Consider the following 55,538-nt stretch of genomic DNA (forward strand, 5'->3'; position numbering starts at 1 on the left):
CACATAAGCCCGCGCCGCGCTCCAGCGCTCGCCGCCCCGCTGGGTCACCTGGTAGCTGCCGAGCCCTTCATGGTCCTCGGCATTGAAGTCCTCGCGGATCCGGAACTGCGCCTCGCGTGCGGCCTGATGGAAGACGTCATGGATCGGATTGTCCGAGCGCAGCCGGTTGACATGCAGCGGTCCGCCCTTGCCGTGATACTCGCCGTCGAAATCGGCGTTGTCTTCCGAGCGCTTGAAGTAGGGCAGCACGTCCGCATACGACCAGCCGGAATTGCCGAGCGCGGCCCAATGGTCGTAATCCCATTTGTGGCCGCGGATATAGACCATGGCGTTGATCGCCGAGGACCCACCGAGGCCCTTGCCGCGCGGCTGATAGCCGATGCGGCCGTTCAAGCCCTTCTGCGGCACCGTATCGAAGGCCCAATTGGCCGCGGCATAGGGCAACGCGAGCCCGAATGGCGTCGTGATCCGCCAGGTGTCGTTCCGTCCCCCCGCATCGAGCAGCGCGACGGATGTCCCTGGATCCTCCGACAGCCGCCCCGCAATGGTGCAGCCGCCCGAGCCCGCGCCCACGACGACGAAATCGAATGTGTCGGTCAATGTTGTTTCCCCCGTTTACCGTCATTCTGGGGCGCGCGAAGCGCGAACCCGGAATCTCGAGGTTCGCTTCGCCTCCCGGAACGGCACCCCGGCGTTTTCGGCCTTAATCTTGTTGCCGCAGGCTGGCCGTTTGTGGAACTTCTGGCAAGAGCGCGCGGAACGGCGCGGAAACTCGTCCATTCCCCTGTCACAAAGTCGAAAAAAACGTTCCCGCAGCCCTTTCCAAAGGCAGCCCGCCTTGATACATACCCCCCGCACCCGACGGGCGTTGCCCAGGGGTCGCCTTCCAAGGAAGCCTTTGGGACGGAAGTGGAAAGCCAGCGCGACCAGCGCCGGCCTCAACCGACCGTCCCCAGGATTTAACCGAAGGCGCGCAAAGGTTTAACGCGGGGTGGAGCAGCCCGGTAGCTCGTCAGGCTCATAACCTGAAGGTCATAGGTTCAAATCCTATCCCCGCAACCAAATTCGGATTGACCGGATCCGAGACGACAACGGCCCGCTTGATGCGGGCCGTTTTTGTTTGGCGATGGGATCGCCGCGCTACCTCGCCGCGGTCTGCCAGGCGAGTAGCCGCTGCTCGACCAGTGACATCGCAATCGACGTCAAATATCCGGTCGCGCCGAGCAGGATGACGCCGGCGAAGAGGTCGGCGGACCGGAACGCGCGTGCCGAGAGCAGCACCCAGTGACCAAGGCCGTCGAGGCCGGCCAGGATCTCGCAGACCACCGAGAGGATCAGCGCGACGGTCAGGCTGAGCCGCATGCCCGCGAGGATATCCGGCAATGCCGAGGGCAGGGCGATCTTGGCGATGATTGCGGTGCGCGACATCTGCAGCGAGCGGGCGACCTCATAGAGCCGCGGCTCGACTGCGGCAAAGCCGTGAATGGTTGCGAGCATGATCGGCCAGATCGCGCCGAAGGCGATCACGAACAAGGCCATGCCTTGCGTCAGCCCGAGCATCGCGATCGCGACCGGGATGATCGCCGAGACCGGCAGGGGCCGCAAAAATTCCAGCGACGGCGCGACATAGGCGCGCATCATCCGGGACGAACCGATCAGCGCGCCAAGCGCAATGCCGGCGATCGAGGCGGCGAACCAGCCATAGGCCATGTGCTCCAGCGTGCCGATGAGCTTGCCCGCGAGATCGCCGCTGGAAAAGCCGCGCACCAAAGCGGCCCAGGCGCGGTCCGGACCGGGCAGGAACACCGGCGACACTAGCTTCAGATTGGCGACGAGTTGCCACGCCGCGATGAAGCCGGCTGCGACGAGGGCGCTTGCGACACGCCAGAGGATCGCGGTGCGCTTCATGGATTGTCTCCGGCGAGCGCGGCGCGGCCGAACAGACGGCGCTGGGCGGCGATCAACAGCATGTTCAGCGCGTAGCCGATCGCGCCGATCCAGACGAGATAGGCGAGCATCAGGTCGGCGCGCAGGGCCTGCTGTGCCAGCATGATGCCGGCACCCAAGCCGATCGGGTTGATGGCGATCTCGACGGTGACCGCGACGATCAGGGCGATCCCGGCCGACAGGCGGAAGGCGACAAAGATCCGCGGCAGTGCGGCCGGGATCACGATCTTCGCGATCCGTTGCGGCGCGCTCAGCCGCAAGGCCCGCGACACTTCCATCAATCGCGGCTCGATGCTGCGCACTGCGCTGCGCGTCATGATCAGCATCGGCCAGACGCAGGCGAACGCCACGATCACGATCTCCATGCGATAGCCAAAGCCGAGCGCGATCAACGCAATCGGCAGCAGCGCAATTGAGGGAATCGGGCGGATCGCCTCGACCGTCACCTCCATTAGCCGATCGAGAGGACGCGAAATGCCGAAGGCGATGCCGAGCGCAAGCCCGATGGCGCTGCCGATGGCCAGACCCGCAAAGGCGGCGAACAGCGTGTCGCGGGTCGCGACCGGGATCGAGAGATCGGCGAGCGCCGTGGCCAGCGCCGCGAGGATTGCGCTCGGCGGCGCCAGGCTGTCGCTTTGCAGATGGGTGAGGCGCGCCCAGAGCTCAAACGCCAGCACCAGCGCCAGCGGCAGCAGCAAGGGCTTGGTGCCATCGAGGCTCAATGCTCGGTCGCCTTGATGAAGTCGAACAATTGCCGGCGCAGCCGCAGGAATTCCGGATGCTCGCGGGTGGCGAGCTGGTCGCGCGGACGCGGCAGGTCGACGTCGAGCTCGATCCCGATCCGGCCCGGATGCGGCAAGAGGCCGATGACGCGGTCGCCGAGATAGATCGCCTCGTCGAGATCGTGGGTCACGAAGATCACGGTGGTCTCGCTCGCCTGCGTCAGCGACAGGACCTCGTCCTGCAAGCCCTGCCGCGTCATCGCATCCAGCGCGCCGAACGGCTCGTCCATCAGCAGGGTGGTCGGCTCCTGCGCAAGGCAGCGCGCGATCTGCAGGCGCTGCTGCATGCCCCCGGACATCTCGGTCGGATATTTGTCGGCATGACCGGGCAGTCCGACCTTCCGCAGCAGCGCCTCGATGCGTGCGCCGCGTTCGCGCGCCGGCACGCGCGAGGCTTCCAGCGCCAGCGAGATGTTTCCGGCCGCGGTCCGCCACGGCAACAGCGCCTTGCCGTAATCCTGGAACACGATCGCGACCTCACGCCGCGGCTCGGTGATCTCTTCGCCCTCAAACGTCACCGCGCCGCTCGTGGGGCGATAGAGACCTGCGGCGAGCCGCAGCGCCGTGGTCTTGCCGCAGCCGGAGGCGCCGACGATGCAGAGGAATTCGCCCGGCCGCACCTGAAGATCGAGATTCTCGATGATGGTCTTGCCGCCGAGCCGCAGCGTCGCGGCATTGAACGCGATCAGCGGTTTCTGCCGCCGCGCGGCGCGCGCCTCAATGAGCCTTGCAACGACGCTCATGATTGCTCCCCGCTCACCTGCGGATAGACGAAATCGATGGTCGAGTGCAGATGCGCCGCCAGCATTTTTTGCGCGGCGGCCACGTCGCGGGCGAGCACGAGGTCGGCGAGCATCTGGTGACTGCGGATGAATCTCTCGCCGCTGTCGATGGCGCCCATCATCACGCGGCGGTAGCGGTAGGCCTGGTCGTAGAGGTCGGAGTGGGCGGCCAGCATGCGCCGCGAGCCGCAGGCGGCGAGCAGCGCGGTGTGGAAGCCCTTGTGCAGCCGGTCGAACTCCGCCGCGCCCTCGCGGAATTCGTCGCCGGTGCGCTCGATGTGTCGGCGCATCTGATGCAGCGCGCTGATGATGCCGGCCTCCCAGGCAGCATCGCCGTGGAGGATGGCGAGCTTGACCGCCTCGATCTCGACCGCCGTCCGCATGCAGGTGATGTCGGCGAGATCCTCGCGGCTGACCTCGGCGACGCGGAAGCCGCGCTGGCCGATGCCGACGATGAGGCCGCGCGACATCAACCGCGAAAGGCCTTCGCGCAGGGGCGTGGCGCCGATATCGTAACGTTGCACGAGGTCGAGGATGCCCAGCCGCGATCCCGGTGCGAGATCTCCCGCCAGGATGTCCTGCTCGATGAGGTTTGCGGCACGCTCGCTCAAGGTGCCGGCTTCCGTCGGCAGGCGTTCGAGAGTGCGCTCGGGAGCTGGCATCGTCGATATCCCTTAGTTCAGCACCAGTTTCGCGGTGTCGAGCTTCGATTGCAGCATCTTCTGCGACGACATCACCTCGATCCACCAGCTGAGGTTTTGCGGCTTGAGGTTCGGCTCGGACTGGTTCGGCGGCGTCGCCTTGACGAGATCGAGCGGCTGCTTGGTGAACTTGGCGATCGAGGCCGAGGCCTTCTCGCGGTCGCTGTTGACGATCGCGGCGGCCTCCGCGACGGCCTCGCGAAACTTCTTCACGGTGGCCACATTCTTCTCCGCCCAGTCGCGCGATGCGGCATAGAAGATGATCGGATCGGTGCGGCCGAGCTCGGCGCCGTACCGCGCGCCAACCGAGCCGAGCCCCGCATTGCTCATGCGCGTGACGAACGGTTCGGCCGTGAGCACCGCATCGACGCCGCCTGATTTGATGATGTCGGCCATGGTCGGGAAGGTGACTTCGACGAAATTGACGCTTCGGGGATCGACACCTTTCTCGACCAGCCATTTCACGAAGAGCACGTGCAGGAAGGCGTTCAGGCCGGGCGCGCCGACCTTCTTGCCGATGAAATCCTTGGGATCCTTGATGGTGATGCCGTTGCGGACGAAGGCCGCGATCGCGGTGTTGGAGGTCGGGTTCATGACCGAGGCGCCGGCGATCGCGACGAGGTCGAGGCCGCCGTCCACGGCTTGCAAGAAGACGGTGGAGGTGGGGCCGCCGACCTGAATCGAGTTCGACAGGATCGCCGCCGGGATGTTGGAATTGATCGCGATCGGCGTCATCTCGACGTCCAGCCCATGCTTTTTGAAAATGCCTTCGTCGACCGCGACCATGGCCGAGGCGCAGTCGGAGGTGGCGGTGCAGCCGATCTGGATCTTGGCCTGCGCCAGCGCGGGTGCCGTCAAGCCAGCAGACATCCCGAGCACGAGACCTGCCACCATCGCTGTGATCTGCGTTCGCCTCACTGCGCTCTCCCCACTTTATATTTTTCGTTCTTGTTTATCGATATTTTATCTGATCATATATTCGAAACGATAGCAAGGGGTGTCCAAGGTGAAGCTCGCAACGTTCAAAACGGCCGGTCAGGAGAAGATCGGCGCCGTCCACGGCAATGACAGCCAGGTGCTTGACCTCGCCGCCGCGGCCGCACGGGACGGCGGAGCCGATCCGGCCTTCGGCTCGATGCTGGCGCTGATCGACGCCGGGCCCCGCGCGCTCGATCGGGCCCGGGCGCTGCTCGACAAGCACGGAAAGGACGCGACGCTGTCGGCGGCGGTCACCACCGTCGACATCCTCGCGCCGGTGCCGGAGCCGAGGCAAATGCGCGACGGCATGTCGTTCCCCCTGCACATCCTGCAGGCGCCGCGCGGGCAGCAAAAGCTCGCCGCGCGTGCCAAGGGCGACATGGCGGAATTGGCGCGCATCGACGCCGAGCCGCTCGGCGAATTGCCCGAGGTCTATCGCAAGCAGCCGATCTACTACATCACCAACCGCTTCAGCGTCCGCGGCACCAACACCACGGTGAAATGGCCGCGCTACAGCAAGGTGATGGACTACGAGCTCGAATTCGGCATCATCACCAAGAACAAGGGCGCGAACATCACGCCTGCGAGGGCTGGGGATCACATCTTCGGCTACACCATCTTCAACGATTTCTCCGCGCGCGACGCCCAGCGCATCGAGATGGAGGGGCGGCTCGGCCCTGCCAAGGGCAAGAGCTTCGACGGCGGCAACGTGATGGGGCCCTGGATCGTGACACCGGACGAGATCGGTGATCCCTACAAGCTGAAGATGGAAGCGCGCGTCAACGGCGAGACCCGCTCGAAAGGCGTGAGCGAGGGCATGCTGTTTTCGTTCGAGGAGATCATCGCCCACGTCAGCCAGGACGAGACGCTGATGCCCGGTGAATTCATCGGCTCCGGTACGGTCGGCAATGGCTGCGGCCTCGAGCTCGGCTGGTTTCTCGAGCATGGCGATACGATCGAGCTCGAGGTCGAGAAGATCGGCATTTTGAAGAATCGCGTCGAGCGGCAAGAAACCTGAAGGGGGCGTCTGAAGGCGCGCTTGAAGCGACGCCTGACTGCCGCCAACGAGAACAATCAACGAGGAAGCGCCATGACGAGCAAGCTGATCGACATCTCCGTCCCCCTCCAGAACGACGTGCCGGCCGACCCGCCTGGCAATCATCCGACGATCCAGTACATCAATCATCAGCAGGGCCTGCCGCGCATGCTGCAGTTCTTCGATGGACTGAAGGCCGAGGATCTGCCTGATGGCCAGGGCTGGGCGGTGGAGCAGGTCAGTCTCTCCACCCACAACGGCACGCATCTCGATGCGCCCTGGCATTTTCACCCGACCATGAATCGCGGCGAGCGGTCCTGGACCATCGACGAGGTGCCGTTGGAATGGTGCTTCCAGCCCGGCGTGAAGCTCGACTTCCGGCACTTGCCGGACGGCTATGTCTCGACGGCCAAAGACGTCGAGGCCGAGCTCAAGCGCATCGGCCACGAGCTGAGGCCGCTCGAGATCGTCGTGGTCAACACCAGCGCCGGCGCCAAATATGGCCGGCAGGACTACGTCACCTCGGGCTGCGGCATGGGCTACGAAGCAACCATGTACCTGCTCGAGCGCGGCGTGCGCCTGACCGGCACCGATGGCTGGAGCTGGGACGCGCCGTTCGTTCACACCGCGAAGAAATATGCCGAGACGAAAGACGCCAGCCTGATCTGGGAAGGCCACAAGGCCGGACGCCATATCGGCTATTGTCATCTCGAGAAGCTGCACAATCTCGAACAGCTGCCGCCAACCGGCTTCAAGGTGTCATGCTTCCCCGTGAAGATCGAGCGAGCCTCGGCGGGATGGACGCGAGCGGTCGCGATTTTGGAGGGGTAGCTTATTGTCCCGTTGGGCGCCCATGGCGTCAAAAGGTCGAGCCACCCCGCCCGTCGCTTGTTGTCTCTACCCTTGATGGAATCGAACCCGGTAGTCATGCGGCAGCACGTTCAGGCGGCGGCGGAACGCGCGGCGTAGATGCTCCTCGCTCTGAAAGCCTGCGCGCGCGGCGATTTCCTTGATAGGGGAGGCGGACTCTTCCAGCGCGCGCCGGGCAGCCTCGACGCGAAGCTCTTCGACCGCCTTGGCGGGCGTGCGGCCGGTCTTCTGGCGAAACACGCGCGCGAAGGTGCGCGGGCTCATGCCCGCTCGTTCGGCGAGACTTTCGACACGCAAATCGCGGCCGAGATTTTCTTGCATCCAGCTCGAAATTTTTTCGAGAGCCCGATCTTCCGAGGCCTGCATTGACAGCGGCACGCTGAATTGCGCCTGCCCGCCGGGCCGCTTGAGGAAAACGACGAGGCGCCGCGCGATGCGCATGGCCTCGCGATGGCCGAGATCATCTTCCAGCAGCGTGAGCGCCAGATCGATGCCGGCCGTCACGCCTGCCGATGTCCAGATGCCGCCGTCATGCACGAAGACCGGGTCGACCTGAACCGAAACGTCGGGATGTTTTGCGCGCAGCAGGTCACAGGAACCCCAATGGGTGACCGCGCGCCGCCCGCGCAGCAGCCCGGCTGCGGCGAGGATGAATGTGCCCGTGCAGACCGAGCAGACGCGCCTTGCCTTCGGCGCTGCCAGGCGAAACCAATCGACCAGCGCGGCTTCTGCAGCGGCGCGATGGACGCCGGGACCGCCACCCACCATGAGGGTGTCGATGTTCTTGTGGTCGCAGTCAGCGAGGGCGGTCGTCATCACCTCCAGACCGGACGAGGTTTTGACCGACCCGCCTTTCAACGAGCAGATCTGCCAGACATAGGGCGCGCGCCCCGCTTTCGACGTTTCGCAGGCCAGTTCGAAGGCCTGTAGCGGTCCGGCAAAGTCGAGCAGCAGACAGTCGTCGAAAAGGACGAAGACCACGCGGCGGGGGGCGGAACGGGCCATTGGCAGCGCCTTGAGCAGGGAAGGCTTGGCAGGAATTGCGTGTGTTATGACATTTCGGCAAAGGCCCTCCGCTGTCAACATGAGTTATCCAACGTTAGGAGGCCTCCATGTCCGGCAAGCGGATCGAAATCGGAATTCTGTACTATCCTGGGATGACGCAACTGGACGTCACCGGACCATTCGAAGTTTTTGCCCGTCTGCCGAACGTCCGCATGCACCTGCTGTGGAAGCGCATCGAGCCCGTCGTCAGCGACGTCGGTCTGCCGCTGCTGCCAACCACGACCTTTGCCGACTGCCCGGATCTGGACGTGTTCTGCATCGGCGGCGGTCCGGGACAAGTCGCCACCATGGACGATGACGAGGTGATTGCCTTCGTTCGCGACAAGGGTGGATCGGCGCGCTACATCACCTCAGTTTGCGCCGGCTGTCTGATCCTCGGCGCCGCGGGCCTCATCGATGGATACAGGTCAGCCTGCCATTGGCTGATGAGCGACCAGCTTGCTGCGTTTGGCGCCATCGCCGTCGACGAACGCGTCGTGGTCGACCGCAACCGCATTTCCGGCGGTGGGGTCACCGCCGGTATCGATTTCGGTTTTCAGGTTGCCGCCGAACTCTGCGGCGAAGACGTTGCAAAAAACCTCCAGCTGATGCTGGAATATCAGCCGCAGCCGCCGTTCGACATCACCGTGCAGAATGCGCCGCGTGAGCTGATTTCCCGCATGCGCCGCGAGGCCGAACCTTGGCTGCAAAAGCGCGCAGCCGCGGTGCAGAAGGCGGTTTCTAAACTCAAGGCGAGAGCAACGGCGGCTTAAGCTGTTCGAGACAGGGAGGAAAGGCACAAGCGCCCTTATTGGAAAGGTGTTCGCATGAACTGGCACGGCCGCATCGCTACGCTTCTCGTCGTTGGGGCTTTCATCGCATCTTTTCTGCCCACCCACGCCGCCGAACTCTCCGGTCGCGTGGTCCGGATCGGCATTATCAATGACCAGACCGGGCCATTGTCCGACCTGTCGGGATCGGGCTCCGTGGCGGCAGCCAGGATGGCGGCGGAAGACTTTCAGAAACTGGTGCCGTCGATCAATGTCGAGATTTTGGCCGCCGATCACCAGAACAAGCCCGATATCGGCGTCGGCATTGTCCGCAAATGGTTCGACGTCGACGGCGTCGACATGGTCGCCGACGTCTCCAATTCGGCCGTGGGGCTGGCGATCCAGTCGCTGGCGCGTGACAAGAACAAGATTGCGGTCTACTCGGCGGTGGCGACCACCGAACTGACGGGCAAACAATGTTCGCGAAACGGCCTGGCGTGGCTGCACGATTCCTACAATCTGGTGTCGGGACCGATCCGCACCCTGGTCAGCCAGGGCTACGACACCTGGTTCTTCATCGCGGCCGATTACGCGTTCGGCAAGAACATGGTGTCGGAATCGCAGCGCGTGCTGGCGGCGGCGGGCGGCAAGTCGCTCGGCGCGGTGTATCACCCTATTGGCAACGCGGACTACAGCTCTTTCATCCTGCAGGCGAAGGCGTCCGGCGCCAAGGCGATCGCCTTCGCCAATGCCGGCGACCAGCTCGTCAACCTGATGAAGCAATGGAACGAGTTCGGCATGAACACGGGAAGCCAGAAGCCGGTGGCCGAACTGATGTTCGACACTGATGTTCATGCGATGGGCCCGAAAACCGCCAAGGGCCTGACCACGCTGACGGCATGGTACTGGGCGTTGGATGACGAGAGCAGGGCGTTCGGCCAGCGCTTCTTCAAGCTTCGCAGCGCCATGCCCACGGCACCGCAAGCCGCGGTCTATTCCGGCGTCAGCCACTATCTGAAAGCAGTCGCTGCCGCAGGCACGGATGCGACGGATCCAGTGCTGGAGAAGATGCGCTCGACGCCCGTCGACGATTTCTACGCACGCGGCGCGAGGTTGCGCGACGACGGCAAGCTCGTGCACGACTTCTATCTTGTGCAGGTGAAGGATCCGTCCGAGGTCAAGGCACCCTGGGAGTACTATAACGTGCTCGAGAAAATTCCAAGCGGCGAAGTCTACGCTTCGCTGGCTGACAGTGAATGCCCGCTGGTCAAGCGGGGCAATTGAGGTTGGAGTGCCAAACCCGCGATCTGATGGATAATCGTGATCGCGGGCTTGGTCGGCGCGCATTACGGTGACGGTGCTGGACCGCGCCACGGTGACAGTGCTGGACCGCGCCAACTCCGACTGTGCATCGGCCAACGTTGGAGAAAACAAAAAGGCCTGACGAGCCTCAACCGCGCAACTCGCTCGCCGAAAGGCGCCGCCACATCCCGGCCCGCCCGACCTCCTGCGATGATGCCACTATGCTCCTGTTTTGCCCGACGAAGCAAATCGCGAGAGACCCCATTCGGAATGGGCGTCAACGATCGCGGCCAATTCGCCTCGGCTCGCTTGGGCGAGCCGGACAGGCGAGTCACCACGATTCCTCGGCCTCTTGGCTCCTGAAAGCCTGCCCGACCCGCACCAATCCGGCTCCACACCTAACCCATTGATCTTGCAGCCCCCGTCTACTGTGCATGGGGTTGTTTTCGCGAGTTTTGATCTGCCCCGTGCAATTTGACGTCGCTGACAGCGCCGACTACGTTCCGCGAAACACGAAAGCTCGCGAGCGTTGAGCCGAGCGAAATTCCACGGGGAAGAAATGACCGGCGACACCGCAGCCACCATCTCGAAAGCGCGCGAGCATTCCATCGGCGATCTCCTGCGCCGCTCCGCAGGCCGTGAGCCGAGCAAGCTCGCCGTGAGCTGCGGCGATGTCAGCTGGAGCTTTGCCGAGATGGATGCGATCTGCAACCGGCTCGGCCGCGGCCTGCTCGGGCTCGGCGTCGGGAAGGGCGATCGCCTCGCCGTGCTCTCGCGCAACTCGCACGCCTTCGCGGCGCTGCGCTTCGCGGCCGCACGGATCGGCGCGGTGCTGGTGCCGATCAACTTCATGCTCAATCCGGACGAGATCAACTTCATCCTGAAGAGCTCCGGCGCAAAGCTGCTCGCGACCGGTCCCGATTTCGTCGGGCCGGCACGCGCGGCGAGCGCGAAGGATTGCGCGGTCGAGAAGATGATCTGGCTGCCGGGCGAGGATCCGGCCGCGGCGCCTGCCGACCTCACCACCTTCGATGATCTATTGCATCCCGACGGGTCGTTCCTGGACGCCTCGGTCGATAGCCGCGATCTCGCGCAGATCGTCTACACCTCGGGCACGGAATCGCTGCCCAAGGGCGCGATGCTGACCCATGAAGCCGTGATGTGGCAGTATGTCAGCTGCATCATCGATGGCGGCATGAGCGTGGACGACAAGTTCCTGCACGCTCTGCCGCTCTATCATTGTGCGCAGCTGGATGTGTTCCTGGGTCCGCAGGTCTATCTCGGCGCCTCCGGCGTGATCACGGGCAAGCCGACCGCCGACAACATCCTGGCGCTGATCCAGGCGCACAGGATCACCTCGTTCTTCGCGCCGCCGACGATCTGGATCGCGATGCTGCGCTCGCCGAACTTCGACAAGACTGATCTGTCGACGTTGCAGAAGGGGTATTACGGCGCCTCGATCATGCCGGTGGAGGTGCTGCTCGAATTGCAGCGCCGGCTGCCGGCCGTAAAGTTCTGGAATTTCTACGGCCAGACCGAGATCGCGCCGCTCGCGACCGTGCTGCGGCCGGAGGATCAGCTCCGCAAGGCCGGCTCCGCCGGCAAGCCCGTGCTCAACGTCGAGACGCGCGTCGTCAACACAGCGATGGAGGATGTCAAGGTCGGCGAAGTCGGCGAGATCGTGCATTGCTCGCCGCATCTGCTCTCCGGCTATTACAACGATCCGGTCAAGACCGCGGCGGCATTCACCGGCGGCTGGTTTCATTCCGGCGATCTCGCCACGGTCGACGAGGAAGGCCACATCACCGTGGTCGACCGCGTCAAGGATATGATCAAGACCGGCGGCGAGAACGTCGCCAGCCGCGAGGTCGAGGAGATGGTCTATCGCATCCCGGAGGTCTCCGAAGTCGCGGTCGTCGGCCTGCCCGATCCGCGCTGGATCGAGGCGGTGACCGCCATCGTCGTGGTCAAGACCGGGGCAAAGCTCGACGAAGAAACCGTCATCAGACATTGCGCCGGCCATATGGCCCACTTCAAGGTGCCCAAGCGCGTGATCTTCGTGGACGCCCTGCCGAAGAATCCGAGCGGCAAGCTGCTCAAGCGCGAGCTGCGCCAGCGCTTCGTCGGCGGCGAGACGCTCGACAAGGCGGTGCAGAAGAGCTTTGGGACGTAGCAGGCGCCGTTCCGGCGCCGTCGCGGCGAACTCGCCTATGCGGCCTCGCCAGCCAGCTTCCTGACGTCGTCGGGCGTCGCTCCGAAACGGCGGCGAAACGCGCGATGGAAGTAAGAGACGTCGTGAAATCCGGCGAGGTGCGCGATCTCGATGATCTTGCGGCTGCGCATCGCAGGATTTCGCAGCAGTCGTTCGGCGCGCAGCAATCGTTGCTCCAGCACGAAGCCGCTATAGGTGATGCCGGCCTTCTCGAACAGTAACTGGATCGTGCGCGCGCTGATGCGGTGCGTGGCTGCAAGGTCGGACAGCGACAATGCGGGGCTGTCCAGCTGCGCCAGGATGTCGGACTTGAGCGCTTCGAAGCGCGCCGCCGCAAGGCCGCGCAATTGAGCCTCTTCGGCGGCATCGCCGCGTGCGCCGAGCATCAGGACGGCGAGGTCGAACAGGTGCTGCGAGACCGCATCGAGCTCCGCCGGCGCGAGCTTGTCCGCGTGCGCATGCGCGAGATCGTAATATCGCAGGAACATCGATGTGATCGGGTTGGCGCCGGAGATCGACCCCGCGATCAGGTCCTCGGCATTCGGGCAGGCGCGCAGCAGGGCCTTTCGCGGCAGCAGCGCGGTCTGGAAATTACCATACGCCAGTTGCGTGATTTGGGCCCCCTTGATCGAGGGATCGCCGATCGTGATGTCGCCGGCGGCGACCTCCAGTGGCCGTTTCCCCATGGCCCCACGCAATGCCGAATTGGGCGACGTCGTGATCACCAACTCGTCGTTCGTTCCCAATGACACGAAGGACATCGGCGTGCCGAACGAGGCCGAGAGTCTGAGGCGGGGAAGAATGGCAGGCGCAATGGTTCGGTGAACGCGCCCTTCACCAACCGGCACGAAATCGACGTTCGCTACCTGACGGCAAAACTGCTCGCGCCATTGTTCATAGGCCGCACCGTTCGGGTCGCCATCGAATGAGAGCTGCGGCTGGGTCATCGATCGCCGGAACGCCTATTGCCGATTCATTGCGGTCCGCACTTTCGTCGGCGCGCCGGGGATGCGGCAACTAGAAATGCGCCAGATTGCGCGAAAAACCACTCGCACCTACGCGCTGAGCCAGCGACGAGGTGCCGCAGCCTCCTTATTGGGCAAATCGAGCACGCTGCGCCGCGACCGCCAGGCGCCGGAGAACCTCAATACTTCTTCACCGCCGCACTGAAGGCCAGCCACAGCGCGATCGACGCCAGGCCAAAGCCGCCGAGCAGCAGGAAGGTCGGCCCATAGCCGATCCATTGCGCGATCCAGCCGCCGAGAGCCGGGCTGAGGCTCGCGCCGACGCCCTGCACGGTGATCACGGCGCCCTGGCCGAGATTGATGCGGCCGGTGCCGTTGAGCGAGCGCGCGACCATGCCGGGGACGGCAACCGTCTGAAGCCCGGTGCCGATGCCGTCGAGCACCTGCATCGGCACGACGCCCCACCATCCCGTGACGAAGAAGGCGAGCACGCCCCGGATGGGCAGGAACATGAAGGAGACCAAGATGATCGGCCAGTAGTTGCGCTTGCTCGCGGCCTTCATCGCGATCAGCGAGGTCACGATCATCACGCCCTGTGCGATCACCACGGTGGTTGCGACGAAGCTCGGGCCGTTGGCCTGTCCCTCGGCGACCGCGGCAAATCCGTACAGCGGCACGATCGCGGCATTGCCGAGGTGGAACAGCGCGAGGGCGAGAGCCAGCACGAGCAGCGCCTTGTGCTTCAGCAGCATCGTCATCGCATCCGGCGGCGCCTTGGAATCGTCCTCCTTGCTGCCGCGCGCGGCGCGATCGTCGATCGCCTTGGCTGGAATCATCAGCACGCAAGCGATGGCGATGGCGCCGAACAGGGCCGCCAGCGCGAACACGGCAAAATAGCCATACTTGTAGCCGAGATAGCCTGAGAGCGCGGCTCCGACCATGTTGCCGGCGTGGTTGTACGCCTGGTTGCGGCCGTTGAGCGCATTGAAGCCCTTCTGCTTGGCGATGCCGAGCGTGATGCCCGTGACGGCCGGCACGATTGCGGCGCTCGCCAGCGATTGCGCGACTTGCGAGAACGTCACCGCCCAGAAGTTTTGCGAGATCAGGATGATTGCAGACGCCGAGACGACGCAGATGCCGGGAATGATCACCCACAGCCGCTTGTTGCGGCTGGAATCGATGAAGCCGCCGATCGGAGTCGTGACCAGCATGCCCGCGACGTTGCCGATCGTCATTGCCGTGCCGATCAGGCCGGTCGCCCAGCCGCGTTCCTGAAGGAAGACCCCGACGAACGGCCCGATGCCCGACTGCATGTCGGCCATGAAGAAATTGAGCGCGAACAGGGGCCAGATGCGAGACGTTGAAGGGCGAGATGTCATCGAGACGCTGAACTTGATGCTGCCGATCGAATCGGATCTCGCATGATGCGGACTCGGCGGGCGGGTGCCCGGGCGGACCAGAACTTAACCTGCTCTCAACCCGTTGGTTCCGGTTGCTCTTGCGATCCGGCGAGTGCGACGTCATGTCTTGCAAGACTGGATCATGATGGATCAGCGCGATGCCCCTCTGGACCTGCGCAACCTGCGGCGCTCAATTCCCGGATAGCGGAAAACCCCCTGCGGCCTGTCCGATCTGCGAGGACGAGCGCCAGTTCGTCGGCTGGGACGGTCAAGCTTTCCTCACGCGCGAGGAGCTCGCGCGCAAGCACCGACTGGTGGGGCGCGACGATCTCGGCCTGACCGGGATCGGCATGGAGCCGAGCTTTGCCATCGGGCAGCGAGCGCTGCTGGTGCCTGACGGCGACGGCTGCGTGATGTGGGATTGCATTCCGCTCGCGACCGACGAGGCCATCCATCACATCACAGCACTCGGCGGTCTCAAGGCCATCGCGATCTCGCATCCGCATTACTATGGCGCGGTCGCCGACTGGAGCGACAGGTTCGGCGGCGTGCCGGTCTATCTGCACGCCGACGATCGCGCCTTTGTCACGCGGCCTCATCCGGCGATCGTGCACTGGACCGGCGAAAGCCATCGCCTCTCCGACGACGTGCTGCTGCTGCGCACCCGAGGCCACTTCGCCGGCGCCACCGTGCTGCATTATGCGCGTGGTGTGGACGGCAAGGGCGCGCTGCTCACGGGAGATATCGCGCAGGTGACGATGGACCGGCGCTTCGTCAGTTTCATGTATTCCTATCCGAACTACATGCCGCTCAACGCCGCCGCGGTGCGGCGGATTGCGTCAGCCGTCGAGCCGTTCGCCTTCGACCGGATCTATGGCGCCTGGTGGGGCCGCAACATCGCCAGCGGTGCCAAGGCGGCGTTTGCTGCGTCGGTCGCGCGCTATCTCGCGGCCATCGCCTGAGCCGGGTTGCGGACCGGATTCATCTTGCCGGCGCCGAATAACTGTACTAATAGTACACTATAAGTAAAGCGACGCATCCGGCGAAAGCCGGCATGATCGATGCATCGCGGACGCCGAGAAGGCCTCCGTGAGCGGGAGCTGAGTGCATGACGGCGCAGCGCGACTACGACATCTTCGAGGCTGGCGACGTCACGCTCCAATCCGGGTCCGTGTTTCCCGCGCTGAAGCTCGCCTACAAGACCTACGGCACGCTGAGCCCGGCCAAAGACAACGTCATCCTCTATCCGACCTCGTTCAGCGCCCAGCACACCGACATTGAATGGCTGATCGGGCCCGACGGCGTGCTCGATCCCACGCACTACTTCATCATCATCCCGAACCTGTTCGGCAACGGCCTGTCGTCGTCGCCCTCGAACACGCCCGCGCCTTTCCCGGAAGTGAGCTATCACGATGCCGTCGCGGTCCAGCACCGGCTGCTCACCGAGCGCTTTGGCATCTCGAAGCTCGCGCTGGTCTATGGCTGGTCGATGGGCGGCATGCAGGCCTATCACTGGTCGGCGCTGCATCCGGACATGGTCGAGCGCGCCGCGGTCGTCTGCGGCAGCGCCCGCTGCGCACCCTACAACTACGTCTTCCTTGAAAGCGTGAAGGCCGCGCTCACGGCCGATCCCGCCTTCCGCGATGGCCTTTTCCCCGAAAAACCCGTCGCCGGCTACCGCGCCATGGGACGCGTCTATGCCGGCTGGGCGATGTCGCACGGCTTCTACCGCGACGAGCTCTGGCGCGAGGCCGGCTTCACTTCACTCGAGGATTATCTCGTCCGCGCCTGGGATGCGACCTTCGCGCGGCGCGATGCCAACGATCTTCTGGCGCAGATCGGCATCTGGCAGCGTGGCGACATCAGTCGGTGTGGGGCATTCGCCGGCGATCTCGATCGCGCGCTGGCGGCGATCAAGGCCCACATGCTGCTGATGCCGGGCGCGACTGACCGTTATTTCGACGTGCACGACAACGAGGACGAGCTCGGCAAGCTCGTCAACGCGAGATCGGCGGTGCTGCATCCGATCCCGTCGCTGCATGGCCATCGCTCCGGCAATCCCATCAACAATCCCCGCGACCAGGCCTTCATCAAGGTCGAGATCGCCGAGCTTCTCCGCAAGTAGGGCACGCAACCGACCATGAGCGACGCAACCATTCCGGACGCCGGCCATCGCCTGAAGCCCCTGACGCCCACCACGCTGCGCGAATTGTCGGTTCGCTCCAACATCAGAGGTGCGGTGCAGAGCCTCGGCCATTACAGCGTGATTGTGCTGGTGGGCGGGCTGATCTGGAAGGTTTCGTCGAGCTGGGGCGCGCTCTGGGCGCTGCCGCTGATGGTGGTGCAGGGCTATGTCGTTGCCTTCCTGTTCATGGCGGTGCACGAGACCGCGCACAAGACGGCATTCAGGAGCCGGGGCCTCAATCTCGGCGTCGGCTATCTCTCGGCGTTCATCATCGGGCTGCCTTACGAATATTACTGTCTGTTTCACTGGGACCATCATCGCTTCACGCAGGACCCGGAAAGGGATCCCGAGCTGATCGTTGGCGTGAAGCCGACGTCCGACACCCAGCTTGCGCTCGCCTATAGCGGCCTGCTCCAGGTCGCCGGCCGTCTGCGGCTGATGCTCGGCCACGCGATCACCGGCAAGGTCGTCGTGCCATGGATTCCCGAGAGCAAGCGCAGCACCATCGTTGCCGAGGCGCGCGCCTATGTCGCGCTCTACGCCCTGCTGCTCGCGCTGTCGCTGTGGTTCTCTTCAGCGCTGCTGCTCTGGGTCTGGATCGTGCCGCTCGTGATCGGGCAGTTCTTCCTGCGGCCCTATCTCTACGCCGAGCATACCGGTTGCGACCGCACCCGCAGCGCCTTTCAGAACACCCGCACGACTTACACCGGTGCTATCGTCAAATGGTTCGCGTGGAACATGCCGTATCATGTCGAGCACCACGCTTATCCCTCGATCCCCTTTCACGCCCTGCCGAAGCTGAACGCGATCGTCGACGGCGAGATCGTCCATCGCGGCCGCGGCTACATCAGAACGACGCGCGAGACCTGGGCCTGGTTTCGCCGGCAGCGGCAGGCCGGCTAGCTCAACGCAAAACTCCGGCCGCGATGCGACCGGAGCTTTGTCGTGATATCGAGATATCAGTAGATCCCGTAGGCGCAGACGTTCACGACGCGCACGCGCAGGCCGTGACGGGTCCGGACCAGGCGCTCCTGATAGCAATTGCTGACGCCGGTGTTGAGGTAGATACCGCCAAAGCCCCAGCCGGGACCCCAGTGGTGATGACCATGATGGTGATGGAAGCCGCCGGCCGAGGCCGCGGTGGGGGCGAGAGCGGCAACGCCGAGCGAGCCGGCGGCGATCAGACCAAGTGCAAGCTTACGAAACATCTTCATTCTCCATTCGGCGCTAGGGCCATTGTTGCGTCCCTGCATTTCCGTCGAGACGAGACGCGATCGCGTTCATGGCAAGCGGGAAGAATCGTGTTTCAGGAATGTTTCGTCGGCTGCGGCAGAATGCGCCGCGATCAGGCTTTCTGCGCCGCGCGATAGCGCACGGCCATCGCCTGCGTCAGCTCGGCCATCTTGTCGCGGAGATCGGCCGGTTCAAGGACTTCGGCTTCCGGGCCGAGCCGCAGCAGTTCGGCCGCGGCATGCCACGATGTCTTTCCGACCGGCACGCGCGCAATGCGCCAGCCGTCTGCATCGGCTGTCTCCTCGAGCTGCGTGCGTGCCTTGACATAGGGCTGGCTGAGCGCGTCGAGCAGCTTCACGCCGAACGGCGACAGGCGGACGATCGCGACATTGGGGTGCATCTCCGCTTCGAGCCGCAGCGTCGCGGCCCGCCAATGGGCGGCGAGGTCGAAGCCGGCGGGACGATCGAAGTGGTCGCCGAGGGCTGTGCAGTCGAGCACGCGTGCGACGCGATAGGTACGCACGCTGCCATCGACTTGTCCTGCGAGATACCAGCTGCCGCCCTTCAGCACGAGGCCGAGCGGCGCGACGCGGCGCTGCTTCTCGGCGCGCCAGCTCCGGTACCGGATCCTGATCAGCGTCCCGCGCAGCACGGCGCCGGCGATGGTGCGCAGGTGCTTCGGGTCTTCCGCTTCACCGAACCAGCCGGGCGCGTCCAGGTGGAAACGCTCCTGCATCCGCCCGGCATCCTCACGCAAATTCGGTGGCAGTGCCGCCATCAGCTTGTTTTGGGCGGCGATCATCGCAGCATCGAGCCCGAGTGCGGCGGCCGGGCCTGGCAATCCCGCCAGGAACAACGCGCCCGCCTCGCTCTGCGACAGCCCGTTCAGCCGCACGCGATAGCCGTCGAGCAGCCGATAGCCGCCTTCCGCGCCGCGGTCGGCATAAACGGGAACGCCGGACGCCGCGAGCGCGTCGATGTCCCGATAGATCGTGCGCACCGACACTTCGCAGGCCTGCGCGAGCTCGGGCGCGGTGACCTGTCCCCTGGCCTGGAGGGTAGTGAGGATCGACAGCATCCGGCTCGCGCGCATGATCCCTTAGACCATACCTGACACAAGATGTCAGGTATGGTCCGCTACAAGCGGCGCCATCGCCAGCCGGCCAGATGGAGACTGCCATGACCGATCCGAACCGCATCACCCTGTTCTATTCGCCGCAGACGCGCGCCACCGGCACGCGCGTGCTGCTCGAGGAGCTGGGGGCACCTTACGATCTCCATGTCCTCAACATGAAGGCCGGCGATCAGCGCAAGCCCGCCTATCTCGCCCTCAACCCGCTCGGCAAGGTGCCGGCGATTCGCCACGGCGAGGCGCTGGTGACCGAGCAGGTCGCGATCACCATCTATCTCGCCGACCTGTTCCCGCAAGCGGGGCTGACCCCCGCCCTGAACGATCCGCTGCGCGGGCCTTATCTGCGCTGGATCGCCTATTATGGGTCGTCGTTCGAGCCGGCCTTGATCGACAAGTTCATGCAGCGAGAGCCGGCGCCGATCACGCAATCGCCCTATGCCGATTACGATACGATGCTGGGTGCGCTCAAGGCCCAGTTGGCGAACGGGCCCTATCTGCTCGGCGAGCGCATGACGGCGGCCGACGTATTGTGGGGCGTCGCGTTCAGCTGGACCATGATGTTCGGCATCGTGCCGAAGAAGGATGTCTTCGTCCGCTATGCGGAGCGCATGACGGCGCGGCCGGCGTTCCAGCGCATCAATGCCGCAGATGCGGAGATGGCGGCGCAGCATGCCGCCGCGGCGGGTGGATGAGAGGGCGTCAAAATCGCGGTGCCCGCTTGTCGGCGAACGCCTTGATGCCTTCCTTGATCTCGTCGCCGCGCATGCTGTCGCGGTGGCGCCGGTCGGCGGCGCCTTCATCGAGCTCGCCGCGGGCGAACTCGTTGATCGCGCGCTTCATGCCGCGCATCGCTTGGGGGGCGTTGCCGGCGAGGATCGCAGCGAGCGTGTCGACCTCCTCGTCCAGGAATTCCAGCGGCACCATTGTGGTGAGATAGCCGATGCGCAGCATCTCCGGGGCGTCGATCTTCTGCGCGGTGAGGAACAGCTTCTTCGCATTGTCGACGCCGAGGCGGGTCACGTAGCGCTTGATGCCGCTCGGGTAGTAATGCAGCCCAAGGCGCGCCGCCGGCATGAACATTTCCGCGGTATCGACGCCGACGCGGAAATCGCAGGCGAGTGCGAGGTCGGTCGAGCCGCCATAGACGCCGCCATTGAGCCGGCAGATGGTCGGCACGCCGAGATCCTCGAGCCGGTTGACGACGGCCTCGAAGGCCGAGCCCGCGCTCTGCTGCTCGCCCGCGCTGACCGCGCGTTCCGCGACCGAATTGAGATCGTAGCCGGCGGAGAAGGCGCGCCCGGTTCCGGTCAGCACCAGCACGCGAATATCGGGATCGGCCTCGACCCGGTCGAACAGTCTCGTCAGCTCGTCGAGATCCTCCGCCTGCAGCCGGTTGAGATGTTTCGGCCGGTTGAGGCGGATGGTGGCGCGGGCGCCGATGATTTCGAGCAGGGGGCTAGATGCTGCGTCGGCTGTGTCCGACATTCTCGTCTCCGTTGTCGGCGCCAAAGTGCCCGCCCGGGCGGAGGCCGTCAACGACGGCGCCGGTCGTTTGCCGCGCCGCTGCAGCGGGCCTGCCGTCCACGCCGCCGTCCCTGGCGGGGTGCCTTACCTGAAATGTGGCGGCTCGTCGTAGCCGCGGCGGCTGCTGAAGAACAGCAGCACCATCAGCCCGACGCCGACAATGACGGAAAACCCCGCGCCCAGCGCCAGTGCCACATAGCCTTCCGTCGGGATCGGCTCACCTTCGACCGCCATTGCGGAATAGGCGAAGTAGCCGGCCGCCGCCAGCATTGCCAGAAGGAGGATGATGAGGAGTGCACGCATGCCGCGTTCTCCGGTTGCAACCGGAAACCAACGGTTGCGGGTGGGCAGGGTTCCAGACTGGCTGGCGATCGGACGGGTAGCCTCCGTCTCGTGCCCCGGACGCGGCGCAGCACGAAGTGATGCACCGCAGGACCGGGGTCCATGTGGTCACGGATATTGTGCCGGTTCCTGGGTCCGGCTCAGCGCTGCGATGCCTTCGGCATTGCAGCTGTCCGGGACACGACAACGGTGGGGCGGCTGTCAGGCGCTCTGGGCGGTCTTCACCACCACGACATTGCTGTCGTCTGACGGAGCCGGGCCGGCATCGCGTACCGTCTTGTCGGCTTCGCCGGCATGACGTTTCAGATAGTCGCGGCGCATGCCGATCTCGTCACGGACGAATTCGTAGCCGAGCTTGAAGGTGTCGAGCCCGTCGGTACTGATCGTGCCGTCCCTGAGGCCGATGACGGCACCGCGCAAGATGGTCTCGAGCTCATCCTGGAGACATTCGAGCTGATCCAGCGAATGGGCGTGCTCGATCCGCTCGCCGATGTCGAGGATGGCGGTCGAGAGCTCGCTGGCCTTCTCCGGCGCGATGCGGGTGATCTTAGCGTAGATCGCGGCGAAGATCGACCCGATGACGCTGAGCGCCGCGACGCCCAGATACATCAGGTCGCTGTACTTATCCACGAACGACTTGGTGTCGTCGTTGATGTAGTCGGCGGCGCCCCGATGCGCGACCACGAAGGCGTCCTTCTCGACCGAGGCCGGCTCGATCCTGGTGGCAAAGCCGTTGTCGAGCCCGAGCGCCGCCTTGTTCTCGTAGACGATGCGGGCGAGCTCGCCGGCCGTGCTTGGGGACATCCGGGATTGCGCGACCAGCAGCCATTCGAGACCGATCGTGTCGAGATCGTCGTCGGGAATCTGCGGGGATGTCGACACCGAGCCGGCTGTCACGGTCTCATCGGAAATGCCGGGAAATTTGCGCGCCAGCGTCTTGGCTTCTTCGATGGTGTTCAGTGTGAAGCCGCCGCGCTTGGCGGCTTGCTCATAGGATTTGTCCCGGACCGCCTTCGAGGCGTGGACGATCGCGATCACCGCGCTGAAGCCGTTTGCCGGGGCGAACAGCTTGTCGAGCGTCGCGCCCTGCGGCGCCATCTGGATCTTCGCAGCCTCAGGGCCATCGGGGACGTCGAGGATGCTGCGGACGAAGGCGAGCGAGGATTCGTTCTCGGCGACGACCGCGACCTTCTTCTTCTTCAATTCGGCCAGCGACTTGATCTTCTTGTTGCCGGGACCGAGCAGGAGCACGAGATCGTGCTCGAGGATCGCGAGCGTGCGCGCCCGCAGCGGCACCTTGGCGTCGGTGCGCAGCACGGCGAGGTCGGCCTGCCTGCGGTCGAACTGCGCGAGCGCCTTGGCATTGTCGGCGTTGTTGACGATGTTGATCCGCAAGCGCGAAGCGTTGTTCTTCAGGAGGGCGGCGAGCTTGGCCGCGAACAGCGCCTCATCGCTGTTGGGGCCGCCGACGGCAAAGGTCAGCGTCTCCGAATTGTGCACCAGCGTGCGGCCGGCCCAGACGGTGGCGAACGACAGCAGCAGGGTCAGCACGACGTAGAGGAGAACCTGCTGCTGGTTGGTCTTGATCACCTTGGGGCGCCGGGGCGGCGGCATGGTCGGCGATGCGATGGGGCCTTCGGTACTCATGGCGGCACTCTGGCCTTATCGTTTGGCTGGCGGCCGCGCGTGGCTTGGAAGCGCGGCGGGCCCGGTAATTCGTAAACGCCTGAAAAAAGAACGATATTCCCGATCGCCGATGATAGCGCGAAGGCAGCGGAATGCAAATTTCGAGCCGGAGGTAACCTTACTCGATATGTCCGCGGCGATTGGCCATCCTATCACCGGTTAGCCACACTTGGCGATTTTCCGGTTCCACCCGGCTGCATTCCGCCGCGGGAGATGTCATAAATTGCGCGTCCCGGCGATTTGACCGGTCCAAGAAGAAGTTGCGCTGAACGCTCCAATTCTTCTCGTCACGTCAATGAGGGCGTCAGCTTTGTCGTTTCCACCCATGTCATCGGCGATTCCGGTTGAAGCGCTCATTGGCTGGATGTTGCTGCTCACCTTCAAGCACGTCATCGCCGATTTCGTTCTTCAAACCGCCTGGATGGCGCACGGCAAGGATCAGAAGCATGGCTGGGCCCTGCCGCTCCTGGTGCACTGCCTGGTCCACCTTGCCGTCGCGCTGCCGCTGATCGTGATCGTGGCGCCGCGATTCTGGTTCGTGGCTTTCTTCGACTTCCTGATCCACATCACGATCGACCGCGCCAAGGGATACGTCTCCGCCAATTTCGGCGTCGACCTCGCCCATCCCTGGTTCTGGACCCTGATCGGCGTCGACCAGGCGCTGCACCACCTGACCGGCTTCGGCCTCGCGATCTTCATGGCGGCGAACTGAAGGTCGCCTTTGGGCCTTTCGGGGAGAGGCAATCGCCATCAGCACGAGGGATCATCATGCCCGGGCTTGTCCCGGGCCTCCACGTTCTTCGTGCCTCCTGGCTTTCCGTGAAGGGTCGGGACAAGCCCGGCCATGACGCCGCGGAAGACTTTGAAAACCCCACCAAGGCGTCCCACCGATTCGCGGCCGACGCGCAACCACCCCGGGTGACTACCGGGCAGCGTGGTTAACCTTTCGTTAGAGAATTGCGCTGCATCTTCCTTACACGAGGGAGAACTGCAATGTTTTCAAGCCGCGACGCCTTTGAAAGCGATTTCTGCCCGGTCCGCGACGAGCTCCTTGGCGAGATGTATCGCGCCAGCGAGAGTGGCTTGCCGAGGCTGGTTGAGAGTGTTTCCCCTGACGTGCGCGCCAGGCTGGCGCTGTTCTGCTACCGCCGTAGCCATTTGCACTCGCTGGCGGTCGCGATCGCAGCGAGCTGCAGCGAGCGCGACCTGATCGAGAATGGCGGCCGCGTCGGCTCGACGCTCTTCGCGCTGTCGCGCGAAGGTACCGCGAAAGCTTCGACGTCGCTGACGGGTGGGCGCAAGCCGATCACGCTGTCGACCAAGCCGCTCTCGGTGCTCGCACCGCTCGATGACGAGCTCGACGACGAGATCGGCGAAGCCGTCCCCGCCTAAGCGGCCTCGATAACGGGCAGGCCGAACTTCCGCCGCGCCATCGCGCATTCGGCGTCACCAGGCATGCAGGTGCGGCACACCTCCGGCCGCACGTCATAGATGCCGCAGGCCGTCATCCTTCCGATCTCGCCTTGCAATGCCGCGCAGCGATCGCCCTCGCAGCGCATGCCCGATTGCCGGTCGTTGACGAGCGCCTCCGGGATCAGCGCAAGCTCCTCGTCGCTCTCGATCGAGAAGCGCGGCCAGTTCTGCGAATAGCCGCAGCAGGCGCCGCAGCCCTGGCAACAGCTCGACAGCTCGGTCTCGTCCATCGTCCTCACGTGTCCTTCGGCGGACCCCAGACCAGGCTCTGCCGCCATCTCGCGCGCAGCACGTCGCGCCGTTCCGGATATTTCTCGTCGAGATAGGTCGCATCGACCACGCGGTCGGTGCGGAAGCTGCGGAAGTCGCCGCGCAGCTCGCACCAGGCCGCCAGCAGCCGCACGGCTTCGAGATAGCCGACCGAGATCGGCCAGATCATGCGCTCGCTGGGGCGGCCCTGTTCGTCGCGATAGCGCAGCATGATCTTCTTGCCTTCGTGGATCTGGGTCCGGGTGCGCGCCATGTCCAGGCGGTCCGGTTCCCGGTTCCAGCTCGGACGCGCCCGGCTCGCCGGCTCCAGTACGAAGGGGCGCAGGCGCTCCGGGACGGTATCGGCGATCTTGGCCATCAAGTCTTCGGCCGCGCGCGCCAGCGCGGAATCGGCGTGGCCTGCGACCCATTGCGCGCCCAGCACGGCCGCCTCGATCTCGTCCGGCGTCAGCATCAGGGGCGGCAGGTCGAAACCCTTTTCCAGGATGTAACCCATGCCGGCTTCGCCGCGGATCGGCACGCGCTGGCCGATCAGGGTTGCGATGTCGCGATAGATGGTGCGCTTCGAAGTCTCGAGCTCGGCCGCGATCGCGTCTGCCGTCAGCGGCTTACGCGTGCGCCTTAGCACCTGGATGATTTGAAACAGCCGGTCGGCGCGTCTCATGACAGTTCTCTTCTCGAACGACGGATCAGAAATCGGCGCGCGGCTGCTGACAGGATGTTGGCAGCAGGGGGGTTCTATACCGGGACAACACATCGACTGAAGAGGATTTGTCCATGATCATTCCAACCCATTTCGGCCAGGCCGGTCCACTGTGGCGGGCGCAGCTGTGGCACGGCCAAATGTTGCGGGCTTGGGCGTTTGGCCGCCTCGTTCCGCTCGATCTCATGGCCGTTGATCTCCGATTTGCGCTCGCAAGCGTGGTGACACGCTCGCTGAACCATGCCGCGAATGCGCTGGTCCGCCATCTGATGGGCCGCGCCTGGCGCGGGGCCCGCTTCGCAGAAGATATCACGGCTGCTGCCACCATGGTGGCAGCAGCCGGCCGCTAGGTTCCTTCCACTCGTTCGACAGGTTCAGGAGAGCTTGCATGATCACGCTTTACGGCTTTGGCGCCGGCTTCGGCCTGCCGGAAATCAGCCCCTTCGTCACCAAGACCGAGGTGCAGCTCAAGATGGCGGGACTGCCTTATCGGAAAGAGCGGGCGATGCCGCCGGCCTCGCCCAAGGGGCAGCTGCCCTTCATCGACGATGGCGGCGAGGCGGTGGCCGATTCCACCTTCATCCGGGCCCATATCGAGCGCCGCTACGGCTTCGATTTCGATGCCGGCCTCACCTTGGCCGAGCGTGCGCAGGCCTGGGCGTTCGAGCGCATGATCGAGCACCACGTCTATTGGGCGCTGGTGGGCGCGCGCTGGGTCGATCCGGTCAATTTCGCCAAGGGGCCCGCGCATTTCTTCGACGGTGCGCCGGAGCACAATCGCGAGAAGCTGCGCGAGGACGCTCAATTCCGCGTCGCCGAGAACTATCTGCTCTCTGGCCTCGGCCGCCATGCGCCGGATGACGACGTCGATCTTGCCGTGCGTTCGCTGTTCGCGCTGTCGGTGCAGCTCGGCGACAAAGCCTTCCTGATGGGCAACAGGCCCTGCGGCGTCGATGCCACTGCGTTCGGTATGCTCGCCGGCGTCCTCTCACCGTTCTTCGAATCCGCCTTGCGCGAGCGGGCCGAGGGATTTCCGAACCTCACCGCCTATGTCGACCGCATGATGGACGACTATTATCCGGAATTCGCCTGGACGCCGCTACGGCAGGCGGCGTAGCCGCGGTGCATCGGCTGACTCGGTGCAACCTCTCCCGCTTGCGGGAGAGGTCGGCGCGAAGCGCCGGGTGAGGGTTTTCTCCTCTAGGGGGGTTTCTCCGTAAGTCTCGGAAGGTCCCAACGCGGAGGCACCTCTCCCCAACCCTCTCCCGCAAGCGGGAGAGGGGGCGCACCGGTGCCGGAGCTGCAGCTCACTCCACTAACCAAAACAAAGAGCCGGCCCAGTGGGCCGGCTCTCGTTGTCTCGAATCTTGGCGACGCCTACTTCACCAGCGTGTACTTGCCGTCCTTCACCGTGAGCAGGATGCGCGAGCGCTCGTCGAGGCCGTAGCGGTCCTTTTCGGTGAAGTTGTAGACGCCCTGGCTCGCCGCCAGCTCCTTCTCCGTCAGCAGCGCCTGGCGGATGGCTTCGCGGAATTCCGGCGTGCCGGGCTTGGCCGTCTTCAACGCCGCCGGAATGACGCGCTTGAGGATCTCGAACGCATCAAAGGAATGGCCGGCGAACTGGCTGCGGCTGTTGGGGCCGTACTTTGCCTCGTAGGCGGAGTTCAGCGCGAGGCCCGGCTTCTTGGTCAGCGCGCTGTCCGGCTGTTCCTCGGGGGCCATGACGGGACCCGAGGCCATCAGCACGCCTTCCGCTGCTTTGCCGGCAATGCGGATGAAGTCCATGCTGGCCGCGCCGTGGGTCTGGTAGATCAGGCCCTTGTAGCCGCGCTCGCGCAGCTCGGTCTGCGGCAGCGCGGCCGCGGTGCCGGAGGCGCCGACCAGGATGGCGTCCGGATTGGCGGCGACGAGCTTCAGCACCTGGCCGGTCACCGAAGTGTCGGGACGAGCGAAGCGCTCCTCGTCGACGATGGTCATCCCCATCGGCACGGCCTGCGCCTTCAAATCGTTGAACCAGAGGTCGCCGTAGGAATCGGAATAGCCGATGTAACCGAGCGTCTTCACGCCCTTGGCCTTCATGTGGTCGTACAGCACCTTGCCGACGATCGGAATCGGCTGCGGCATCGCCACCGACCACTTCATGCGCTCCGGCGTGATCGGGAAGGGCGCCAGACCGAAGTGCGGGATGCCGGCTTCATTGGCGACGTTGGAGACCGCGATGGTCGGCGGCGTCAGCGCCGAACCCATGATGATATCGGCCTTGGATTCGGTGACGAAGCGGCGGGCGTTGGTGGTGGCGGTGGTGGGATCGCCGCCGTCGTCGAGCACGATCACCTTCAGCGGCACGCCGCCGATCTCCTTCGGCACGAATTCCAGCGCGTTGCGCTCGGGAATGCCGAGTGCCGCACCCGGGCCGGTCGTGGTGGTGGTGATGCCGATGGTGACTTCGCTGGTCTGGGCCAGCGCGGGCAGCGCCGGCAGAGCCAGCGCGGCCGCAGTGATGGCAGCGGTCAAATAAAAGCGTTTCATCTATTCCTCCCTTTACGTGTTTATTTGAAAGCAGAAATCGGGGGGTAATTCAGCCCCCTCTTTTGGTGATGCGGCGATTTAGCTTCCCGTGAACTTGGCTACCATTTCCGCCGGGAACGGTGCCGATTTCAACTTGTCTGGGTTAACGGGATCGCGGCCGACCAGGACGCGGGTCTCAAAACCCTCGATCGCGAGCGCCTCGCCTTTGTAGACGTTGTGCTTCACCTCAAAGCTCGAGCGCTTGATGCTCTCGATCTTGGTTTCAATGGTGATCCAGTCGCCATAGGTCGAGGGGATGTAGAACTTGGCCCGCGTGTCGACCATGGGGATGCCCACCAGGCCGTATTTGCGGACCAGGTCCTGCTTGGAGAAGCCGGCGGCTTCGAACAGGGTCGAGGTCGAATCGTCGAACATCGCGAAATAGCGCGGGTAGTAGACGATGTTCGCGGGGTCGCAATCGCCCCACTGGATCTGGACCTCGCGCCGGTTCACGAACATCTGGCGGCCTTACTCTGCGAATTTACTTGGGCGCCATGCGCAGCGAGCCGTCGAGGCGCACCACCTCGCCGTTCAGATACGCATTCTCGACCATGTGCAGCGCGAGCGCGGCGAACTCGTCGGCCTGGCCGAGCCGGCGCGGGAAGGGGATCGCGGCGGCGAGCGAGTCCTGGGCCTCCTGCGGCAGGTTCGCCAGCAGCGGCGTCAGGAACAGGCCGGGGGCGATCGTCAGCACGCGGACGCCGAACTGCGCGAGCTCGCGCGCGATCGGCAGCGTCATGCCGACGATGCCGCCCTTGGAGGCCGAATAGGCGGATTGGCCGATTTGGCCGTCATAGGCGGCAACGGAGGCGGTGTTGATGATGACGCCGCGCTCGCCGGTCGCCTGCGGCTCCAGCTTGGACATTTCGGTGGCGGCGAGGCGCAGCATGTTGAAGGTGCCGATCAGGTTGACCTTGATCACCTTGTCGAAATCCGAAAGCGCCATCGGGCCGTCGCGGCCGACCACGCGCTTGGCAACGCCGATGCCGGCACAATTGACCAGCACGCGCGCCGGGCCATGGGCCTTGGTCGCCTGCGCGATCGCGGCTTCAGCGGAGGCGGCATCGGAGACGTCGCAGGTGACGGCCACGCCCTTGATCTCTGCGGCGACCGTTTCGGCCAGCTTGGTGTTGAGGTCGCACACCGCGACCTTGGCGCCCTGTGCGGCCAGCTTTCTCGCGGTGGCCGCGCCCAGTCCCGATGCGCCGCCGGTGACGATGGCTGCCTGATCCTTCAACAACATGGCGTTCTCCTTTGGCGATATTTTTCTAGGCGACCGATATCACACGGTTCGACGGATTGGCAGCGTAGAGCTCCTCGATCAGCTCGCCGCGATGCTCCAGCACTGCGCGCTGGTTGATCGAGCCCTTGTCGGTGACTTCGCCCTTGTCGATCGAGAGTGGCGTGTCCATCAGGATTGCGCGCGTGATCCGTGTCGAGGATCCCGTGGCCTGGCCGAGGAAACGGGTCAGGCGCTCGCGGAAAGCCTCGCGCACCAGGCGGTCGCGCGTCGCGACGACGAGATCGTCGGGCGGCAGCGTCGGGTTGATCAGCCGGCAGCCGTCGAGATCGAGCACGACCAGCGCGGAGATCTCGTCGCGGTTGATGCCGGCGATGACGACGTCGCGCACCAGGGGCGCGCAGGCCGCGGTGAGGCGCGCGCGCAGGGGACCGACGCTGACCCAGGTGCCGCTCGCGAGCTTGAAGTCCTCGCTGACGCGGCCGTCGAAATCGAAGCCGGCGTTGAAATCATCGGGATCGGCGGGCTTGAGCGCATCGCCCATCTTGTAGAATCCTTCCTCGTCGAAGGATTTTGCCGTGATGTCGGGTTGGCGCCAGTAGCCGGGCATCACGTTCGGCCCCTTGGCGCGCACTTCCAGCTTGCCGTTGTTCGGCACCAGCTTGGCGTCGTTGCCGGAGACGGGCAGGCCGACATGGCCGGAGCGGCTGGTGCGCGGGTTGACCGACATGAAGAACGGCGCGGTCTCGGTCGCGCCGAGACCGGTCAGCATCGGCACGCGATAGCCCTTCTCCTTCGCCGCGAGCTCATCGAGGCTGTCCCAGACGAACGGCGACAGCGCCGCGCCGGAGAAGAACATCGCATGCAGCCGGTCGAAGAACTTGGCGCGCAAGCCCTGGTCGTCGCGCAGATAGGGCAGCAGCGATTCATAACCCTTGGGCACGTTGAAATAGACCGTCGGTGAAATCTCCCGGAGATTGCGCACGGTCTCCTCGATGCCCCCAGGCACCGGCTTACCGGCGTCCAGATACATCGAGCCGCCGTTGTAGAGCGTCAGGCCGATGTTGTGATTGCCGCCGAAGGTGTGATTCCACGGCAGCCAATCGATGATGACCGGCGGCTCGTCCTTCAGGAAGGCGAGCGTCTCGCGCAGCATCACCTGATTGGCGCAGATCATACGCTGGGTGTTGACGACGGCCTTGGGATTGCCGGTCGAGCCCGAGGTCAGCAGAAATTTTGCGATCGTGTCAGGGCCGATCCTGCCGTGAACGTTGTCGAGATCGCCACGGATCGGCGTCGCCATCAGGTCGGCCAGCAGGGTCACGTCGCGGCCCGGCACGTGCCCATAGGACGCGGCGATCTCGGTGCCGAGCGAGACGTTGGCGGCGAGCGCATCGGCGAACTTGTCGGCATCGTCGGCGAAGACGAGGCCCGGCGTCAGCAGCTTCATCAGATAGGACAGCTTGCCGTAATCCTTCGACACCAGCGAATAGGCCGGCGACACCGGGCAGAACGGAACGCCGGCATAGAACGCGCCGAACGCCAGGAGCGCGTGGTCGATCGAATTACCGGAGAGGATGACGACCGGCCGCTCGGCCGACAGGCCGCGCTGGATCAATGCGGAGGCGATGTGACGGCTCGCGGTGAGCAGCTCGGCATAGGTGATCTTGCGCCAGCCGCGGCCGCCTTCGCGCTCGGCCATGAAGACGCGGTCCGGCGTCGTCGTGGCCCAATGATGCAGGCGGTCGGTGATGCGGACCGGATAGTCGCCGAGCGGCTGCTTTGGCCGCAGGTAAATCGTGCCGTCGTCGCGCCGCTCGATGTTGACGACGGGATTGCCGAACGAGATGGGCCGCAGCGGGAAATTGCTCGCGCCGCGCTCCATGCCGGAAGAGGACGGCTGGGCGCTCATGACTTTACGCTCATGATTTGGGCTTCACCTTCGCGGTCTTGTGCTCGAGGAATTCGCGGATCCGCCGCTTGGCCTCCTTGTCGCTCTGCGCGACGGTGGCCATCAGCGACTCCATCAACAGGCCGGTCTGCGGATTGGCCTCTGCGATCATCGGCAGCGCCTGGAGCACGGCGAAATTCGTCAGCGGGGCGTTGGACGCCACCTTGGTCGCAAGCTCCAGCGCTTTGCCGAGCCCGTTGCCGGCCTCCGTCAGATATTGCGCAAAGCCGTAGGACGCGCCCTCGGTCGCGCTGTAGACGCGTCCCGTCAGCATCATGTCCATCATCCGGGCAACGCCGATCAGCCGCGGCAGCCGCACCGAGCCGCCGCCGCCGACGAAAATGCCGCGCTGCCCCTCCGGCAGCGCGAAATAGGTCGAGGGCTCGGCGACGCGGATATGGGCCGCGCAGGCAAGCTCCAGCCCGCCGCCGATCACGGCGCCCCGGAGCGCTGCGATCACGGGCACGCGGCTGTACTGGATGCGGTCGAACACCCGGTGCCACATCTGGGAGTGCAGGAGCCCGCCGGTGGCGTCGTGCTCGGTCAGCTCGGAGAGGTCGAGGCCACTGGAGAAATGGTCGCCGATACCGTGGATGACGACCGCGCCGATATCCTCGGGCAGGTTCGCAAAACACTCGCCGATTTCCAGGATGATGCCGTCATTGAGCGCATTGCGCTTGGCCGGCCGGTTCAGACCCACGGTCAGAACCCGGTCCGCCCGCTCGATCCTCAACAGCCCGGAGGGACCCGCATTCGCGGTCTCGGCGTTTCCTTGTGTCATTTGCGTCCTTGTCAGAATAGTTATGTTGTATAACGAATTTTGGGGGAGTCAAGGTGGGGCAAGGCCAGGTGGCCGTGACCCCACCCTCCCGGGAGGCCGAGGCGAGCGCAGGGCTATCGCATTTGAGATTTTCCCTGCGGCCATCCTTCGAGACGCCCGCTTGAGGCGGGCTCCTCAGGATCAGGTCGGAGTGCGCGGCAGCAGTTTCAACGGGCACTGACGCCGATTAGCCTCATCCTGAGGAGGCGCGTCAGCGCCGTCTCGAAGGACGAGGCGTGCGCGCAGACCGCCGCCACAAGTCATATGCGATAGCCCTGGGGGCGAGCGAGAGAGCGGTGCAGGCCTACTCTCGCGCCACAAACTTCGCGAACGCATCGGCGTAATCCGGATGCCAGCGCGACAATGGCGGGCGGTTCTCGACGATATCGCCGGCCGCCCAGAGCATGCGCTTCTCGTCGAGCGCGCGCGGCACGTCATTATCCGGGCAGAGAATGTAGAAATCGCCGGCCGCCAGCCGCGCCAGCATGAAATCGACCGTCTGCTCCGGCGTCCAGGCGCCGGCCGGCTTCTCGGTGCGTCCCTTTGCGGTCAGGCCGGTGAAGACGAAGCCCGGGATCAGCAGGTGCGCCGTAACGCGACAGTCATTGGTGTTGCGCAACTCGTGCTGGAGCGCCTCGGTGAAGGCCTTCACGCCGGCCTTGGAGACGTTGTAGGCGGGATCGCCGGGCGGCGTGGTGATGCCCTGCTTGGAACCGGTGTTGATGATGAGGCCGCGCCTGCCACGGGCGATCATGTTTGGCGCGAAGATGCGCGAGCCGTTGATGATGCCCCACATGTTGACGGCGATGATGCGTTGCCAATTGTCCGGCGCGTCGAACAAGGTGCTGCCGGGCTGAATGCCGGCATTGTTCATGAGGACATCGGTGCCGCCGAACCGCGCGTGGACGGCGCGCTCGAGTTCCGTCACGCTCTCGATCCTGCTGACATCGACGGCCGAGGTCATGACGTTTGCGGCCGATGTTACGGATGACAATTTTGTTGCAGCTTCTGCCAAGCGTGTCTCGTCGACATCCGCGATACATACCTTCATTCCAGCGCGCGCAAATGCCGCGGCGGCGGCAAATCCGATGCCGGCTGCGCCACCCGTGATCACGGCAACATTGTCCTTGACGATGGCGGGATGTGACATCGAGCGTCTCCGTGGAAAGCCTTCAGCCGAGCTATAGCATGGCAGCGATGCGACCCTGCACAAGTCGGCATGGGAGGTCTTCGTTCCGCGCTGCCTTTACGCCTATCAGGCGCGGCTGTATCCTCGGCCGAACGATCCCGCCCAGATCGAACCAATCAATTCAACTGACAGGGAGTGCAGCCATGGCTGTGTCGCAGGCTATTCCGATCACGCGCCATCCGTTCGCCAACGGGTCCTACAAGCAGATGCTGATCGACGGCAAGTGGGTCGATGCAGCCTCGGGCAAGCGCTTCGAGACCCGCAATCCCGCCACCGGCGAGCTGCTCGCAACCGTCGCCGAAGGCGACAAGGAAGACATCGATCGTGCGGTCGCGGCTGCGCGTCGCGCTTTCGAAGGCCCGTGGAGTAAGGTCAAGCCGTTCGAGCGGCAGAACCTGCTCCTGAGGCTCGCCGATCTCGTCGAGAAGAATTTCGACGAATTGTCGCAGCTCGACACGCTCGACATGGGCGCGCCGCTGAGCCGCACCCGTGCCTACCGCCTGCGCGCCGTCGGCATGCTGCGCTATTACGCCGGCCAGACCACCGCGATCCACGGCGAGACCATCGAGAACTCGCTACCCGGCGAGATATTCTCCTACACGCTGAAGGAGCCGATCGGCGTCGTCGGCGCCATCATTCCCTGGAACGGGCCGCTGACCGCGACGATCTGGAAGATCGGCCCGGCGATCGCGACCGGCTGCACCGTGGTGCTCAAGCCTGCCGAAGAAGCGCCGCTGACCTCGCTGCGCATCGCTGAGCTCGCAATGGAAGCGGGCGTGCCGCCCGGCGTCATCAACGTTGTCCCCGGCTATGGCGAGACCGCGGGCGCGGCGCTCGCCTCGCATCACGACGTCGACAAGGTCGCCTTCACCGGCTCGCATGTCACGGGCCAGTCGATCATCCGTGCGTCCGCCGGCAATCTCAAGCGCGTCTCGCTCGAGCTCGGCGGCAAGTCGCCGGACATCGTGTTCGCCGATGCCGATCTCGACGCCGCCGTGCCCGGCGCGGCGATGGCGGTGTTCGCCAATTCAGGGCAGATCTGCAGCGCCGGAACGCGCCTGTTTGTCGAGCACTCGATCTATGACGAATTCGTCGGCCGCGTCGCCGAGTTCGGCAAGAAGCTGCAGGTCGGCAACGGCCTCGATCCCAACGTGCAGATCGGGCCGCTCGTCTCGGAGCAGCAGCTCGAGCGCGTCACCGGCTATCTCGACATCGGCCAGAAGGAGGGCGCGAAGGCGCTTGCCGGCGGCGGACGGGTCACCGAAGGCGCGCTGTCGAAGGGCTTCTTCGTCTCGCCGACGGTGTTCGCGGGTGTCGAGGACAACATGCGCATCGCGCAGGAGGAGATTTTCGGCCCCGTCATCTCCGCAATCGCGTTCAAGGACATGGACGAGCTGGTCAAACGCGCCAACAACACCACGTTCGGCCTCGGCTCCGGTCTGTGGACGCGCGACGTCAGCAAGGCCCATGCGGTGGCGAAACGCTTGCGTGCCGGCTCGGTGTGGGTCAACTGCTACCAGGCGATGGATCCGGCCGTGCCGTTCGGCGGCTACAAGATGAGCGGCTACGGCCGCGAATCCGGCAAGCAGCACGTCGAGGAATATCTCAACGTGAAGGCCGTCTGGATCAAGACGGCGTAAGGCCGGCTCTCCTTCGCCTCTCCCCGCTTGCGGGGAGAGGCGGAATTCGCGCCACGCGCGGATTCCGGGTGAGGGGGACTCTCCGCGAGTCCACTCTCACCGCGATTGCCGAGGCAGCCCCTCACCCCAACCCTCTCCCCGTAAGAACGGGGAGAGGGAGAACAACCACCGCCTTCAGGCGGTCAGTCTCCCTCACAATCATCTGCATCCTTTCAAAGACATCCGGGGACCACATGAAATTCGAAGCCTTGTTCAAGCCGTTGCAGGTCGGTCCCTACCAGCTCGCGCATCGCGTCGCGATGGCGCCGCTAACGCGCATGCGGGCCGAGCGCGACACTTTCGCGCCGCGGCCACTCAACGCCGAATATTACGGCCAGCGTGCGACGAAGGGCGGCCTGATCATCGCCGAAGCCTCGCCGGTGCTCTCGCACGGCCGCGGCAATCCGGCGACACCCGGCATCTATTCGGAGGCGCAAGTCGCGGGCTGGCGCAAGGTGACGGATGCCGTGCACGCCAAGGGCGGCATCATCTTTCTCCAGCTCTGGCATGTCGGCCGCGTCTCTCATTCCTCCTTCCACGGCGGCGAGCTGCCGGTTTCGGCCTCGGCAATTCCGATCAAGGCCGAAGGCATGAAGGCGATGACGGCCGACGGAAAGATCGCCGACTACGAGACGCCGCGCGCGCTGGAGACTGATGAGGTGAAGGGCATCGTCGAGGCGTTCCGGCAGGGGGCCAAGAACGCGCTCGCCGCCGGCTTCGACGGCGTCGAGATCCACGGCGCCAACGGCTATCTGCTCGAGCAATTCCTGCAATCGCGCAGCAACCAGCGCACCGATCAATATGGCGGCGGAATCGAGAACCGTGCGCGCCTTCTGCTCGAGGTCACGCAGGCCGCGATCGACGTCTGGGGCTCGAACCGTGTCGCTGTGCGGCTGTCGCCCTACGGCATCGCCAATGATTCCGGCGAGCCCGATCCGATGCCGCTCTATACCCATGTCGTGAAGGCGCTCGAGAACCTGGGTTTGGCGTACCTGCATTTCATCGAACCGCGCTCCAGCGGCTCGGGCCGCGCCGAGGTCAACTGGCAGAACGTGCCATCGGCGATGGTGCTGTTCCGTCCGCTCTACAGCGGCGTGCTGATGACCGCCGGCGGCTTCACCGGGGAGACCGCGAATGCGGCGATCGCCGACGGACATGCGGACATCATCGCCTTCGGCCGCATCTTCATCTCCAATCCTGATCTGCCGCGTCGTCTCGAGCACGGCTACCCGATCACGCCGTATAATCGCGCGACGTTCTACAGCGGCGAGGAGAAGGGGTACACGGATTATCCGGTGTATGACGAGCTGACGCCGGCTTGATCTGTCATTCCGGGGCGCGACGAAGTCGCGAACCCGGAATCCATCGGGCCGCATACCTGGACGTGGGATGGATTCCGGGCTCGATGCTTCGCATCGCCCCGGAATGACGAGCTTGCTTCGCTGCGCTAGCGATGACGACGGAGAGACGTCCATGGCCAAAGCCGCAGCCGCCGCAGGGATCGCCACCGGCCAATGCCTCTGCGGCAAGGTCGCCTTCGAGATCGACGTGCCCGCGCGCTGGGCCTGGCACGATCATTCCGCCGCCAGCCGCCGCGCCCATGGCGCGGCCTACGCCACCTATGTCGGAAGCTGGAAGAAGCGATTCCGCATCACCTCGGGCAAGACCGCGCTGACCCGCTACGAGGACAAGGCGACGAAGACCGCGCGCAGCTTCTGCTCGCATTGCGGCACGCCGATCATGTACGAGCGCCCGCGCGGGCCGCACATGGTCAACATCCCGCGCGCCCTGTTCAACGAGCGCACCGGCCGCCAGCCGCTCTATCACATCGCCATCGAAGAGCTGCAGGAATGGGCCTATACCGGCGAGTCCCTGGTGCCGCTGAAGGGCTTTCCCGGCGTCGTCTGGCAGCGCTCGAAAAGGAAGAAGCGCGCTGGCGGGGACGACCCGTTCGAACTCGGGCGGGAGGAGATGTAGCGCCTCTCCCGCGCAACGCAGCCATGACCGCGCTTCCTTGCGCCTCTGCCAGCATCTCGGCCATCATGCTTTCGGTCCTTGCGGCAACGGTCCGCTCCTGGAGGAAACATGAAGGACAAGATCACCGGCCGCTCCGCCTTTCTCGCGCTGCTCAAGGACGAGGGCATCACGCATCTGTTCGGCAACCCTGGAACCACCGAACTGCCGATCATGCATGCGCTGAAGGACCATCCCGATCTCACTTATGTGATGGCGATGCAGGAGAGCCTGGTGGTCGCGATCGCCGACGGCTACAGCCGCGCTTCGGGCAAGCTCGTCGCCTGCAACGTTCACGTCGCGCCCGGCCTCGGCAACGCCATGGGCTCGCTCTACAACGCCCAGTTCACGGGCACGCCGATGATCCTGACGGCGGGCCAGCAGGAGCAGGGCCACGGTCTGATGGAGCCGGTGCTCTATGGTCCGCTGGTGCGCATGGCCGAGCCGCTGGTGAAATGGGCCGTCGAGGTGACACGGCTGGAGGACCTGCCGCGCATCGTGCGCCGCGCCGCCAAGGTGGCGATGACGCCGCCGACCGGGCCGGTGTTCATCTCGCTGCCCGGCGACATCCTCAACAGCGAGGCGGGACTCGATCTCGGTCGTTCCACCCGCATCGATGCGCGCACGAAACCTTCGGACGAGGCGCTGAAGGCCTTTGCCGCACGTCTGCTCAAGGCCGAGCGTCCCGTGATCGTGACCATGGACGAGGTGGTCAAGAGCGATGCTTTGACGGAGGCGGCTGAACTGGCCGAGCTGCTCGGCGCTGCGGCCTATCAGTCCTCGACGCCCTACGGCTCGCACTTTCTGTCCGAAAGCCCGAGCTTCGTCGGCACGCTCGCGCGCGTGCAGAAGGCCGCGCGCGATACGCTCGCGCCGTACGATCTCTTGATCGCCCTCGGCGGCGACCCGCTGCGGATGTCGGTCTATAGCGAGGTCGACGCGCTGCCTGAGGGCCTCGGCATCGTGCAGATCGGTCTCATCGATTGGGAGATTGCCAAGAACTACGGGGCCGAGATCGCGCTGAAGGCGGATCTGAAGGAAACACTGCGCGCGCTGATCCCGGTACTCAAGGAGATGGGCGGCGCGGCCCTCGCGAGCCGCGCCAAGCAGCGTCTCGCCGAGCTCGCGCCGAAGAACTGGACCGCGCGCCGCGCCGCGTTGGTCGAGCAGATCGGCAAGAGTGCCGGCCGCACACCGATTGATCCGGACTTCCTGGTGCTGCAAATGGTCGAGGCCATGCCCGATAACGCCATCCTGGTCGACGAAGGTCTCACCTCCAGCCGCCAGATCACGGCCCTGCATCCGCATCGCGACCGCTACGGCTATCACGGGCTCGCCTCCGGCGGCATCGGCTGGGGCCTGCCGGCCTCGGTCGGCGCCAGCATTGCCAATCCCGATCGCCCCGTGGTGTGCTTCTCCGGCGATGGCAGCGCGATGTACTCGATCCAGTCGCTCTGGACCGCAGCGCATCACAAGCTGCCGCTCAACGTCGTCATCGCCAACAACGGCGGCTATCGCATCATCAAGCAGCGCCTGCTCGCCTTCCACGGCGATGACAATTACGTCGGCATGGATTTCGTCGATCCGCCGGTCGATTTCGCCGGCGTCGCCAAGGCACTCGGCTGTGAGGCGATCAAGGTCAGCGATGTTAGCGAACTGAAGGCAACGCTGACGTCAGCGTTCAATCGGCCGGGAACCAAGCTGATCGAGGTGATGGTGGACGGGAAGGTGTAGCCCCGCAGTCGTCCCCGCGAAGGCGGGGACCCATACCGCGTGATCTATCGACTGCGGCTGGTAGGCGTATCGAGCTCCCGAGTCTTCGCCAAACTACTTCCTGTGGTTATGGGTCCCCGCCTTCGCGGGGACGACAGCCTGGCTGTGGCGCGATCTTCCGCCTACCCCTTCTTCCCCACGCGATACTCCGCCGCGGGATGCGGCGCGTCGAGGCGCGCGCGGCCCTCGCCGAACAGTTTTTCCCGCAACGTGCCCTTGGCGTACTCGCTCTTGTACCTTCCGCGCCGCGTCAGCTCGGGCACCAGCATGTCGGCGATATCCTCGAAATCGCCGGGCGAGATCGCGAACGCGACGTTGAGGCCGTCGACATCCGTCGCCTCGAACCATGCTTCGATCTTGTCTGCGACCATCTCGGGCGTGCCGACCACGACCGGGCCAGCGCCGCCGATGCCGACATGCTCGATGACGTCGCGCACGGTCCAGACGCGGTCAGGGTCGGCGCGGGTCACGTTGTCCATCGCGCTGCGGCCGGCATCGTTCTGGACGTGGCGCACCTGCTGGTCGAGGTCGTAGCCGGAGAAGTCGACGCCGGTCCATCCCGACATCAGCGCCAGCGCGCCTTCTGGGCTGATGTGGCGGCGGTAGTCGGCGTATTTTTCCTTCGCCTCGGCTTCCGTCCGTCCGAGGATGATCGTCATCATCGAGAACATCAGGATCTCCGCCGGATCGCGGCCGAGTGCGGCCGCCTCCTGCCGGATTGCGGAGACGCGCGGCGCGATCACCTTGGCTGACGGTCCCGACATGAACACGCACTCGGCGTGCCTGGCCGCGAACTGCCGGCCGCGCGGCGAGGTGCCGGCCTGGTACAGCACGGGCGTGCGCTGCGGCGAGGGCTCGCTGAGGTGAATGGTGTTGTTGATGCGGTAGTTCGCGCCCGCATGATTGACGCGATGAACTTTTGCCGGGTCGGTGAAGATGCCGCGCTTGCGGTCGCGCAGCACGGCATCGTCTTCCCAGCTGCCTTCCCAGAGCTTGTAGACGACCTCCATATATTCGTCGGCGATGTCGTAGCGGTCGTCATGGCCGGTCTGCTTGTCCTTGCCGGCACCGCGCGCGGCGCTGTCGAGATAGCCGGTGACGACGTTCCAGCCGATCCGCCCCTCGGTGAGGTGATCGAGCGTCGACATCCGCCGTGCGAACGGATAGGGCGGCTCGAAGGACAGATTGCTGGTGACGCCGAAGCCGAGATTTTGCGTCACCGCCGCCATCGCCGACAGCAGCAGCAGCGGCTCGTTCGACGGCGTCTGCGCTGCATTGCGCAAGGCTGCGTCAGGGCTGTTGCCATACACGTCATAGACGCCAAGCACGTCGGCCAGGAACAGCCCGTCGAAACGGCCGCGCTCCAGCGTCTTGGCGAGATCGATCCAGTAGGACAGGCGGTTATACTCGGCGGTACGGTCGCGCGGATGGGTCCACAGGCCCGGTGATTGGTGTGCGACGCAATTCATCGCAAAGGCGTTGAGCCTGATCTCTTTGGCCATGCTGGTCCCTCGGCGCCCTGTACTGAGCGCTCTTCGAATGATAGATGTGCGCCCCAACTTGGCGAAGTTCTTGCATATAATTGGCCCTTGGCAAGGGCCAAGATAGAAGGCTTGCGCTTGGCAAGGCCAAAGTCAGCGTCGCAGCTGTGCCTGGCAAGCCAGTCTCAAGGAAGCAAGAACGAAATCCCAAGAGAGCTACAAGAGAACTACAAGAAACCATCCAAGTCCCCGCCACTTTCGAGGGCCAACCCATGTCGGGTAAGGTCCTTCGTCTCACAGTCTCGAAAAGCAAGCATGACCAGAGCCGACGCCATCGCCCGCGCCCGTGAGGATTTCAAGTCCGGCGCGTTCCTCGCTGAACTCGATCGCCGCGTCGCCTACAAGACCGAGAGCCAGAATCCGCAGCGCGGCCCCGAGCTGCGCGCCTATCTGCAGCAGGAGATGCAGCCGGCTTTCGCCGCGCTCGATTTTTCCAGCCGCATCGTCGAATCCCCGAGCGGCAAGGCGCCGTTCCTGTTCGCCGAGCATCACGAGAGCGCGTCTGCGCCGACCGTGCTGGTCTACGGCCATGGCGATGTCGTCGACGGCATGGAAGGCGAGTGGCGTGATGGCCGGGATCCCTGGCGCACCAATGCTTCCGGGACGCGCCTCTATGGCCGCGGCACCGCCGACAACAAGGGGCAGCACAGCATCAATATGGCCGCGCTGCGTGCGGTGCGCGAGGCGCGCGGCGGTAAGCTCGGCTTCAACGCCAAGTTCATCATCGAGATGGGCGAGGAGATCGGCTCGCCCGATCTCGGCAAGGTCTGCGATCTCCATCGCGACGCGCTCAAGGCCGACCTGTTCATGGCCTCCGACGGGCCGCGCCTCTCGGCCGATCGGCCGACGCTGTTTCTCGGCTGTCGTGGAGGCATCCGCATCCATCTCGACGTGAACTTGCGCGACGGCGGCCACCATTCCGGCAATTGGGGCGGCGTGCTCGCCAACCCCGCGACCATCCTGGTCAACGCGATCTCCACCCTGGTCGACGGCCGCGGCCGTCTCCAGCTCGATGCCTTGAAGCCGCCGCGGCTGACCAACCAGATCCGCTCCTATCTCGCCGACGTCGAGGTGGTGCCGACTGCGGACGAGCCGGCGCTGGCCGAAAATTGGGGCGAGGAGGGTCTATCGGCCGCTGAACGGCTCTACGCCTGGAACACGCTGGAAGTGCTGGCGATGTCCTCAGGCAATATCGAGAAGCCGGCCAACGCGATTCCGGGCCAGGCCAATGCCGTGCTGCAACTGCGTTTCGTGGTCGGGACGAAGGTTGAGGGGCTGATCGACGCTGTCCGCGCGCATCTGGTCGGACGCGGTTTTCCGATGGTCGAGGTGCGCGCGGCGCAGAGTTTTGCTGCATCGCGCACCGATTTCGACAGCCCGTGGATCAAATGGGCGGCGGATTCGGTGCGAGAGACCACCGGCAAGGCGCCGGCCGTGCTGCCGAATTTCGGCGGTTCGCTGCCCAACGACGTGTTTTCCGAGATCCTGGGACTGCCGACGATCTGGGTGCCGCATTCCTATCCCGGCTGCTCCCAGCATGCGCCCAATGAGCACATCCTGCTGCCATTGACCGAAGAGGCCTTGACGGTGATGGCCGGGCTGTTCTGGGATCTCGGCGAGTTGCCAAAGCCACCGACTGGCCCGTTAACCTGAGCCGATAATCCAGCCGAAAGTTACATTCTAATCCGGCCCGATTTGTGCTTGCATCCGGGCCGCATCATCCGAAAGGGGAAGAAAAACGTGAAACATTTCCGTCACATCGGGCTCGCGCTCGCCGCGACCCTCGTCGTCAGCCAAGCCGGGGCCCAGGAGCTGACCGGCACGCTGAAGAACATCAAGGACACCGGCGCCATCACGCTCGGTTTCCGCGATTCCTCGATCCCGTTCTCCTATCTTGACGACAACCAGAAGCCGGTCGGCTTCGCGATGGACATCTGCTACAAGATCGTCGACGCCGTGAAGAAGGAGCTCAAGCTCGACAAGCTCGAGGTCAAGCTCAACCCGGTGACCTCGGCGACCCGTATCCCGCTGATGGCCAACGGCACCATCGACCTCGAATGCGGCTCGACCACCAACAATGCCGAGCGCCAGAAGCAGGTCGCCTTCACCAACACCCACTACCTGACCGCCAGCCGCTATGTCTTCAAGAAGTCGAGCGGCCTGAAGTCGATCGATGACCTCAAGGGCAAGACCGTGGTCTCGACCGCCGGCACCACCAACATTAAGCAGCTCACCGAAGCCAATGTCGCCAAGGGCCTCGGCGCTAACATCATTCCGGCCAAGGATCACGCCGAAGCCTTCCTGATGGTCGAGACCGACCGCGCGGTCGCCTTCGTCATGGACGACATCTTGCTGGCGAGCCTCGTCGCCGGTTCGAAGAACCCGGACGACTACGTTATCTCCAAGGACGCGTTCTCCAAGCCCGAGCCCTACGGCATCATGCTGCGCAAGGACGATCCCGCCTTCAAGAAGGTGGTTGATGCGGCGACCGCCGCGCTCTACACCTCCGGCGAGGCCGAGAAGATCTACAACAAGTGGTTCACCCAGAAGATCCCGCCGAAGGGCCTGAACCTCAACACGCCGATCTCGGCCGAGCTGAAGAACGAGTTCGCCAAGCCGACGGACTCGCCGAACCCGGACGACTACAAGTAAGATAAAACCTCGATTTTTCGATCGGGATCATGTCCGGCCACTCTTGACACCAGGGTGGCCGGACATTTGCATAGGCGCTCAAGACGTCCAATGACGGGCGCGTTCGCGCGGGGGACACGTGAACTACAACTGGAACTGGGGAATCTTCTTCCAGCCGAATCCGATGGGGACCGGCACCTACCTCGACATGCTGCTGTCGGGGCTGGCGCTGACCCTCAAGACCGCGGCGCTGGCCTGGGTGATCGCGCTGATCACAGGCTCGATCGTCGGCGTCATGCGCACGCTGCCGTCGAAGGGCGCCAATTGGTTCGGCTTCGCCTACGTCGAATTCTTCCGCAACATGCCGCTTCTGGTGCAGCTCTTCCTGTGGTTTTTCGTGCTGCCGGAAATTCTGCCGAGGGCGGCCGGGCTGTGGCTGAAGCAATTGCCGAACGCGCCGTTCTGGACGGCGGCGATCGGGGTCGGCTTCTTCATGTCGGCGCGCGTAGCCGTGCAGCTGCAGGCCGGCATCTCCTCGCTGCCGCGCGGGCAGAAGATGGCGGCGACTGCGCTCGGCCTGACCACCGTGCAGGGCTATCGCTACGTGCTGCTGCCGATGGCCTTCCGCATCATCCTGCCGCCGCTGACGTCTGAATTCCTCAACACCATCAAGAACACCGCCGTCGCCATCACCATCGGCCTGCTCGAGCTGACCGGACAGGCGCGCTCGATGCAGGAATTCTCTTTCCAGGTGTTCGAGGCCTTCACCGCCGCGACCATCCTCTATCTCCTCGTCAACGCCGTCGTCGTGACCGCGATGCGCTTCCTCGAGCGCTGGGTTGCGATCCCCGGCTACATCACGGGGAAATAAGCGATGCTCGGCAATCTCGATTTCGACGTCATCCGCCGCGCGCTGCCGTATCTGTTCTACGAGGGCATGACGTTCACGCTGACGCTGACCTTCCTCGCAGCTCTCGGCGGCCTAGTCTTCGGTACGGCGCTCGCCCTGATGCGCCTGTCCGGATTCAAGATTCTGGGCCGCATCGCCGGCATCTATGTCGACTTCATGCGCTCCCTGCCGCTGGTGCTGGTGATCTTCTGGTTCTACTTCCTGGTGCCCTATATCGGGCAGTGGGTGACAGGCGCCTCGCGTCCGATCAGCGTCGGCGCGTTCACGTCCTCGCTCGTCACTTTCATCATGTTCGAGGCGGCATATTTCTCCGAGATCATGCGCGCCGGCATCCAGTCGATCTCGCGCGGCCAGCCGGCCGCGGCGAGTGCGCTGGGGCTGACCTACGCCCAGAGCATGCGCTACGTCGTGCTGCCGCAGGCCTTCCGCAACATGCTGCCGGTGCTGATAACGCAAACCATCGTGCTGTTCCAGGACACCTCGCTGGTCTACGTCCTGTCGATCACCGACTTCCTGGGCGCGGCGAGCAAGGTGGCGCAGCGTGACGGCCGCCTGGTCGAAATGTATCTGTTCGCCGCCGTGGTCTACTTCACCATCTCCTGTATCGCGTCCTACGGCGTCCGCCGCCTCCAGGCGCGCATCGCCATCATTCGCTAGGGCTCCCCGCTCATGATCGAAATCAGCCACGTCAACAAATGGTACAGCCCCACCTTCCAGGTGCTGACCGACTGCACCACCAATGTCACCAAGGGCGAGGTCGTCGTGGTCTGCGGCCCCTCCGGCTCGGGCAAGTCGACGCTGATCAAATGCGTCAATGCGCTGGAGCCGTTCCAGAGCGGCGACATCCTCGTTGACGGCACCAAGGTCAACGACCCCAAAACCGATCTGCCGAAGCTGCGCTCGCGCGTCGGCATGGTGTTCCAGCATTTCGAGCTGTTTCCGCACCTCAAGATCATCGACAATCTCTGCTTGGCGCAGGAGAAGGTGCTGGGTAGGGGGCATGACAAGGCGCAGGCCAAAGGCATGCAGCTGCTCGAGCGCGTCGGCTTGAAGGAGCAGGCGCAGAAATTCCCGGCGCAGCTCTCCGGCGGCCAGCAGCAGCGCGTCGCCATCGCTCGCGCGCTCGCGATGGATCCGATCGTGATGCTGTTCGACGAGCCGACCTCGGCGCTCGATCCGGAAATGGTCAGCGAGGTGCTCGACGTCATGGTCGATCTCGCCCGCGAGGGCATGACCATGATGGTCGTCACCCACGAGATGGGTTTTGCCCGCAAGGTCGCCAACCGCGTCATCTTCATGGACCGCGGCGAGATCGTCGAGGACGCAGCGAAGGACGATTTCTTCGGCAAGCCCCGCAGCGACCGCGCGCAGAAGTTCTTGTCGAAGATTCTTTCGCATTAATCACCGCCACCGTCATTCCGGGGCGCGACGCAGTCGCGAGCCCGGAATCCATAACCACCATCGGGGGTATGGATCCTCAGGTGCGCAATTGCGCACTTAGCGCGCGCTACGCGCGTCCCGGGATGACGAGGGTAGGGTTTATCCAGCCCGCCAAATCCCCTATACCGGTGGCCAAATCCCTTCCCTCCCCAGGAGACCTGCCTTGGACTCGATCGCCTACGTCAACGGCTCATTCGTCCCGCTCTCGGAAGCCAAGATCTCGGTGCTCGATCGCGGCTTCCTGTTCGCCGACGGCATCTACGAGGTCTCGGCCGTGCTCGACGGCAAGCTGGTCGACAATGCTTCGCATCTGGCGCGGCTGGAGCGGTCCGTCGGCGAGATCAAGTTGAAGCTGCCGGAGACCATCGAGCGCATCACCGAGCTGCAGAAGGAGCTGATCGCGCGCAACAAGCTCGTGAACGGCCTCGTCTATCTCCAGGTGACGCGCGGTGCCGACAAGGGGCGCGACTTCCCGTTCCCCAAGGCTGACGTCAGGTCGAGCCTGGTGATGTTCACGTCGGAGAAGGACATCATCAATGCCGCGGTGGCCAAGACCGGCATCAACGTCATCACGGTGCCCGACATCCGCTGGGAGCGCCGCGACATCAAGAGCGTGGCGCTGCTGGCGCAGGTGCTGGCAAAGCAGGCCGCGGCGGAAGCCGGCGCCGGCGAAGCCTGGATGCTGCAGGATGGCTATGTGACCGAAGGCGGCTCGTCCACGGCGTTCATCCTGACCAAGGACGACGTCATCGTCACCCGCCAGAACTCCAACGCGATCCTGCCCGGCTGCACCCGCAAGGCCGTGATTGCGCTTGCCGAGGAGCGCCAGCTGCGCGTCGAGGAACGCTCCTTCACGGTCGCCGAAGCGCTCGCCGCCAAGGAAGCCTTCATCACCAGCGCATCCTCCTTCGTGCAGCCGGTGGTCGCCATCGACGGCAAGACGATCGGCGACGGCAAGCCCGGCCCGATGGCGACGCGCCTGCGCGAGATTTACGTGGACTTCGCCAAGGCGACGGCGGTGTAAGCGGCATAGGCAGCTGTCGTAGGGTGAGCAAAGGCGCGCTTGCGCCGTGCCCACGCCTTCTCACGTTTTTGCTGAAGAATGGTGGGCACGCTTACGCTTTGCCCACCCTACGCGACCGTCCGTTGCCGTCGGTTTAAGCCACTGACGCCTTCACCTTCACCGAATGCACGGCGCGGAATGCGATCGCGATCCTGTTCCAGGCATTGATGGCACCGATCAGCATGGTCAGGTTCACCGTCTCCTCCTCGGAGAACTGCGCGCGGACCTGTTCGTAAGTCTCGTCGGGCGCATGCGTCTCTGAGATCAGCGTCACCGCTTCGGTCCAGGCCAGCGCGGCGCGCTCGCGGTCGGAATAGAGCGGGGATTCGCGCCAGGCATTGAGCAGGTAGATGCGCTGCTCGGTCTCGCCGCGCTTGCGGGCGTCCTCGGTGTGCATGTTGATGCAGAAGGCGCAGCCATTGATCTGCGAGGCCCGGATCTTGACCAACTCGATCAGCGATTTCTCGACGCCCGTCGACTGGATCTGCGCCTCCAGCGCCATCAGCGCTTTGATCGTATCGGGTGCGGCCTGATAGTAGTTCATGCGGGGCTTCATGGTCGTTCTCCTTTTCGTTGGTTGATCAGTGGGCTCCGCCGGCCGAGACCTGGCCAGGCTTCTTCAGAAAGAATACGGCGATGAGAGCGACGATCAGCGCCATTCCGAGCAGGTAGAAAGTATCGCTGAAGGCGAAGATATAGGCCTGCTTCTGCACGGTATGGCCGATCGCGACATAGGCGCGATGCGCGGCGTCCGCACGGTCGATAACGCCGTGATTGACGAAATATTGCGTGAGCTGCTCGAGCCGCGTGCGCGTGGCCTCCTCGAACACAGAAACCGACTGCATCAGCACGTTGGAGTGATATTGCTCGCGCTTGGACAGCACGGTTTGCAGCAGCGCGATGCCGACGGCGCCGCCGAGATTGCGCATCATGTTGAACAGGCCGGAGGCCGAGCCCGCATTCTCCGCTTCGATGCCTGCGGTCGCGGCCGCCGACAACGGCGCCATCACCAGCGCCTGGCCGATGGCGCGCACGATATTGGGCCACAGCAGCTGGTCGGCGGCATAGTCGTTGGTCATGTTGATGTTCATGAAGTTGGATGCTGCGAACAGAACGAAGCCGACGCCGATGATGATCCGCGCATCGAACTTCTGCATCAGGCGCGGCACCAGCGGGATCAGCACGAGTTGCGGCAGCCCGGTCCAGGCCAGCACCATGCCGATCTGCTCGGCATTGTAGCCCTGAATACGCGCCAGATATTGCGGCAGGATGAACACGGAGCCGTAGAGTGCAATGCCGAGCAGGAAGTTCGCGAGCATGCCGAAGCCGAAATTGCGACGCACGAGCAGACGCAGATTGAGCAGTGGCTTCTTCACCGTGAGCTCGATGATCAGGAATGCCGTCAGCGCAACAGCGGCGATGATCGAGAGCTTGACGATGAACGGCGAGCCGAACCAGTCGTCCTTGTTGCCTTCCTCCAGCACGGTCTGGAGCGCGGACAGGCCGATCGCCATGGTGATGATGCCGGCCCAGTCGCCCTCGCGAAGCAGCGCCAGCTTCATCGGCTTGGGCTCGAGCGCGTACCAGAGCATGCCGACCATGATCGCGCCGGGAACCAGGTTGACGTAGAAGATGTATTGCCAGCCGAAATTCTCGGTGAGATAGCCGCCGATGGTCGGGCCGATCGCCGGCGCGAAAGTCGCCGACAGCGCGAACAGCGCAAGGCCGACCGGCTGCTTGGCGCGCGGCAGCAGCATGATGATCAGCGTGAAGGCCATCGGGATCAGCACGCCGCCGGTGAAGCCCTGGATGGCACGCAGCACGATCATCTGCGACAGATCCTGCGCCAGTGCGCAGGCCGCGGACAGAACCAGGAACAGGATCGCGTTGGTGAGCAGATAGATGCGGATCGAGAACACCTGCGCGAGCCAGCCCGACAGCGGGATGACCACGATCTCGGCGATCAAATAGGAGGTCGAGATCCAGCCGCCGTCGTCGATGCCGGCGCCGATCGCGCCCTGGATGTCCGCGAGCGAGGCGTTGACGATCTGGATGTTCAGCACCGCCATAAAGGCGCCGAGCGTGGCGCCGATCACCGCGATCCAGGTCTTTGTCGACACCGCCGGCGCGGCGGATGCTACGGGGGCGGGAAGATTGGCGGAGGTGGCGTTGAGGGCCGGTTGGAGCGTGCCCATGGCTTCAACCCCCATTCGCGCGGGACGTATTGTCGGCAAGGCGCTTGGCCGTCTCGCGCTCGGCCAGCACCGCCTGTTTGGTGTCGACGGTCGGCACCGCGGACATGCCGGGCCGCAGCAAGCCGGTGAGGCTGTGGTCGTCGAGGACGATCTTCACCGGAACGCGCTGCACGATCTTGGTGAAATTGCCGGTGGCGTTGTCGGGCGGCAGCAGCGCGAATTCGAGCCCGCTCGCCGGCGACAGGCTGTCGACATGGCCGCGCAGGCTGATGTTGCGGAAGCTGTCGACGTGCAGCTCGACCGGCTGGCCCGGCCGCACATGGGTGAGCTGGGTCTCCTTGAAATTGGCGACGACGTAGACGGCGTCGAGCGGCACCACCGCCATCAATTGCGTGCCGGCCTGCACGTATTGGCCGACACGCAAGCTGCGGGCGCCGACCGTGCCGTCCACCGGCGCGGTGATCTCGGTATAGGACAGGTTCAGCGCCGCCTGCTGCGCGACCGCGCGGGCGCGTTCGAGCTGGGCGGTGGCCTGGGCGCGCTGGGTGGTGAGCACGTCGACCTTGCGCTGCGCGGCGACGAGGCCGGACTTGGCATGCTGCAATTGCGCGCTGCTGGCGCGCAGCGCCGCGTCGGTCTGCTGCGCGCGCTGGATCGTGCCGGAGCCCGACTTCATGAGGTCGTCGTAGCGGGCGCGCTCCTCCTGCGCGAATTTCAGATTGGCTTCTGCAGCGGCGACGTCGGCGGTGCTCTGTTCAATGATCGGCTGCTGCAGTTCGAGCTGGGCGTCGATGTTGCGGACCGAGGCTTCGCCGGCAGCGACGTCGGCTTTCGCCTGGTCGAGTGCCGCCTTGAAATCGCGGTCATCGATCTTGGCCAGCAGCTGGCCTGCCCGAACCTTCTCATTGTCGCCGACCAGCACCTTGGCGATGTAGCCGGAGACCTTCGGCGCGACGATCGTGGAATCCGCCTTCACATAGGCGTCGTCGGTGGATTCGAGGTATCGGCCGTTGGTCCAGTAATCGTGTCCGTAGTAGGCCATGGTCGCAGTGCCTGCGAGCAGCGCGAGCACCAAGGCCGCGCGCCGAACCCTGTTCCGGGCCGGGATAGCGGACGGCGCCTTGGCGTAATCGCGCGTGATTTCAGTGGCTTGCTGGAAGGTCTCGGTGCGGGGCATTTCGGACATTGCAGTCTCCTGTCGGCTGCTGAGACTATCGGTCTTGCTGGCTTGGATGATAATCGGCTAGATTCTGGAAGGATTATCCATTCAGGGTGGATAATCTGAGCGGTCACCCCGGTTCGTGATGTCTCCCGGGTCAGGAGCGCGGCTACGCCAGCGCGATTGCTGCTGAGGCGCACATCCCAGTGCAAGGAAAGCCATGGATCGATTGACCAGCCTCGAAGTGTTCAGCCGGGTGGTCGAGACCGGCGGCTTCTCCGCAGCAGCCCGCAAGCTCAACATGTCGACCACCATGGTGAGCAATCACGTGCAGGCATTGGAAGACCGGCTCGGGGTGCGGCTGCTTCACCGCACCACGCGCAAGGTCAATCTGACCGAGATCGGGAAGGCCTATTACGACCGCTGCGTGCAGATTCTCGCCGATATCGAACAGGCCGACGACATCGCGAGCGAATTGCAGTCGGTGCCGCGCGGGACGCTGCGCATTCACGTCGCCACGCACATGGTGCCGTTCGTCGCGCCGATTGCGGCCAAACTGCTGTCGACCTATCCGGAGCTCAAGATCGATCTGCGCATGGGCGAGGCCGAGGTCGACCTCATCGAAGAAGGCTATGACGTTGCCCTGCGCATGACACAGCCACCGGATTCAAGCCTGATCGTGCGCAGCCTTGCCACCTGGCGCCACGTGCTGTGCTGCTCCCACGATTACATCGAGAAGCACGGCCGGGTGCAGAAGCTCGACGAGCTCACCGGGCACAATTGTGGTCGGCACTTGAACTATCCGTTCGGCGACGAATGGCGCTTCCTCGATCGCAAGGGCACGCCGGCCTCGGTGCGCGTCTCCGGCAGCTTCGTCACCAATAGCGGAGAAGCGCTGCGCGAGGTCGCGCTGGAGGGCGCCGCAATCTGCCTGATGGCGGGGTTCCTCATTCAGGATGATCTCGAAGCTGGCCGCCTCGTGCGCCTGTTGCCGGAATATCGGACGGTCGAGCTCTCCATGAACGCGGTCTATCCGCATCGTCATCATCTGTCGGCGAAAGTGAGGACCTTCATCGACCTGCTCGTGCACCACAGCGCCGAGCAGCAGAAGCTGATCAACCCGTATTCATGAGACCTTTCGCCGCCGGCTGCACGTGCGGCAGAAAGCGTGTTGACAACGCCGAGTTGTCTGCAACAATACAACCTGAGATATGAATGATGTATTTGAGACCGAGGCATTCGGTTCGATTCTTTTTGATACGACGTTTCGTCAAGGCCAGCTTTCTAGCTTCTCCTCTTCCATCTGTTGCTCTTCCATGTTTGACGGATCGACCGGCGGCAAGCCGGTCAACGTTCGCTTGCGTGAGAGCTTCGCAAGGGATTGGCGGCATCATCCTGTGATGGAGCTGGATGACTTGGTCTGGCCCGACTGCGGCTCTAGGGAGGCTTCGATGACCATTGCCAGAGCAGGATGGATTGCGACTTTGCTGCTCGGCCTCGTGATGGCGGGTGGCGTGCAGCCTTCTCCTGCTGCGGCCGACGATGCGTGGCCGGTCAAGAACAAGCTGATCGGCAAGGACGGAGGCAAGTCGAAGGATGTCAGCGGCATCGCCTGCACGACCGCTGATGGGTTTCCCCGTTCGTGCCTCGTTATCGACGACAATCTCCAGGGCGCTCAATTCATCGAATTGACCGACGGCAAGCTCGTCGCCGGCAGCCCCGTGAAGTTGATCAACAACACGTTCAATGGCAAGGCGCTCGAACTTGATGGCGAGGGCGTCGCCTTCTCCAAACGGCAGTATTACGTCATCGGCTCGCATGGCCATCCGCGGGACAAGGACCACAAGCTCGACCCCAAGAAAGATGCCGATAAGATTCGGGCGAGGATTGCCGCAAGCAGCCAGATCGTTCGGTTCCGCACGACGGGGGCAGATGGCAATGCGTCGGGCATCGAGCGTACAGGGCAATTGCGAGAGGTCATCGCGGCCGAACCTGCGCTTCTCGAGTTCATGGATATCAGGCTGGAGAAGAACGGCTTGACCATCGAGGGCCTGGCGATCAAGGACGATCGGACGTTGCTCGCGGGATTCCGGGGCCCCGTCTTGAACGACAATCGCGCCGTCGTCCTGTCGGTAGAGATAGACGCGCTGTTCGGTGATCGAAAAAGCACGTCTCACCGGCTGTTCCGACTTCCGCTCGGTGACAACAGGGGTGTACGCGATCTCGCCGCGTTCGGCGATCGCACCCTCATCCTGGCCGGTCCTGGTGCGGACGGGCCGGGAGCCTACGCAATATATTCTTGGGACGGAGCGTCCGAGACCGTACGGCTATTGAAGGAACTCCCGTTCGATCCAAAGCGAAAGCCGGAGGGACTACTGCCGCTGGGCGCGACTTCCGCCGGATTGCGCGTCCTGATCATATTCGACAGCGATAAGGAAGGTACGCCCACCCCCATCGAAATACCACGATGAACGGGATCGGACCTCCCCTCGCCTTGTCCGGCCGGCCGAACGAACGAGGCGCCACCTTCCATCATTTCCGGAGGGAGTCCGTCAGCGAGCCGGTGGCGGCAAGCGGCCGAACGCAGCCTCGAGCGCCATGCCGATCGCGAGCAGGCGGGAATCGCTACCAGCGGGGCCATCGAGCTCAAGCCCGATCGGCAATCTGCTGCTGGCACCGAGCGCGATCGGGATCTGGATGCCGGGAATCCCGGCATTGCTGCCGGGGTCCGTGTTCTGAATGAACAGGCCGAAATTCTCGAGGCTGCTGGACTCCGGATTGGAGGGGATGGCGACGCGCGGCGTGGTCGGGAAGGCGATCGCATCGAGCCGGTTGTCGGCAAAGCTCCTGGTGTACAGCGCCTGCAGCGCGGGGCGCGCAATCTCGATCGCGGCGTCGTAGATCGGCTTGGCGTCGACCAGGGTGCCGTCGGGACCAGGCAGCTTGCGCGGGATCACCAAGCCGTCATAGGTGCCCTTCACATCGGCGCTGGCGATCTGCTCCGCCAATGCCGCGATGGAGAGGCCGGTGCCGGTGTGCCTGAGATAGGCGACCAGATCGTCATAGGCCTCGTACAGCGCGACGGGAAAGCTGACCTGGGCGTCGAGCTCTGCCAGTTGCGGCATCTCGATCCCGACGACCGTGACGCCTTGCACCTTCATTTTCGCGACGGCTTCCTGGAACGCGGCCTCGGTGTCGGCATCGAGATTGGCCAGCATCGATCTCGCGAGGCCGACGCGGACCTGCGTCAGATCCGCCGGCGCAAGCGCATCGCCACCGGCGATGACGCGGTCGAGCAGCGCGACATCCGCCATGGTCGCAGCCATCGGGCCTGCGGTATCGCGGGTGTGCGAGATCGGTGCGATGCCGTCTTGCGGGTAGCGGCCGACCGTCGGGCGCAGCGAGGCGCATCCGTTCAGGGCGGCAGGCACCCGCACCGATCCGCCGGTGTCCGTGCCGAGCCCGCCGGCGACGATCCGTGCGCCAATCGCCGCCCCCGTGCCTGACGAGGAGCCGCCGGCGATCAAAGTGCGATCATAGGCGTTGCGCACGCCATACTCGGCGCCGGTCTTGAACGCGGTGTTGTAGCCGGAGATGCCGAAGGCGAGCTCGTGCATGCTGGTCTTGCCGATGATGACCGCCCCGGCATCGCGCAGCTTTGTCACGACAGGCGCGTCGGCCTTCGGAATGTAATCCTTCAGCGCCGGTGTGCCGGCGCTGCAGGGCAGTCCCGCGACCTCGATATTGTCCTTGATCACGATAGGTACGCCGCCGAGCGGCTTTGTCTTGTCGCCTGCCGCGTCGAACGCGGCCGCGGCCTTCAAGGCGCCGGCTTCGTCCAGGGTGACAAAGGCATTGAGCTCGGCGTTGGCCTTGGCACGGGCCAGGGCTTCCCGGGTGAGTGCGGTGCTCGTGAATGTCCCGGCGGCGAGGCCGGCCGCGGCCTCCGTCAGTGTCAACTGGTCGAAATCCATGATGCATCACCCGATTGCAGGAGGCCATCAGAGCGCCCCTTAGAGGCTGAAGCGTCCGCGGCGCCGCGTCAACCGGTGGCGTGCATCCTTGCCGGCGATGGCGTGTCCAGTTCGGCGAGCAGCCGCTCGACTTCGGCCTTCACCTTCAAAATCGCGATGTCCTTCACCGGGCCATAGCCGCGGATATCCATCGGGCCTTTGGCGATCGCCACGAGATTTGGCAGATGCGCCGCATCGAGCTCGCCCAGCATCCGATCGACCAGGCCTTCATACCAGGCGATCAGTTCACGCTCGGCGCGCCGTTCCGCGGTGTAGCCGAACGGATCGAACGGCGTTCCACGCAGTGCTTTCAAGCGCGCGAGCATGGCCAGAGGCACCTGAATCCACTGGCCGAAGGCGCGTTTGCGCGGACGTCCCCGTGCATCGCGCCGCGACTTCAGAAACGGCGGGGCGAGGTGGTACTGGATGCTGAAGCCGTCCTCGAATTCACGCTTCAGCTCGTCGAGAAAGCCGCTTCGCATGTGCAGCCGCGCCACCTCGTACTCGTCCTTGTAGGCCATCAGCTTGAACAGGCCGCGAGAGACCGCCTCGGTCAGCGCCTGGCTGTTCAGCTTGGCCTCGGCATTGCGGACCTTTCCGACCATCGCCCGGTAGCGCGCCGCGTAGGCGTCGTCCTGATAGGTCGTGAGGAACTCGGCGCGCCGGGCAATGATCTGGTCGAGCGTCTCGGCTTCAGGTGCCTTGTCCGAGGTCGGCAGAAAATCCGGATCGGCAGCGGCGATCCGGCCCCAGGCAAAGGCCTGCTTGTTGCGCTCGACCGCGACGCCGTTGAGCTCGATCGCGCGGAGCAGCGCCTGCAGCGAAACAGGGACGAGACCGCGCTGCCAGGCAAAGCCCAGCATGATGATGTTGGCGTAGACGGCATCGCCGAGCAGGCGCTCGGCCAGCGCATTGGCATTGAACCTGTCGAGATTGTGCTCGCCGATGACCTGACCGATTGCGCGCAGGCGGCTTGGCGCAGCGAGATCGGCGTCGCGGAAGCGGACCACGTCGCCGGTCGGCATTTCCGCGGTGTTGACGGCGGCACGGGTGCCGCGGCGATATGTGCCTGATGCCTTGGGCGAGGAGCTGACGACGAGGTCGCAGCCGATCAGCGCATCGGCCGCGCCCTGGTCGATGCGAACCTGGTGCAGCGCCTCGGGGCTCGCGGCCAGGCGAATGTAGCTCAGCACAGGCCCGAATTTCTGCGCAAAGCCGGTGAAGTCGAGCACCGAAACGCCGCGGCGTTCCAGATGCGCGGCCATGCCGATCAGCGCGCCGACGGTGATCACGCCGGTGCCGCCGACGCCGGTCACCAAGAGATCGTAGGGCCGCTCGAGCGTTGCGGGCGCGGGCAGGGGTAGTGTGGCGGCGCGGTCGGCCGCGTCGATATGGCTCGCGCTCTTCTTCCGCCGCGTCGCGCCTTCGACCGTGACAAAGCTCGGGCAGAAGCCGTTGAGGCAGGAAAAATCCTTGTTGCAGGCCGACAGATTGATCTGCCGCTTGCGGCCGAACGGCGTCTCCTTCGGCTCGACGCTGAGGCAGTTGGATTCGACCGAGCAGTCGCCGCAGCCTTCGCAGACGAGGTCGTTGATGTAGGCGAAGCGCTTGGGATCGGCCATCTGCCCGCGCTTGCGCCGGCGCCGCTTCTCGGTGGCGCAGGTCTGCTGGTAGATCAGCACCGAGACGCCGGGAACCTCGCGCAGCTCGCGCTGCACGGCATCCATCTCCTCACGCGGATGGATGGTCACGCCGGATGGCAGGTCGGCCGGCCTGAATTGCGCGGGATCGTCCGACACCAGGGCGATGCGCTCGACACCTTCGGCGCGGACGCTGTGGGCGATGGCATGGACGCTGACGGGCCCGTCGACCGGCTGGCCGCCGGTCATGGCGACCGCGTCGTTGAACAGGACCTTATAGGTGATGTTGGCCTTGGCCGCGATCGCCTGCCGGATCGCCATCGAGCCGGAGTGATAATAGGTGCCTTCGCCGAGATTCTGGAACACGTGCTTGCGG

General features: G+C 64.6%; 53 protein-coding genes and 1 tRNA gene (2 of these 54 only partly in view). 26 read left to right on the top strand and 28 right to left on the bottom strand.

The window, feature by feature from the left end; translation table 11 throughout:
• On the bottom strand, window positions 1–600 hold the 5' end (the start) of the coding sequence (locus I6F12_RS13850) for a choline dehydrogenase (protein ID WP_225156629.1). The gene continues 993 nt to the left of window position 1, outside the view; the window shows 600 of its 1,593 coding nt (coding positions 1–600); its start codon is at window positions 598–600; its stop codon lies off the left edge, out of view.
• A 385-nt stretch (window positions 601–985) separates the two neighbouring features.
• On the opposite strand from I6F12_RS13850, the gene I6F12_RS13855 reads away from it, so the two are divergent.
• Window positions 986–1,062, top strand: a tRNA-Met gene (locus I6F12_RS13855).
• A gap of 78 nt (window positions 1,063–1,140) precedes the next feature.
• On the opposite strand, the gene I6F12_RS13860 is transcribed toward I6F12_RS13855, so the two are convergent.
• From I6F12_RS13860 to I6F12_RS13880, 5 genes are read right to left on the bottom strand one after another with little or no spacing between them, the layout of a single operon-like run.
• Window positions 1,141–1,908: an ABC transporter permease gene (locus I6F12_RS13860; protein ID WP_109142296.1), complete on the bottom strand. Its 768-nt coding sequence runs from the start codon at window positions 1,906–1,908 to the stop codon at window positions 1,141–1,143.
• Window positions 1,905–2,669, bottom strand: coding sequence for an ABC transporter permease subunit (locus I6F12_RS13865; protein WP_225156632.1), 765 nt, complete (start codon window positions 2,667–2,669; stop codon window positions 1,905–1,907). The genes I6F12_RS13860 and I6F12_RS13865 overlap by 4 nt, the downstream gene beginning before the upstream one ends.
• On the bottom strand, window positions 2,666–3,472 hold the full coding sequence (locus I6F12_RS13870; RefSeq protein ID WP_036020982.1) for an ABC transporter ATP-binding protein: 807 nt from the start codon (window positions 3,470–3,472) through the stop codon (window positions 2,666–2,668). The genes I6F12_RS13865 and I6F12_RS13870 overlap by 4 nt, the downstream gene beginning before the upstream one ends.
• Complete coding sequence (locus I6F12_RS13875) at window positions 3,469–4,173, bottom strand: FCD domain-containing protein (RefSeq protein WP_225126625.1); 705 nt, start codon at window positions 4,171–4,173, stop codon at window positions 3,469–3,471. Before I6F12_RS13875 ends, I6F12_RS13870 begins: the two co-directional genes overlap by 4 nt.
• Before the next feature lie 12 nt (window positions 4,174–4,185).
• Window positions 4,186–5,106 (bottom strand): ABC transporter substrate-binding protein, encoded by a 921-nt coding sequence (locus I6F12_RS13880; protein ID WP_249786985.1) that lies wholly within the window; start codon window positions 5,104–5,106, stop codon window positions 4,186–4,188.
• Between the two features lie 112 nt (window positions 5,107–5,218).
• Between I6F12_RS13880 and I6F12_RS13885 the strand changes: the two genes are divergently transcribed.
• The gene (locus tag I6F12_RS13885) at window positions 5,219–6,208 is read left to right on the top strand and encodes a fumarylacetoacetate hydrolase family protein (protein ID WP_225156842.1); all 990 of its coding nucleotides are present in this window, start codon (window positions 5,219–5,221) and stop codon (window positions 6,206–6,208) included.
• Between the two features lie 72 nt (window positions 6,209–6,280).
• The gene (locus I6F12_RS13890) at window positions 6,281–7,057 is read left to right on the top strand and encodes a cyclase family protein (RefSeq protein ID WP_225156636.1); all 777 of its coding nucleotides are present in this window, start codon (window positions 6,281–6,283) and stop codon (window positions 7,055–7,057) included.
• Window positions 7,058–7,123: 66 nt separating this feature from the next.
• On the opposite strand, the gene I6F12_RS13895 is transcribed toward I6F12_RS13890, so the two are convergent.
• Entirely contained in the window at window positions 7,124–8,101 is a 978-nt protein-coding gene (locus I6F12_RS13895) for a GlxA family transcriptional regulator (protein WP_225126619.1), read from the bottom strand.
• A gap of 107 nt (window positions 8,102–8,208) precedes the next feature.
• Between I6F12_RS13895 and I6F12_RS13900 the strand changes: the two genes are divergently transcribed.
• From I6F12_RS13900 to I6F12_RS13910, 3 genes are all read left to right on the top strand, one after another.
• Entirely contained in the window at window positions 8,209–8,913 is a 705-nt protein-coding gene (locus tag I6F12_RS13900; RefSeq protein WP_225111534.1) for a DJ-1/PfpI family protein, read from the top strand.
• Between the two features lie 54 nt (window positions 8,914–8,967).
• Window positions 8,968–10,194 (top strand): ABC transporter substrate-binding protein, encoded by a 1,227-nt coding sequence (locus I6F12_RS13905; protein ID WP_225156637.1) that lies wholly within the window; start codon window positions 8,968–8,970, stop codon window positions 10,192–10,194.
• A gap of 577 nt (window positions 10,195–10,771) precedes the next feature.
• Window positions 10,772–12,385, top strand: coding sequence for an acyl-CoA synthetase (locus tag I6F12_RS13910; protein ID WP_225156639.1), 1,614 nt, complete (start codon window positions 10,772–10,774; stop codon window positions 12,383–12,385).
• Between the two features lie 35 nt (window positions 12,386–12,420).
• On the opposite strand, the gene I6F12_RS13915 is transcribed toward I6F12_RS13910, so the two are convergent.
• Together I6F12_RS13915 and I6F12_RS13920 are read right to left on the bottom strand one after the other, a co-directional pair.
• Complete coding sequence (locus I6F12_RS13915; RefSeq protein WP_225156640.1) at window positions 12,421–13,371, bottom strand: AraC family transcriptional regulator; 951 nt, start codon at window positions 13,369–13,371, stop codon at window positions 12,421–12,423.
• A 197-nt stretch (window positions 13,372–13,568) separates the two neighbouring features.
• Window positions 13,569–14,768 carry an MFS transporter gene (locus I6F12_RS13920; protein ID WP_225156641.1) on the bottom strand — a complete coding sequence of 400 codons (1,200 nt, stop codon included), beginning with the start codon at window positions 14,766–14,768 and terminating at the stop codon, window positions 13,569–13,571.
• A 179-nt stretch (window positions 14,769–14,947) separates the two neighbouring features.
• Here I6F12_RS13920 and I6F12_RS13925 point away from each other — a divergent pair, with 179 nt between their 5' ends.
• The 3 genes from I6F12_RS13925 (at window position 14,948) to I6F12_RS13935 (ending at window position 17,877) form a co-directional block, all read left to right on the top strand.
• Complete coding sequence (locus tag I6F12_RS13925; protein ID WP_225156642.1) at window positions 14,948–15,751, top strand: MBL fold metallo-hydrolase; 804 nt, start codon at window positions 14,948–14,950, stop codon at window positions 15,749–15,751.
• 146 nt (window positions 15,752–15,897) lie between these two features.
• The gene (locus I6F12_RS13930) at window positions 15,898–16,914 is read left to right on the top strand and encodes an alpha/beta fold hydrolase (protein WP_225156643.1); all 1,017 of its coding nucleotides are present in this window, start codon (window positions 15,898–15,900) and stop codon (window positions 16,912–16,914) included.
• Window positions 16,915–16,929: 15 nt separating this feature from the next.
• A complete protein-coding gene (locus I6F12_RS13935) occupies window positions 16,930–17,877 on the top strand; it encodes a fatty acid desaturase (protein WP_225126611.1) in 948 nt (315 codons plus the stop codon).
• A 56-nt stretch (window positions 17,878–17,933) separates the two neighbouring features.
• Here I6F12_RS13935 and I6F12_RS13940 read toward each other — a convergent pair whose 3' ends face one another.
• Both I6F12_RS13940 and I6F12_RS13945 read right to left on the bottom strand, forming a co-directional pair.
• Entirely contained in the window at window positions 17,934–18,182 is a 249-nt protein-coding gene (locus I6F12_RS13940) for a hypothetical protein (RefSeq protein WP_028138614.1), read from the bottom strand.
• Window positions 18,183–18,319: 137 nt separating this feature from the next.
• Complete coding sequence (locus tag I6F12_RS13945; RefSeq protein ID WP_225156644.1) at window positions 18,320–19,300, bottom strand: YafY family protein; 981 nt, start codon at window positions 19,298–19,300, stop codon at window positions 18,320–18,322.
• Window positions 19,301–19,386: 86 nt separating this feature from the next.
• Between I6F12_RS13945 and I6F12_RS13950 the strand changes: the two genes are divergently transcribed.
• Window positions 19,387–20,031 carry a glutathione S-transferase family protein gene (locus I6F12_RS13950; RefSeq protein ID WP_225156645.1) on the top strand — a complete coding sequence of 215 codons (645 nt, stop codon included), beginning with the start codon at window positions 19,387–19,389 and terminating at the stop codon, window positions 20,029–20,031.
• 7 nt (window positions 20,032–20,038) lie between these two features.
• Here the strand turns inward: I6F12_RS13950 and I6F12_RS13955 are convergent, their stop codons facing one another.
• The 3 genes from I6F12_RS13955 to I6F12_RS13965 form a co-directional block, all read right to left on the bottom strand.
• Entirely contained in the window at window positions 20,039–20,824 is a 786-nt protein-coding gene (locus tag I6F12_RS13955) for an enoyl-CoA hydratase/isomerase family protein (RefSeq protein ID WP_036021024.1), read from the bottom strand.
• A gap of 123 nt (window positions 20,825–20,947) precedes the next feature.
• Window positions 20,948–21,166 carry a hypothetical protein gene (locus tag I6F12_RS13960; RefSeq protein WP_035997220.1) on the bottom strand — a complete coding sequence of 73 codons (219 nt, stop codon included), beginning with the start codon at window positions 21,164–21,166 and terminating at the stop codon, window positions 20,948–20,950.
• 240 nt (window positions 21,167–21,406) lie between these two features.
• On the bottom strand, window positions 21,407–22,852 hold the full coding sequence (locus tag I6F12_RS13965) for a TAXI family TRAP transporter solute-binding subunit (protein WP_225156646.1): 1,446 nt from the start codon (window positions 22,850–22,852) through the stop codon (window positions 21,407–21,409).
• 403 nt (window positions 22,853–23,255) lie between these two features.
• On the opposite strand from I6F12_RS13965, the gene I6F12_RS13970 reads away from it, so the two are divergent.
• The gene (locus I6F12_RS13970) at window positions 23,256–23,603 is read left to right on the top strand and encodes a DUF3307 domain-containing protein (protein ID WP_050995827.1); all 348 of its coding nucleotides are present in this window, start codon (window positions 23,256–23,258) and stop codon (window positions 23,601–23,603) included.
• A gap of 281 nt (window positions 23,604–23,884) precedes the next feature.
• The gene (locus tag I6F12_RS13975) at window positions 23,885–24,283 is read left to right on the top strand and encodes a hypothetical protein (RefSeq protein ID WP_035997226.1); all 399 of its coding nucleotides are present in this window, start codon (window positions 23,885–23,887) and stop codon (window positions 24,281–24,283) included.
• Here I6F12_RS13975 and I6F12_RS13980 read toward each other — a convergent pair.
• Together I6F12_RS13980 and I6F12_RS13985 are read right to left on the bottom strand one after the other, a co-directional pair.
• Window positions 24,280–24,594, bottom strand: a complete 315-nt coding sequence (locus I6F12_RS13980) for a YkgJ family cysteine cluster protein (RefSeq protein WP_035997229.1) — start codon at window positions 24,592–24,594, stop codon at window positions 24,280–24,282. The two genes, I6F12_RS13975 and I6F12_RS13980, sit on opposite strands and share 4 nt — an antisense overlap.
• Window positions 24,595–24,599: 5 nt before the next feature.
• A complete protein-coding gene (locus I6F12_RS13985; RefSeq protein ID WP_225111545.1) occupies window positions 24,600–25,298 on the bottom strand; it encodes a YafY family protein in 699 nt (232 codons plus the stop codon).
• Window positions 25,299–25,411: 113 nt separating this feature from the next.
• On the opposite strand from I6F12_RS13985, the gene I6F12_RS13990 reads away from it, so the two are divergent.
• Together I6F12_RS13990 and I6F12_RS13995 are read left to right on the top strand one after the other, a co-directional pair.
• Window positions 25,412–25,687 (top strand): hypothetical protein, encoded by a 276-nt coding sequence (locus I6F12_RS13990; RefSeq protein ID WP_225126601.1) that lies wholly within the window; start codon window positions 25,412–25,414, stop codon window positions 25,685–25,687.
• A 38-nt stretch (window positions 25,688–25,725) separates the two neighbouring features.
• Window positions 25,726–26,454: a glutathione S-transferase family protein gene (locus I6F12_RS13995; RefSeq protein ID WP_036021027.1), complete on the top strand. Its 729-nt coding sequence runs from the start codon at window positions 25,726–25,728 to the stop codon at window positions 26,452–26,454.
• 260 nt (window positions 26,455–26,714) lie between these two features.
• Here I6F12_RS13995 and I6F12_RS14000 read toward each other — a convergent pair whose 3' ends face one another.
• The 6 genes from I6F12_RS14000 to I6F12_RS14025 all read right to left on the bottom strand — a co-directional run bounded on the left by I6F12_RS14000 (window position 26,715) and on the right by I6F12_RS14025 (window position 33,066).
• Entirely contained in the window at window positions 26,715–27,866 is a 1,152-nt protein-coding gene (locus tag I6F12_RS14000) for an ABC transporter substrate-binding protein (RefSeq protein WP_035997239.1), read from the bottom strand.
• Between the two features lie 78 nt (window positions 27,867–27,944).
• A complete protein-coding gene (locus I6F12_RS14005) occupies window positions 27,945–28,364 on the bottom strand; it encodes a thioesterase family protein (protein WP_157283120.1) in 420 nt (139 codons plus the stop codon).
• 22 nt (window positions 28,365–28,386) lie between these two features.
• A complete protein-coding gene (locus I6F12_RS14010; RefSeq protein ID WP_036036313.1) occupies window positions 28,387–29,148 on the bottom strand; it encodes an SDR family NAD(P)-dependent oxidoreductase in 762 nt (253 codons plus the stop codon).
• Window positions 29,149–29,173: 25 nt separating this feature from the next.
• On the bottom strand, window positions 29,174–31,057 hold the full coding sequence (locus I6F12_RS14015; RefSeq protein WP_225156647.1) for a feruloyl-CoA synthase: 1,884 nt from the start codon (window positions 31,055–31,057) through the stop codon (window positions 29,174–29,176).
• Between the two features lie 10 nt (window positions 31,058–31,067).
• The gene (locus I6F12_RS14020) at window positions 31,068–31,877 is read right to left on the bottom strand and encodes a crotonase/enoyl-CoA hydratase family protein (RefSeq protein ID WP_035997250.1); all 810 of its coding nucleotides are present in this window, start codon (window positions 31,875–31,877) and stop codon (window positions 31,068–31,070) included.
• Between the two features lie 343 nt (window positions 31,878–32,220).
• Window positions 32,221–33,066 carry an SDR family NAD(P)-dependent oxidoreductase gene (locus I6F12_RS14025; protein ID WP_225156648.1) on the bottom strand — a complete coding sequence of 282 codons (846 nt, stop codon included), beginning with the start codon at window positions 33,064–33,066 and terminating at the stop codon, window positions 32,221–32,223.
• 182 nt (window positions 33,067–33,248) lie between these two features.
• On the opposite strand from I6F12_RS14025, the gene I6F12_RS14030 reads away from it, so the two are divergent.
• From I6F12_RS14030 to I6F12_RS14045, 4 genes are all read left to right on the top strand, one after another.
• Entirely contained in the window at window positions 33,249–34,745 is a 1,497-nt protein-coding gene (locus I6F12_RS14030; protein ID WP_225156649.1) for an aldehyde dehydrogenase family protein, read from the top strand.
• A 233-nt stretch (window positions 34,746–34,978) separates the two neighbouring features.
• Window positions 34,979–36,106, top strand: coding sequence for an alkene reductase (locus I6F12_RS14035; RefSeq protein WP_225156650.1), 1,128 nt, complete (start codon window positions 34,979–34,981; stop codon window positions 36,104–36,106).
• Window positions 36,107–36,257: 151 nt separating this feature from the next.
• The gene (locus tag I6F12_RS14040; RefSeq protein ID WP_225156651.1) at window positions 36,258–36,761 is read left to right on the top strand and encodes a GFA family protein; all 504 of its coding nucleotides are present in this window, start codon (window positions 36,258–36,260) and stop codon (window positions 36,759–36,761) included.
• 108 nt (window positions 36,762–36,869) lie between these two features.
• A complete protein-coding gene (locus I6F12_RS14045; RefSeq protein WP_225156652.1) occupies window positions 36,870–38,531 on the top strand; it encodes a thiamine pyrophosphate-binding protein in 1,662 nt (553 codons plus the stop codon).
• A gap of 161 nt (window positions 38,532–38,692) precedes the next feature.
• Here the strand turns inward: I6F12_RS14045 and I6F12_RS14050 are convergent, their stop codons facing one another.
• Window positions 38,693–40,072, bottom strand: coding sequence for an LLM class flavin-dependent oxidoreductase (locus tag I6F12_RS14050; RefSeq protein ID WP_036021046.1), 1,380 nt, complete (start codon window positions 40,070–40,072; stop codon window positions 38,693–38,695).
• A gap of 294 nt (window positions 40,073–40,366) precedes the next feature.
• On the opposite strand from I6F12_RS14050, the gene I6F12_RS14055 reads away from it, so the two are divergent.
• The 6 genes from I6F12_RS14055 to I6F12_RS14080 all read left to right on the top strand — a co-directional run bounded on the left by I6F12_RS14055 (window position 40,367) and on the right by I6F12_RS14080 (window position 46,116).
• Entirely contained in the window at window positions 40,367–41,764 is a 1,398-nt protein-coding gene (locus I6F12_RS14055) for a M20 family metallopeptidase (RefSeq protein WP_225156653.1), read from the top strand.
• A gap of 87 nt (window positions 41,765–41,851) precedes the next feature.
• On the top strand, window positions 41,852–42,763 hold the full coding sequence (locus tag I6F12_RS14060) for an amino acid ABC transporter substrate-binding protein (protein WP_225111556.1): 912 nt from the start codon (window positions 41,852–41,854) through the stop codon (window positions 42,761–42,763).
• Window positions 42,764–42,881: 118 nt separating this feature from the next.
• Window positions 42,882–43,613 carry an amino acid ABC transporter permease gene (locus tag I6F12_RS14065; RefSeq protein WP_035997279.1) on the top strand — a complete coding sequence of 244 codons (732 nt, stop codon included), beginning with the start codon at window positions 42,882–42,884 and terminating at the stop codon, window positions 43,611–43,613.
• A gap of 3 nt (window positions 43,614–43,616) precedes the next feature.
• Window positions 43,617–44,309, top strand: a complete 693-nt coding sequence (locus I6F12_RS14070; RefSeq protein WP_035997282.1) for an ABC transporter permease subunit — start codon at window positions 43,617–43,619, stop codon at window positions 44,307–44,309.
• A 12-nt stretch (window positions 44,310–44,321) separates the two neighbouring features.
• A complete protein-coding gene (locus I6F12_RS14075) occupies window positions 44,322–45,053 on the top strand; it encodes an amino acid ABC transporter ATP-binding protein (RefSeq protein ID WP_035997285.1) in 732 nt (243 codons plus the stop codon).
• A gap of 202 nt (window positions 45,054–45,255) precedes the next feature.
• Window positions 45,256–46,116: a D-amino-acid transaminase gene (locus tag I6F12_RS14080; protein ID WP_036021055.1), complete on the top strand. Its 861-nt coding sequence runs from the start codon at window positions 45,256–45,258 to the stop codon at window positions 46,114–46,116.
• 133 nt (window positions 46,117–46,249) lie between these two features.
• On the opposite strand, the gene I6F12_RS14085 is transcribed toward I6F12_RS14080, so the two are convergent.
• The 3 genes from I6F12_RS14085 to I6F12_RS14095 are packed head-to-tail and all read right to left on the bottom strand — an operon-like array spanning window position 46,250 to window position 49,536.
• Window positions 46,250–46,711 (bottom strand): carboxymuconolactone decarboxylase family protein, encoded by a 462-nt coding sequence (locus I6F12_RS14085; RefSeq protein ID WP_225156654.1) that lies wholly within the window; start codon window positions 46,709–46,711, stop codon window positions 46,250–46,252.
• A gap of 25 nt (window positions 46,712–46,736) precedes the next feature.
• Complete coding sequence (locus I6F12_RS14090) at window positions 46,737–48,350, bottom strand: MDR family MFS transporter (protein WP_225156655.1); 1,614 nt, start codon at window positions 48,348–48,350, stop codon at window positions 46,737–46,739.
• Between the two features lie 4 nt (window positions 48,351–48,354).
• On the bottom strand, window positions 48,355–49,536 hold the full coding sequence (locus tag I6F12_RS14095) for an HlyD family secretion protein (RefSeq protein WP_225156656.1): 1,182 nt from the start codon (window positions 49,534–49,536) through the stop codon (window positions 48,355–48,357).
• Between the two features lie 193 nt (window positions 49,537–49,729).
• Between I6F12_RS14095 and I6F12_RS14100 the strand changes: the two genes are divergently transcribed.
• Together I6F12_RS14100 and I6F12_RS14105 are read left to right on the top strand one after the other, a co-directional pair.
• A complete protein-coding gene (locus tag I6F12_RS14100) occupies window positions 49,730–50,641 on the top strand; it encodes a LysR family transcriptional regulator (RefSeq protein WP_035997299.1) in 912 nt (303 codons plus the stop codon).
• Window positions 50,642–50,720: 79 nt separating this feature from the next.
• Window positions 50,721–51,980: a DUF3616 domain-containing protein gene (locus tag I6F12_RS14105; RefSeq protein WP_225156657.1), complete on the top strand. Its 1,260-nt coding sequence runs from the start codon at window positions 50,721–50,723 to the stop codon at window positions 51,978–51,980.
• An 81-nt stretch (window positions 51,981–52,061) separates the two neighbouring features.
• Here the strand turns inward: I6F12_RS14105 and iaaH are convergent, their stop codons facing one another.
• On the bottom strand, window positions 52,062–53,483 hold the full coding sequence (iaaH, locus tag I6F12_RS14110; RefSeq protein ID WP_036021070.1) for an indoleacetamide hydrolase: 1,422 nt from the start codon (window positions 53,481–53,483) through the stop codon (window positions 52,062–52,064).
• A gap of 68 nt (window positions 53,484–53,551) precedes the next feature.
• Window positions 53,552–55,538 carry the 3' portion of an indolepyruvate ferredoxin oxidoreductase family protein gene (locus tag I6F12_RS14115; RefSeq protein WP_225156658.1) on the bottom strand. 1,463 nt of this gene lie beyond the right edge of the window, so the window shows 1,987 of its 3,450 coding nt (coding positions 1,464–3,450); its start codon lies beyond the right edge, outside the window — the gene reads right to left on this strand; its stop codon occupies window positions 53,552–53,554.

It is taken from the genome of Bradyrhizobium sp. IC4059, assembly GCF_020193615.1.
Classification (GTDB): Bacteria; Pseudomonadota; Alphaproteobacteria; order Rhizobiales; family Xanthobacteraceae; genus Bradyrhizobium; species Bradyrhizobium yuanmingense.

What these genes read in the sequence shown, in the direction of transcription:
- I6F12_RS14035 (WP_225156650.1), top strand. Translation starts at nt 34,979, where the DNA reads ATGAAATTCGAAGCCTTGTTCAAGCCGTTGCAGGTCGGTCCCTACCAG.
- I6F12_RS14090 (WP_225156655.1), bottom strand. Translation starts at nt 48,350, where the DNA reads ATGGGCACGCTCCAACCGGCCCTCAACGCCACCTCCGCCAATCTTCCC.
- I6F12_RS13975 (WP_035997226.1), top strand. Translation starts at nt 23,885, where the DNA reads ATGTTTTCAAGCCGCGACGCCTTTGAAAGCGATTTCTGCCCGGTCCGC.
- I6F12_RS14030 (WP_225156649.1), top strand. Translation starts at nt 33,249, where the DNA reads ATGGCTGTGTCGCAGGCTATTCCGATCACGCGCCATCCGTTCGCCAAC.
- I6F12_RS14085 (WP_225156654.1), bottom strand. Translation starts at nt 46,711, where the DNA reads ATGAAGCCCCGCATGAACTACTATCAGGCCGCACCCGATACGATCAAA.
- I6F12_RS14045 (WP_225156652.1), top strand. Translation starts at nt 36,870, where the DNA reads ATGAAGGACAAGATCACCGGCCGCTCCGCCTTTCTCGCGCTGCTCAAG.
- I6F12_RS13970 (WP_050995827.1), top strand. Translation starts at nt 23,256, where the DNA reads ATGTTGCTGCTCACCTTCAAGCACGTCATCGCCGATTTCGTTCTTCAA.
- I6F12_RS13950 (WP_225156645.1), top strand. Translation starts at nt 19,387, where the DNA reads ATGACCGATCCGAACCGCATCACCCTGTTCTATTCGCCGCAGACGCGC.
- I6F12_RS13925 (WP_225156642.1), top strand. Translation starts at nt 14,948, where the DNA reads ATGCCCCTCTGGACCTGCGCAACCTGCGGCGCTCAATTCCCGGATAGC.
- I6F12_RS13910 (WP_225156639.1), top strand. Translation starts at nt 10,772, where the DNA reads ATGACCGGCGACACCGCAGCCACCATCTCGAAAGCGCGCGAGCATTCC.
- I6F12_RS13995 (WP_036021027.1), top strand. Translation starts at nt 25,726, where the DNA reads ATGATCACGCTTTACGGCTTTGGCGCCGGCTTCGGCCTGCCGGAAATC.
- I6F12_RS13905 (WP_225156637.1), top strand. Translation starts at nt 8,968, where the DNA reads ATGAACTGGCACGGCCGCATCGCTACGCTTCTCGTCGTTGGGGCTTTC.
- I6F12_RS13920 (WP_225156641.1), bottom strand. Translation starts at nt 14,768, where the DNA reads ATGACATCTCGCCCTTCAACGTCTCGCATCTGGCCCCTGTTCGCGCTC.
- I6F12_RS14010 (WP_036036313.1), bottom strand. Translation starts at nt 29,148, where the DNA reads ATGTTGTTGAAGGATCAGGCAGCCATCGTCACCGGCGGCGCATCGGGA.
- I6F12_RS13870 (WP_036020982.1), bottom strand. Translation starts at nt 3,472, where the DNA reads ATGAGCGTCGTTGCAAGGCTCATTGAGGCGCGCGCCGCGCGGCGGCAG.
- I6F12_RS13945 (WP_225156644.1), bottom strand. Translation starts at nt 19,300, where the DNA reads ATGCGCGCGAGCCGGATGCTGTCGATCCTCACTACCCTCCAGGCCAGG.
- I6F12_RS14040 (WP_225156651.1), top strand. Translation starts at nt 36,258, where the DNA reads ATGGCCAAAGCCGCAGCCGCCGCAGGGATCGCCACCGGCCAATGCCTC.
- I6F12_RS14020 (WP_035997250.1), bottom strand. Translation starts at nt 31,877, where the DNA reads ATGACACAAGGAAACGCCGAGACCGCGAATGCGGGTCCCTCCGGGCTG.
- I6F12_RS13875 (WP_225126625.1), bottom strand. Translation starts at nt 4,173, where the DNA reads ATGCCAGCTCCCGAGCGCACTCTCGAACGCCTGCCGACGGAAGCCGGC.
- I6F12_RS14015 (WP_225156647.1), bottom strand. Translation starts at nt 31,057, where the DNA reads ATGAGCGCCCAGCCGTCCTCTTCCGGCATGGAGCGCGGCGCGAGCAAT.
- I6F12_RS13940 (WP_028138614.1), bottom strand. Translation starts at nt 18,182, where the DNA reads ATGTTTCGTAAGCTTGCACTTGGTCTGATCGCCGCCGGCTCGCTCGGC.
- I6F12_RS13960 (WP_035997220.1), bottom strand. Translation starts at nt 21,166, where the DNA reads ATGCGTGCACTCCTCATCATCCTCCTTCTGGCAATGCTGGCGGCGGCC.
- I6F12_RS14075 (WP_035997285.1), top strand. Translation starts at nt 44,322, where the DNA reads ATGATCGAAATCAGCCACGTCAACAAATGGTACAGCCCCACCTTCCAG.
- I6F12_RS13990 (WP_225126601.1), top strand. Translation starts at nt 25,412, where the DNA reads ATGATCATTCCAACCCATTTCGGCCAGGCCGGTCCACTGTGGCGGGCG.
- I6F12_RS13915 (WP_225156640.1), bottom strand. Translation starts at nt 13,371, where the DNA reads ATGACCCAGCCGCAGCTCTCATTCGATGGCGACCCGAACGGTGCGGCC.
- I6F12_RS13965 (WP_225156646.1), bottom strand. Translation starts at nt 22,852, where the DNA reads ATGAGTACCGAAGGCCCCATCGCATCGCCGACCATGCCGCCGCCCCGG.
- I6F12_RS13935 (WP_225126611.1), top strand. Translation starts at nt 16,930, where the DNA reads ATGAGCGACGCAACCATTCCGGACGCCGGCCATCGCCTGAAGCCCCTG.
- I6F12_RS13860 (WP_109142296.1), bottom strand. Translation starts at nt 1,908, where the DNA reads ATGAAGCGCACCGCGATCCTCTGGCGTGTCGCAAGCGCCCTCGTCGCA.
- iaaH (WP_036021070.1), bottom strand. Translation starts at nt 53,483, where the DNA reads ATGGATTTCGACCAGTTGACACTGACGGAGGCCGCGGCCGGCCTCGCC.
- I6F12_RS14000 (WP_035997239.1), bottom strand. Translation starts at nt 27,866, where the DNA reads ATGAAACGCTTTTATTTGACCGCTGCCATCACTGCGGCCGCGCTGGCT.
- I6F12_RS13890 (WP_225156636.1), top strand. Translation starts at nt 6,281, where the DNA reads ATGACGAGCAAGCTGATCGACATCTCCGTCCCCCTCCAGAACGACGTG.
- I6F12_RS13955 (WP_036021024.1), bottom strand. Translation starts at nt 20,824, where the DNA reads ATGTCGGACACAGCCGACGCAGCATCTAGCCCCCTGCTCGAAATCATC.
- I6F12_RS13980 (WP_035997229.1), bottom strand. Translation starts at nt 24,594, where the DNA reads ATGGACGAGACCGAGCTGTCGAGCTGTTGCCAGGGCTGCGGCGCCTGC.
- I6F12_RS14105 (WP_225156657.1), top strand. Translation starts at nt 50,721, where the DNA reads ATGAATGATGTATTTGAGACCGAGGCATTCGGTTCGATTCTTTTTGAT.
- I6F12_RS14005 (WP_157283120.1), bottom strand. Translation starts at nt 28,364, where the DNA reads ATGTTCGTGAACCGGCGCGAGGTCCAGATCCAGTGGGGCGATTGCGAC.
- I6F12_RS14100 (WP_035997299.1), top strand. Translation starts at nt 49,730, where the DNA reads ATGGATCGATTGACCAGCCTCGAAGTGTTCAGCCGGGTGGTCGAGACC.
- I6F12_RS13880 (WP_249786985.1), bottom strand. Translation starts at nt 5,106, where the DNA reads ATGGTGGCAGGTCTCGTGCTCGGGATGTCTGCTGGCTTGACGGCACCC.
- I6F12_RS13985 (WP_225111545.1), bottom strand. Translation starts at nt 25,298, where the DNA reads ATGAGACGCGCCGACCGGCTGTTTCAAATCATCCAGGTGCTAAGGCGC.
- I6F12_RS14050 (WP_036021046.1), bottom strand. Translation starts at nt 40,072, where the DNA reads ATGGCCAAAGAGATCAGGCTCAACGCCTTTGCGATGAATTGCGTCGCA.
- I6F12_RS14095 (WP_225156656.1), bottom strand. Translation starts at nt 49,536, where the DNA reads ATGTCCGAAATGCCCCGCACCGAGACCTTCCAGCAAGCCACTGAAATC.
- I6F12_RS13895 (WP_225126619.1), bottom strand. Translation starts at nt 8,101, where the DNA reads ATGGCCCGTTCCGCCCCCCGCCGCGTGGTCTTCGTCCTTTTCGACGAC.
- I6F12_RS14025 (WP_225156648.1), bottom strand. Translation starts at nt 33,066, where the DNA reads ATGTCACATCCCGCCATCGTCAAGGACAATGTTGCCGTGATCACGGGT.
- I6F12_RS14055 (WP_225156653.1), top strand. Translation starts at nt 40,367, where the DNA reads ATGACCAGAGCCGACGCCATCGCCCGCGCCCGTGAGGATTTCAAGTCC.
- I6F12_RS13900 (WP_225111534.1), top strand. Translation starts at nt 8,209, where the DNA reads ATGTCCGGCAAGCGGATCGAAATCGGAATTCTGTACTATCCTGGGATG.
- I6F12_RS13930 (WP_225156643.1), top strand. Translation starts at nt 15,898, where the DNA reads ATGACGGCGCAGCGCGACTACGACATCTTCGAGGCTGGCGACGTCACG.
- I6F12_RS14070 (WP_035997282.1), top strand. Translation starts at nt 43,617, where the DNA reads ATGCTCGGCAATCTCGATTTCGACGTCATCCGCCGCGCGCTGCCGTAT.